Here is a 57,671-nt window from a genome sequence, read left to right on the forward strand (position 1 = left end):
CTCCCTCTTCACCACGGCCAACGGAGCCCCCGGCCCCTACGGGCCCCGCCGCTGACAGCAGCCCGCCGTACGGGACAACCCTCCAACTAAGCGGTCATCCACTGAGCTGGAGGGTTGCCCACTGAGAATCTCAGGGGGCAACCCTCCGGCTGAACGGGCAACTAGAGCTTCTTCGCTTGGTCGATGATGGTGAAGACGGCCAGGAAGCCGAAGGCCAGGAAGGAGAACAGCATCACGGCGGTGCGGACCGGGGTGATGCGGATCGAGGCGGGCAGGGCGCGGGAGTTCATCCACCAGAGCAGGCCCGAGTAGAAGAACATCATCGTGCCGGCGGTGCAGGCGGAGATGACGAGTAGGACCAGCGGCTGGGTCAGGCCGGCCAGCAGCACCAGGATGCCGAAGGCAACGAGTCCCCAGACCAGGTAGAAGTACAGCTTGGACTCGGTCACCTTCGAGGTGCGCAGGTACCGGGCCTTGATCATGTCCGCGGTGAGCCGGGACGTGTAGTCGACGATGCCGGCCGCGGCGGCGAACAGCGAGAACGCGCCGATCGCCCAGAACAGATAGCCGAACCAGCCGCTGACCAGCGTCTGCAGCGTGGTGCCTTCGATCTTCAGGAAGCTGATGTTGTTCTTGACGTCCGGGTTCCCGAACAGGGTGGCGTGCGCGAGCATCGAGGTGAAGATGATGGTCAGCACCGTGATCGCCACGAAGGTCAGCGCCTGCTCGACGTTGGCGAACTTCCACCAGCGCTTCCAGCGGGCCATGTTCGCGTCGTCCAGGTTGAAGGTGTAGCCGTTGGCGGTCGGGTCCGCCTCTTTCTCGCCGGTGATCGGTGAGGTCAGCCGCGGCACGTGCACGCCCATGCCGAAGCCCTTGTCCCGGATCCAGTTGCTCTGGACCAGGTTCTGCCCGCCGCCGGCACCGGCGTACGCGATCGCGCCCATGATCAGGGCGAACCCGAGCTGGTCGGCCGGGAACTGCGGGTTGGTGACCGCATCGCCTAGCGCGCTGTAGGTCTTGCCCCGGATGGCGAACGCCAGTGCCAGCACGATGAGCAGCGCGACCGCCGCGATCTTGACGAAGATCAGCCGCTCGAGCATCACGTAGACGACCGGCGCGAAGGTGAGGATCAGGCCTATCCCGAGCAGGATGCCGATCGCGATCCAGCGTGGATCGCCGGCGCCGAACAGGTAGGTGAGCATCGAGGCCGAACTGGTCGCCCAGCCGGGCCACATGTTCGCGAAGTACGTCATGATCGCGAAGAACAGGCCCCAGTGCTTCCAGTAGCGGTTGAAGCCGGTCAACGCTGTCTCACCAGTTGCCAGCGTGTACCGCTCGATCTCCATGTTCAGGAACCACTGGACGATCACGCCGATCAGGGCGCCCCAGAGGAACACCAGGCCGACCTGGCTGGCGATGTACGGCCAGAGGATGAACTCGCCCGAGGCCAGGCCGACACCGGCGCCGACCATGCCGGGGCCGATGATCTTCCAGGTCTGGCTGGGTGGTTCGGGTAGGTCGCGAACCTGCGGTGCGGGCAGGTTCTTGGTCGGCAACGCGAATCTGCCGCGGTCACTGGATGTGGTGTACGCCATCGGGCTCCTCACTTCCTCAAGCCCCCCGGGACCTTTGCCCGAACATAGCGAATACTGTCGACACTGGCGACCCGACACAGCCACTCCACAGCCACTCCGCCGGCCCTCCGCCTCCTGCCCCTTCCGGTGCGCCGCGCACCCTGGCGTTATGGGAGGGTTTCTTGCTGTATCCGGGAAAAACCCTCCCAGGTCGTCTTGAAAAGTCTCCCCGAACCGGTTTGGGGAGACTTTCTGGCGGTGTCGAGTCGGGCTTGGGCGGGTTGGAGTCCGGCGTGGGGTTTGAACCGGGGTGGAGCGGGGCCTAGGTGGAGCTGGGCTTCGGGTGGAGTCCGGCTTGGGGTGGAGCGGGGCTTGGGGTGGGTGGTTGGAGGGGGTCGGCTGGCAGACTGCGGGCATGAGTGGGGTGACTGTGCTGGTGGCTTCGTATGCCGGGGCCGTGAGTGCACCGGCGCATGTTCGGCTGCAGGGGCTGGTCGACAAGCTGCCGGGGGAGAAGCTGGTACGACGTGACGCCGGGTGGCCGGTGGTGGTGTACGACGATCCGGCCGAGGCGGTCGCGGCGGCGCGAGCACTGCGCGAGGCGGCGGCCGGTGTGCCCGCGGGTGAGCTGTTGCGGATCGCCGTACACACAGGAGTTTCGCGCGTGCCGTCGGTGCGGCACGCGGAGGAGTTGCTGGCGATCGCGAACCCTGGGCAAACGTTGCTGACGGCATCCGTCAGCGCGGATGAAGTGACCGACCTCGGGATGCATCGGTTGCGGGATCTGGGATCGCCCGAGCGCATCTTCGAGCTCACTTCAACAGCGGCGGGGCTGCGGTCGCTGGATGTGGTGCCGAACAACCTGCCGGTGATGTTCACCAGCTTCGTCGGCCGGCAGACGCAGTTGGCGGCGCTCAGGACGCAACTGTCCGGAAATCGGTTAGTGACGCTCACCGGTCCGGGTGGGAGCGGCAAGACCCGCCTGGCCGCGCAGGTTGCGGCCCAACTGGCGGAACGCTGGCGCGACGGCGTGTGGTGGGTCGATCTCGCGGCCGTCACCGAGAGTACGCAGATCGCCGAGGCGGTCGCGGCGGCGGTCGGCGTGATGGTCGAGGCTGGTGACAGCAAACGGTTGCTGCTCGGCCAGTTGCGCGGGACCCAGGCGTTGATCTGCTTGGACAACTGCGAGCAGATCATCGACGGCGTCGCGGAATTCGTGCTCGCCGTACAGACGTCGTGTCCCGAGGTGTCGGTGCTGGCGACGAGCCGGGAGCCGCTCGACCTACCCGGCGAGGTGGTCTGGCGGGTGCCGGCCTTGGCGCCGGACGAGGCGATGACGCTTTTCGTGGAGCGGGCCGGGTCGGAGTTTCCCGAGTCGGAGAAGGCGATCCGGTCGATCTGCACACGGCTCGACGGAATGCCGTTGGCGCTGGAGCTGGCCGCGGCCTGGGTACGCACGTTGACGCCGGAACAGATCGAAACCGGCCTCGACGACCGCTTCGGGCTGCTCACTCGCAACACCAGGGGAGTGGCTGCCCGGCAGCAAACGTTGACTGCGTCGATCGACTGGAGTCACGACCTGCTCGACCCGGACGAGCGTAACGTTTTCCGCCGGCTCGCGGTCTTCGCCGGCGGCTTCACCCTCGACGCCGTGCGGGCAGTCTGCGACGCAACCGCCGTACTGGAGATCTTCGCGCGACTTGTCGACAAATCGCTCGTCGTCGCCGAGGACGGGCGGTATCGATTGCTGGAGACAATCCGCGAGTACGCCGGAACGCGCCTGGCGGAAGCGGGTGAGCTCGAAGCCGCGCGCGACCTGCACCTCGACTACTACCTCGGCGTCGCCGAGGCCGCGGAGCCCTTGCTGGACACCGATCGGGAGGCGTGGCGGGCAGCGATCGAACCGGATCGGGAGAACTACCGGGCCGCGTTGGAGCACGGATTGTCGTCGGAGGATCCGGGCCGTGGCCGCCGCCTGGCGGCGGCCTTGCGGTGGCTATGGAATCTGCAGGCGACCGGTCATGAGGGGATCGGCTACCTGCGGCGAGCGATCGAGCGCGCGCCGGACGACCGAACGTTGCTTCAGGCCCGTTTGCTGTACGGCTACGCGACCGTGGCCGACACCGTCGACCCGTTCGGGTACGACGCGGCCGGCCGCGGGCTGGAGCTTGCGACCGAGCTCGGCGACGACCGGATGCGCTCGCTCTTCCTCGCGTTGGTTGCCGTTGGCAAGTTCTTCACCGGCTTCCAGGAAGCCTGGGAGCTGGCCGCGGAAGGGCGGCGGCTGGCCGAGGGGATCGGGAACGATCACGCCCGCGACGCCAACATCGCGTTGCAGTGCGTCCTGGTGTCGCTCTGGGATCGGCACGACGAGCTGCGACCGCTGCTCGAGCTGGTCACCGAGGGACTGATCACCAGCGGCGAACGGGGGATCGCCTCGACTGTTCTCACCGTGTGGTCCGAGAGCCTGGCGTCGACCGGTGAGCTGCACAGAGCCGTCGCGGTAGCCGAACGGGCCCTCGCCGCGGCGGAACCGCTGGCCGATTTCCATCGAGTCGGTACGGCGCGCGGACAACTGGCGGCACTGCTCGCGCGGACCGGCCGGCTCGCGGAGGCTCGCGAGTTGATGCACCCGTTGCTCGAGCTCGCCGAGACAGCCGGTGCCGTGGTGCCGAACCTCGGCCAGGTGATGGGCCTCATCTCCTACCGGAGTGGCGAGTACGAGGCCGCGGTCCAGTGGACGGAACGCGAAACGTCGCTGGACAGTCCACTCGCACGGACTTTCGTCCCGGCGATGCTGCTGCCAACGGTTGCGGCCGCGCTGCGCGCCGGCGGGCGCGAGGCCGAGGCGACCGAAGCCCTGGACCGCGCGGCGGAGCTGGCGCGCCGCTACAACCTGCCCAGGATCCTTGCCGACGCTCTTGACCAGCAGGGTCGCTCGCTGATCGCCGAGCAGCCGGACCAGGCGGCAGACCTTCTGCACGAGGCACTGACCACCAGGGTCGACCATGGCCTGCGGACCTATCTCATCGACAGTCTGGAGTCCCTCGCCCTGCTGGCGGATCACACCAACCGCTCTGCCGATGCGGCCCGCCTGGCCAACGCCGCCGCAGCAGCCCGTGCGGACAGTGGTTACGCCGCTCCACCTGACCGACCGGTGCTGCCGACGACCGACGAGGCGCCGATGTCGCTGGACGAGGCTGTCGCGTACGTACGTCGTACTCGGGGCACGCGTGGTCGTCCGTCGAGCGGGTGGGCGAGCCTGACGCCGACCGAGCAGGAGGTCGTCGCGCTGGCCGTGGAAGGGCTCAGCAATCCGGAGATCGGCGAAAGACTGTTCATGAGCCGCGGCACGGTGAAGACACACCTCGCCCACGTCTACGCCAAGCTCGGCGTCGCCAATCGCACCGAATTGGCGTCTCTCAAGAAGACGTGAGCATCTCCAGAGCTTTGCTGATCCGGCGGGCGCGGGTCTCCGGATTCTTGGCGTCGTTGATCGCGTTCACGTGCTCACGCCGGTGGCTGTAGCTCAGCTTGTCGAATGCCGCGCGCAACCCGGCGCCGTCCAGCGCGGCAGCGAGATCGGCCGGCACCTCGATCGTCCGCTCGGCCGTGTCGCGCTCGACGGTGACAGTGACGGGGTCGCCGGCCTCCTTGCCGAGTTCGGTGCGGATGCTCTTCAGGATGCCGAGCGCCATACAGCCGCCCATCGACGCGATCGACCCGCGGTACGCGATCCCGTCGAAGGTGGCCTGGACCGGAATCCGCCCACCGCCGCCGAGCGCGTCGATCACCTCACCCGGCACCTCGACCCAGGCGCCACCACCGGGGTTGACGCTGACCGTCCCCTCGAACGTCTCCATACGTCGCACCATAGGGCGCGGCCGCTCCGGACGGCCAGGTGTGACCCGCCGTGAGAGACCTGTCTGACGACTGGTCTGCACCCCGGCGGGCGGTTCTTCTCTCACCACCTCGCGATGGGTGTGCGGGAGCCGTTTCGACGGCGTAACAACAAGATGACTACTCGGAAACACCCCGGTCATAGCGTCCTGGCCTAATCAGTGAGGTCGGATGATCGGAGACTTACGATGACGCTCGAGGCACGACCAGAGGCCGTCGCCACCCGCGACGGCAGCGGTGCGGTCGGTACGGTCGAGGCGCCACGGCGCGGGCGCTGGATCGACGTCTGGGATCCCGAGGACGCCAGTTTCTGGGCCGAGAAGGGCCGTGCGGTCGCGCGGCGCAACCTCTGGCCCTCCATCTTCGCCGAGTTCCTCGGCTTCTCGGTCTGGCAGCTGTGGAGCATCGTCGTCGTGTCGATGCCGAAGGCCGGCTTCACCTACACCACGAACCAGCTGTTCTGGCTGGTCGCGCTGCCGAGCCTGGTCGGCGCGACGCTGCGGCTGCCCTACACGTTCGCGGTACCGAAGTTCGGCGGCCGGAACTGGACCATCGTGTCCGCGATGCTGCTGCTGATCCCGACCATCGGGCTGTCCTACTTCATGACCCAGCCGGACACGCCGTTCGTGCTGATGGCGCTGGTCGCGGCCACCGCGGGTGTCGGCGGCGGCAACTTCGCCAGCAGTATGACGAATATTTCCTTCTTCTACCCGGAGAAGGAGAAGGGCTTCGCGCTCGGTATCAACGCGGCCGGCGGCAACCTGGGCGTCGCCGTGGTCCAGCTGCTGGTGCCGATCGTCATCGTCGCCGGTGCCGGCCTGACGCTGAACCGGGCCGGCCTGATGTGGATCCCGCTGATCCTGCTGGCCGCCTTCCTGGCCTGGAAGGTGATGGCGAACCTGTCCGTGGCGACCTCGTCGTTCCGGTCCTCGATCGCGGCGGCGAAGCGGCCGCACACCTGGATCATCTCGTTCCTCTACATCGGCACCTTCGGCTCGTTCATCGGCTTCGGCGCGGCCTTCCCGCTGCTGATCAAGACCACGTTCCCCGAGATCACGGTGGCCCACATCGCCTTCCTCGGTGCCCTGGTCGGCTCGGTCTCGCGGCCGTTCGGCGGCAAGCTGTCCGACAAGCTCGGCGGCGCCTGGGTGACGGTCTGCGCCTTCGTGGTGATGGGCATCGGCATCCTGTCCGCGATCGTGTCGCTGAACGCGGGCAGCTTCCCGGCCTTCCTGATCAGCTTCCTGGTCCTGTTCGTCGCCAGCGGCGCCGGCAACGGGTCGACGTACCGGATGATCCCCGCGGTGTTCCGGCTGACCACGCCGGACGACCTGGGCCGGGCCAAGCGCGAGGCGGCAGCCTGCATTGGCATCGCCTCCGCGGTCGGCGCGTACGGCGGCTTCCTGGTCCCACGCGGGTTCGCGGTGTCGACCAGCAGCTTCGGCTCGCTCATCCCGGCGCTGTACCTCTTCTGCGGCTTCTACGTGGTCTGCCTGGCCGTGACCTACTTCTGCTACCTCCGCAAGGGTGGCCCGCTCAGCCGGGAGCGCGTGTGACGGCAGTTCCCTCCCACTGTCCGTACTGCGCTCTGCAGTGCGCCACCACCCTGCACCCGGCTGACCGGCCGGGTGCAGTGGAGGTGCAGCCGCGGGACTTCCCGACCAACAAGGGCGGGTTGTGCCGAAAGGGCTGGACGGCTCCGGAGGTCCTGACTGTGCCGGACCGGCTGACCACTCCGCTGGTGCGGGACGCGGCCGGCGAACTGGTGCCGGCCAGCTGGGACGAGGCGCTCGACTTCGTCGCCGACCGGATCCGGGCGCTGCAGGCCGAGCACGGCAACGACGCGGTGGCCGTGTTCGGTGGCGGTGGGCTGACCAACGAGAAGGCGTACGCACTGGGCAAGTTCGCCCGGGTGGCGCTGAAGAGCGCGAATGTGGACTACAACGGCCGGTTCTGCATGTCGTCCGCCGCGGCCGCGACGAACCGCGCCTTCGGGATCGACCGAGGGCTGCCGTTCCCGCTGGCCGACCTGGCCGGAGCCGGCGCCGTCCTACTGGTCGGCAGCAACATCGCCGAGACGATGCCGCCTGCGGTCGCGCACCTGCAAGGCGCACGGGACACGGGTGGACTTCTGGTCGTCGACCCGCGTCGTTCGGCGACTGCCACGCTGACCGAGGACGGCGCCGGCATCCATCTCCAGGCGACTCCAGGGACCGATCTGGCGCTGGTGCTTGCGCTGACTCACGTCGTACTGCAGGAAGGTCTGGCGGATACGGCGTACTTGCAGGAACGCACCGACGACCCGGATGCGCTGTTCCGCTCGACCGCCTCCTGGTGGCCTGAGCGGGCGGAACGTGTGACCGGCGTACCGGCTGCGACGATCCGGCGGGCCGCGCGGGCGCTTGCTGCGGCCGCACCTGTGCACGGGGGCGCCGGAGCGTTCATCCTGACCGGACGCGGTGCCGAGCAGCACAGCAAGGGCACCGATACCGTGACGGCCTGCATCAACCTCGCGCTGGCGCTGGGCCTGCCGGGGCGGCTCGGCAACGGCTACGGCTGCATCACCGGGCAGGGCAACGGCCAGGGCGGCAGGGAGCACGGTCAGAAGGCCGACCAGCTCCCCGGCTACCGCAGCATCTCCGACCCGGCTGCGCGGGAGTATGTGGCGGGTGTCTGGGGCGTGGACCCCTCCAGCCTTCCTGGTCCGGGGAAGAGCGCTGTCGAGCTCATCAACTCCCTTGGCATGCCGGGCGGCCCGAAGGCGCTGCTGGTCCACGGGAGCAACCTGCTCGTGTCGGCGCCGCGGCTGGCGTCGGTGCGGGAGCGGCTGGGGTCGCTGGATCTGCTGGTCGTGGCTGACGTCGTACCGTCGGAGACTGCTCTGCTGGCGGATGTCGTCTTCCCTGTGACCCAGTGGGCCGAGGAAGAGGGCACGATGACCTCGCTCGAGGGCCGGGTCATCCGCCGTCGGGCCGCGATCAAGCCGCCGGGTGATGTCCGCAGCGACCTGGCTGTCTTTGCTGGTCTGGCTTCAAGGCTCGGTTGTGAGACGGGCTTCCCGACCGACCCGGCCGAGGTGTTCGAAGAGCTGCGGCTCGCCAGCAAGGGCGGAAAGGCTGACTACGCCGGCATCACCTGGGACCGGATCGACTCCGGCGAGGCGCTGTTCTGGCCGGTCCCGGCTGAAGGCCACCCGGGCACCCCACGGCTGTTCGCGGATGCCTTCAGTACGCCGGACGGCCGCGCTCACGTCGTACCGGTGGACCACCGGCCCGTCGCGGACGACCTGAACGCAGCAGCACCGATCTACCTCGTTACCGGCCGGCTGCTGCAGCACTACCAGAGTGGTGCGCAGACCCGCCGCGTGCTGGAACTGGCCGAGGCCGAGCCAGAGGTCTTCGTCGAGATCCACCCGCGGGTGGCTGCGCAGCTGGGCATATCCGATGGGCGCCCGGTCCAGCTGCGCACCACTCGGGGCTCTATGGTCCTTCCGGCCCGGGTGACAGCCGACGTACGTCCGGACACGGTGTTCGTGCCGTTCCACTGGGGCGGCGCCGGCGCGGTCAACGAGCTCACCAACGATGCGCTCGACCCGGTGTCCCGGATGCCCGAGTTCAAGGCCTGTGCCGTCGAAGTCACAGCCGCCAGCCTTCCGGCGACTGGAGTTCCGGCATGAGTGAGCGTCTGGTAATCATCGGCGGTGGCATGGCCGGCCGACGGCTGGCCGGCCTGTTGCCGACGTACGACGTGACCGTCCTCGGCGACGAGGGGTCGTACAACCGTGGCCGGCTGACCGAGTACGTCGCCGGCCGTGCGGCCCAGCCGGTCATCGGTGACGAGGCTACGTCGATCGCGGCGAAGGTCGACCGGGCCCGGTGTGTGGTCACGGACACCGAGGGCCGCGAGTGGGCGTACGACCGGCTGGTGTTCGCGACAGGTGCGACGCCGGTCGTGCCGAAGGGCGTTCCGGACGCGGCGGGGATCCACACGCTGCGGTCCGCGGCCGACGCCGCCGCAATCGTCGAGCAGGCGACCCGGGTACGACGTGCGGTCGTCCTCGGTGGTGGCGTGCTCGGTGTCGAGACGGCCTGCGCGCTGCGCGAGCGTGGCGTCGCCGTGACACTGGTCCACGACGGCGAAACTCTGCTGGACAAGACGATCCGGCTCACCGCCGGGCGCCGCATCACCCGCGCGGTCCGCGAGCTCGGCGTCGAGGTGCTGCTCAACACGACGCTCGAGGGCACCGACCTGCGGGACGAGCGGTTCCGGGCCCTGCGGTTGCGCGGCGGCCGGCAGGTCTTCGGCGAGCTGCTCGTCGTCGCCTGCGGAGTGAAGCCGCGGACCAATCTGGCCTCCGGTCTGCCGATCGGGCCGACCGGCGGCATCGTCGTCGACGGATCGCTGACCAGCGTTGGCGATGCCCGGATCCACGCGATCGGGGACTGCGCCGAGCTCGACGGCCGGGTCACCGGCACGGTTGCGTCGGCGTGGGCCCAGGCCGAGGCGCTGGCTCAGCAGCTGCTCGGTACGCCGGCCGACGTACCGGACTACGAAGTCGTCCGGCTGACCTCGGGCGGTCTGGATCTGCTTGTCCTCGGCAACAAAGAGGACGAGGGCGAAGTGGTTCGGCTCGAGGACGGCGAGCGGTACGTCCGCGCCGTACTGCGGGACGGCATCGTGCGGTCGGCCGTCGCGGTCGGTGCGCCCGAGGTGGCCGCGGAGCTGGTGCTGCTGGCGGACCGGGGCACCCCGGTCGAGGCCGAAGGGCTGCTGGCGACTCCCGACGCACCGAAGAAGAAGGTGGCCACCGTCTGCAGGTGCAACGGCGTCACCAGGGCCGCGATCGAGACGGCCTGGCGTGGAGGTGCCGACAGCGTCGCCGGCATCGCCGCGAAGACGCGGGCGACGACCGGGTGCGGCAGTTGCACCGGCGCCGTCGGCGATCTGCTCGACCGCTTCCGCCGCGGCGAGACCGAAGAAGTTCCAACCAGGAGGGCGACGATGACAGAGCTGAACAAGGCCCGGCACGTTGTAGTGGTGGGCGGTGGCATGGTCGCTCACCGGTTGGTCGAGGCGCTGCGGTCCCGCGATGCCGAGATCCAGTGGCGCATCACCGTGCTGGCCGAGGAGCCGCGCTTCCCGTACGACCGGGTCGCGTTGACCAGCTACTTCTCCGGCCGTGACCCGCAGGACCTGTCGCTCGGCGATCCAGAGCTGTGGGACGACCCCGCGGTGACGCTGCGCAAGGGCGTGCAGGTCATGTCGATCGACCCCGCCGCCAAGGTCGTCGAGACCGCGCGCGGCGAGCAGATCGGGTACGACGAACTGGTCCTGGCGACAGGCTCGTCGGCGTTCGTGCCGCCGGTGAAGAACAACGACGCCCAGGGCTGCTTCGTCTACCGGACGGTCGATGACGTTGCCGCGCTGCGGGTGTACGTCGAGCGGCTGAAGTCGGAAGGCAAGGAAGTCAACGGTGTCGTGGTCGGCGGCGGTCTGCTGGGTCTCGAGGCCGCTGGTGCGCTCCGAGCCCTGGGTGCCGCGACCAAGGTGGTCGAGTTCGCGCCGCGGCTGATGCCGCTACAGGTCGACGAGGGCGGCGGTGCGGCGCTGTCCCGGCTCATCCAGGGTCTCGACGTCGACGTGCTGGTGTCGACGCAGTGCACGCGGGTCAAGCTCACCTCGCAGGGTGCCGCTCGCGCCATGGCGCTTGCTGAAGGCCCCGATCTGCCGGCCGACGTGGTTGTCTTCGCGACCGGTGTGCGGCCGCGCGACGAGCTGGCCCGGGCGGCCAACCTGGAGATCGGTGAGCGCGGCGGTGTGGTGGTCGACGAGGCCTGCCGGACCTCGGTGCCGGGTGTCTGGGCGATCGGTGAAGTCGCTTGTATCGAAGGGCGCGTGTGGGGTCTGGTTGCCCCCGGCTACACGATGGCCGAGATCGTCGCGGACCGGTTGCTCGGCGGTGAGGCGACGTTCCCCGGCGCCGACACCTCGACCAAGCTGAAGCTGCTCGGTGTCGACGTCGCGAGCTTCGGCGACGCGTTCGGTACGTCGGAGGGCGCGCTCGACATCGTGTACGCCGACCCGGTCGCGGGTGTGTACAAGAAGCTGGTTCTGTCGGACGACGCGCGTACGTTGCTCGGTGGCATCCTCGTCGGCGACGCGTCGGCGTACTCGGGACTCCGGCCGATGGTCGGCCGCGAGCTCGGCGCGGACCCGGCGGCTTTCCTGCTGCCCGAGGGTGCCGGGCCGGTCAAGCTCGAGCTGCCCGACGACGCGCCGGTCTGCTCCTGCAACAACGTGTCGGCCGGGACGATCCGCTGCGCCGTACGTGATGAAGGCTGCAGCGACATCAAGTCGGTGTGCGGCAAGACCAAGGCCGGCACCAGCTGCGGGTCCTGCCTGCCGATCGTGAAGAACCTGATGAACTCCGAGCTGGCCAAGGCCGGTGTCGAGGTCAGCAAGGCCCTGTGTGAGCACTTCGCGCTCTCCCGGGCTGAGCTGTTCGACGTGGTCCGGATCACCGAGCTGCGGACGTTCAGCGAGATCGTCGAGCGGCACGGCACCGGTCGCGGCTGCGACATCTGCAAGCCGGTGGTCGCGTCGATCCTGGCCAGTCTGGACCCGGCCGGTCACGTCCTCGAGGGCGAGCGGGCCACGCTGCAGGACACCAACGACCACGTGATGGCCAACATGCAGAAGGACGGGACGTACTCCGTCGTACCGCGGATCCCGGGTGGCGAGATCACCCCGGAGGGCCTGATCACGATCGGCGAGGTGGCGCGCGACTTCGGCCTCTACACCAAGATCACCGGCGGTCAGCGGGTCGACCTGTTCGGCGCCCGGATCGAGCAGCTGCCGGCGATCTGGAAGCGGCTGGTCGACGCGGGCTTCGAATCCGGGCACGCGTACGGCAAGGCGCTGCGGACGGTGAAGTCGTGTGTCGGCTCCACCTGGTGCCGGTACGGCGTACAGGACTCGGTCGGGATGGCGATCGCGCTGGAGCTGCGGTACCGCGGGCTGCGGTCGCCGCACAAGCTCAAGCTCGGTGTCTCCGGCTGCGCGCGGGAGTGCGCCGAGGCACGCGGCAAGGACGTCGGCGTGATCGCGACCGAGAAGGGCTGGAACCTGTACGTCGGCGGCAACGGCGGAATGACGCCGCGGCACGCGGAGCTGCTCGCCTCGGACCTGACCGACGAGGAGCTGTTCCAGGCGATCGACCGGTTCCTGATGTACTACATCCGCACCGGCGACCGGCTGCAGCGGACGGCGGTGTGGATGCAGGAGCTCGAAGGCGGTCTGGATCACGTGCGCGACGTCGTACTGAACGACAGCCTCGGCATCGCCGCCGACCTCGACGCCGCGATGGCCAAGCACGTCGACGCCTACGTCGACGAGTGGCAGGCCACCTTGAACGACCCCGACAAGCTGGCCCGGTTCGTCTCCTTCGTGAACGCCCCGGACCAGCCGGACGCCGACCTGCGGTACGTGGTCGAGCGCAACCAGCCGCGTCCGGCCACCCCGGCCGAACGCGGGCAGCTGGAGCCGGTGCTGCTCGCCGGCCCTCGATTGGAGGTACGCCGATGAGCGTGACTGCCATGAGTCAGACAGTCGTCTGCCGGTACGACGTACTGCTGCCGGAGCGCGGTGTAGCCGCGTTGATCGGCGAGGTGCAGATCGCGTTGTTCCGCACCCACGACGGGTCGGTGTACGCCATCGGCAACCATGATCCGTTCAGCGGTGCGAACGTGATGTCGCGTGGGATCGTCGGCAGCCGCGGTGAGGTTCCGACGGTTGCGTCGCCGATGTTCAAGCAGGTCTTCGACTTGCGCACCGGTGTGTGCCTGGACGATCCGTCGGTGTCGCTGCCGGTATTTCCTGTTGAGGTCATTGATGGACAGGTGACGGTGAATCTCGGTGACCAGTAAGCCCGGACCACTCAGTGGATGCACGATCGCGATCACCGCGCATCGGCGCGCAGAGGATCTGATCGCGTCGTTCGAGCGCCGCGGCGCGAAAGTGCTGCACGCCCCGACGCTGCAGATCATCCCGGTCGCCGACGACCATGCGCTGATCGAGGCGACCCGGCGGGTGATCGCGAACCCGCCGGACGACGTGGTCGTGACCACTGCGGTCGGGTTCCGCGGCTGGATCGAGGCGGCCGACACCGCCGGTCTGGCCGCGGATCTGCTGGGCACTCTGGAGCAGTCGCGCATCCTCGCCCGCGGCCCGAAGGCCAGGGGCGCGATCCGGGCCGCCGGACTGGTCGAGCACTGGTCGGCCCGGTCGGAGACGACCGCCGAGGTCGTGGAGTGGTTGCGCGACCAGGGCGTGGTTGGGCGCAAGATCGTCGTACAGCTGCATGGACTGTCCGACCCGGCGCTGCAGGACTCGCTGCGGTCGGCGGGCGCGTCCGTACGTGGGCTGGAGGTGTACCGCTGGGGTCCGGCGCCTGATCCGGCTGTGGTCGAGCGGATGATCGGTCAGCTCTGCACTGGTGCGGTGGACGCAGTGGTGCACACGTCCGCGCCCGGTGCACAGGCAATGCTCGATGCTGCTGCTTTGACTGGTCAGTACGACGCTCTGCTCACCTCGCTGCGGACAGGTCGGGTGCTGAACGCCTGTGTGGGTCCTGTCACGGCTGCGCCCTTTCTGAACCTGGGCCTGGACCCGCTGGTGCCGGATCGCTACCGGCTGGGTGCGTTGATCCGGATCGTCACCGACCGGTTGACCGACGACAACGCGCGGTCGATCGAGACGGAGTTCGGGCAGTTGGTGATTCGTGGTGGTGCCGCGGTCCTGGACGGTGTGGTGCTGCCACTCGGTCCGGGGCCGCGCGCCGTACTGGCGGCCCTCGTGGCGGCTGGTGGTGATGTGGTGTCGCGACCGGCGTTGCTCGCGGTGCTCCCTGGAGCCGAGGACGTGCATGCGGTGGAGGTGACCGTGAACCGACTGCGAACCGCGATCGGAAAACCGGAGCTGGTGCGAACCGTCGTACGCCGGGGCTACCGCCTCGCCGTCGAGCAGCCGGTGGGACTGCCGTCATGAGCGCCTTCACAGCTCGACGCGCGCGGCAGCTGACGGCCGGCGTGATGCCACGTGGGGTGGACCTGATCGCGGCGGCGCATGGCACGGCGGATCCTCGGGGCATCCGTGAGGTGCATGAGCTGGTTCGGTTGATGGCGCGGCAGCGGCCGGATATCCCTGTGTCGCTCGGGTTTGTCGACGTCGACGTACCGGCGCTGCCGTCGCTGGTCGGCCGCGTGGTTGCCGACAGCAACCAAGCTGTCGTGGTGCCGTTGCTGCTGTCGAGCGGCTATCACGTGTACGTCGACATTGCGGACGAAGTGGATCGTTTTCCCGGGCGGGTCGAGGCGGCTCCGGCATTGGGACCTGACCCTGTGTTGGCTGATGTGATGGCTGATCGGCTGGGCGATCTCAGTCGGGTGGACCGCGTGGTGATGGCGGCTGCCGGCTCGTCGGATCGCCGGGCCCTCGACGACTGCGCCGAGACGGCCGCGTTGCTTGCCGCTCGCATCGATCGGCCGGTCGAGGTCGGCTATGTCTCCGGTGCCGGCGAGCATGTTGCGTCGGTGTTGGCTCGTACGCCGGGGCGTGTGGCGGTTGCGACGTACTTGCTGGCCCCAGGCTTCTTCGCCGACCGCGTCCGTCGGCTGGCTGCCGGCCGGCACGTCAGCGCACCCCTCGGAGCCGACCCCCGCATCGCCGCCCTGGCCCTGCGCCGCTACCAGAGCGCCGTACGGTCGACTGCTGTCGCCGTCTAACCTTCGCGGGTGGCCGGACGGTAGGTAGTGATCACGACGCCAGTGGTTGTCTCCTCGGTGTGGGTGAGTTCGAGGGGCTGGTGATGGCTCTCGAAGAGGCGGCGGCCGGTGCCGAGGACCAGGGGATGGATCAGCAGGATGTACCGGTCGAAGAGGTGGGGGATCGAGCGAAGCAGCTCGCCGCTGCCGAGGACGACAAGGTCCTGCTCTGCCTTGAGTTTCGGGATGTCGTCGAGGGTGATGACGTGGGAGTTGACCCAGTCTGGGTCGCGCAGAGTGGACGAGACGACGTACTTCTGCTGCCGGTTGAGGGCCTCGGTGTACGGGTTGTCCGGCTGCTTCGGCCAGAAGCTCGCGAACTGCTCGTACGTACGCCGCCCGAGCAGCATGCCACCGGTCTTGCCCGCGCGCTGGCCCAGCACGCGGCCCATCGCGTCTTTGCTGTACGGCGCGGCCCAGCCGCCGTACGGGAAGTCACCGCGCAGGTCCTCATCGGGTAAGCCGGGTGCCTGCATGACACCATCCAGCGTCACGTTGCACACCACAATGATTTCGCCCATGACTGCCTCCTCGTGTAGGTCCTTTCACCCCCTACACGAACCGGCCTTGGCCCGATCGACACCCTGGCCGTGCGATCTTCGGAAACAAATCTGCAGCTGGTGGCAGTAGGACTCCGGAAACTTGGGGTCAGGCTGCGTCGAGGGCTGGGCCGAGGTGGGCTTCCTCGTAGACGTAGTGGGCTTCGAGGTCGGCGGCGAGGCGGCTCAGGTCGGCTCTGAGGCTCTCGGCCAGTTCGCGAGTGGGCGCCGCGGTCAGGCGGTCGAGCGTCGTACTGAGCTCGGCGTTGAGGGCGGCGACCGCTTCATGCTCGCGGCCAAGGCGATCGAGGGCTGGTTTCAGCTCGGGGAAGTCGGCGGCGAGGCGTGGGAAGACACCGTCCTCGCGGGTGTGGTGGGCGTGCAGTGCCCCGCAGAAGGAGAGGCAGTGTTGCTGAAGCTCGGTTGTTGATCGCGGCAACTCGCCGTCGCCGGCGAGGTAAGCGTCGACTGCCTCCAGTGTGTCGGCGAGCTGCTTGCGGAGACCGGCGTGGATCTCCTTCAGCTGGGCGGTGGCGGCGCCGACTCGTGCTGGGGTGAGGGCGACGACCTGGATGACGCGAGAGGTGTTCTGCTGGTAGGTGGCGAAGGCGGGGTCGCGGGTCGCCTGCTCGGCGTACAGGCGGTCGCGTTCGGCGCCGGTGAGCTCGGTGGCGATCGCGTCGTACGTCGTGTCGCCGACCTCGACGGTGACGGCCGGGTTCTTCCGCAGGTTGTGCAGCCAGGCGGGCGACTGGGGCCGGCCGGCGTTGGAGGCGAAGATGATCAGCCGGCCGCCATCCTCGGCGTATGCGACCGGGGTGGTGTGGGACCGGCCCGAGCGGGCGCCAGTGGTAGTCAGCAGCAGGATCTGTGCGTTCACGCGAGTACCCTCAAATGTCGAGTAACTTAGCTTTGCAAGCAAAGTAGTTTTGAGGACAAAGGTATGTCAAGCGTCGATGACAGCATCCGCACGTTGTTGTTGCTGATGCCGCGGATGGTCGGCCGTACGAAACGGATGAAGGTGCCCGACGAACTCGCCGACATGAATCTCGCGCCGCGGCACCTGTCGCTGTTCGCCTACCTGCTCTTCGACGGCCCCCTCGGCGTCAATGAGTTGGCCGACCGCCTCGAAGTCACCCCAGCCACGGTGAGCCTGATGGTCAGCGAACTCACCCGCAAAGGCATCCTCGACCGCCGCGAAGACCCCACCGACCGCCGCCGCGCGATCGTCACCCTCTCCGACACCCACCGAGATTCCATCGACACCTGGCTGTCCCGCAGCGCCCAAGCCTGGCGCCAGGCCTTGGACCCCCTCACCGACTCTCAGCGCGCCCTCTTCGTCAAAACCCTGAAGGCCTACGAAGACGCCCTCTGACGGCTGCGGAGGGCTTTCAGATCCGCTTGGCAGCGGGCTTCGACGTCGGCGAGTTCTTGGAGGGTTTCGTCGATGTCTTGGCGGCGTTGTTCGAGGTCGGCTCGGCGGGTGGTGATTTGGTCCAGGAGGTAGACGAGCTGGCCTTCTTCGCCGGGTTCGGCGTCGTACATGTCGACGATGGTGGCGATTTCGTCGAGGGAGAAGCCGAGGCGTTTGCCGCGGAGGATGAGGCCCAGGCGGACGCGGTCGCGCGGGTGGTAGACGCGGACGGTGCCGCGGCGCTCGGGGGTGAGCAGGCCGCGGTCCTCGTAGAACCGGATCGTTCGCAGCGTGACGTCGTACTGGGTGGCGAGTTCGGCGATCGACCAGGTCTGCGCGGGCTTGTGCACGCACCCAGCGTGCTTTACGTTTACGTAAGCGTCAAGCACAGGGAGTGCGTCATGTTCGAGCTGTCCGAGGAGCACCGCGAGTTCCGCCAGAGCGTGCGCGACTTCGCCGAGGCGGAGATCGCCCCGCACGCCGCCGAGTGGGACCGCAAGCACTACTTCCCGGTGGAGGTCGTGCAGAAGATGGGCCGGCTCGGGCTGTTCGGGCTGACGGCACCGGAGGAGTACGGCGGTTCGGCCGGCGACTTCACCAGCCTGTGCGTGGCGATCGAGGAGATCTCCCGGGTCGACCAGTCGATGGGCATCACGCTCGAGGCGGCGGTCGGGCTCGGTATCAACCCGATCCTCACCTTCGGCACCGACGAGCAGAAGCAGCAGTGGCTGCCGGACCTGGTGGCCGGTCGCAATCTGGCCGGTTTCGGGCTGACCGAGCCGGAGTCGGGATCGGACGCGGGCGCGACCAAGACTCGCGCCGTGCTGGATGGCGACGAGTGGGTGATCGACGGCTCGAAGCAGTTCATCACCAACTCCGGCTCGAGCATCACCTCCTGCGTCACTGTCACCGCGCGTACGGGCGAGAAGCCGGACGGGCGGCCGGAGATCTCCACCATCATCGTTCCGACTGGTACGGCGGGATTCGTGGCGGAGGCGGCGTACGACAAACTCGGCTGGCACGCCTCGGACACGCATCCGCTGTCGTTCGGTGGTTGCCGGGTCCCGGCGGGCAACCTGCTCGGCGAGCGGGGCAAGGGGTTCGCGCAATTCCTGGCTACCCTGGACGACGGGCGGGTCGCGATCGCGGCGGTCGCGCTCGGCTGCATCCGCGCGTGCCTGGAGATGTCGGTGCAGTACGCCGGTGAGCGGAAGACGTTCGGCGTACCGATCGGGCAGAAGCAGGGCGTCGCGTTCCAGATCTCGGATCTGAAGGTGATGGCGGATGCCGCGGAGATGCTCGTCTACCGGGCGGCGGCGCTGAAGGACGCCGGTGCGTCGATGGCTGACTTCAAGCAGGCGGCGTCGGTGGCGAAGCTGTACGCGACCGAGTCGGCGGTGACGGCGACCCGGATCGCGACCCAGGTGTTCGGCGGCTACGGCTTCATGGAGGAGTACCCGGTGACGCGGTTCTACCGGGACGCCAAGATCCTCGAGATCGGCGAAGGTACGTCGGAAGTCCAGCGCATGCTGATCGCCCGAAGCCTCGGGCTCCCGGTCGAATGATTCCGTTGCGTCCGAAGAACTGTGGCGTATAGCCCTCGGATCTTCGGACGTAACAGGTAGAAAGGCAGTTATGAGGGACCACTGGACCGAGGTGAAGGCCGCTCGGGAGGCGACGCTGGGGCCGCCCGAGAAGGCTGCCGCGAAGCTCGCGTCGCAGAACAAGCTGTACGTTCGCGACCGGATCGCGCTGCTCGTTGACGAGGGCAGCTTCGTCGAGGACGCTCAGCTGGCGAACGCGCTCAACGCCGGCCTTCCAGCCGACGGCGTGGTCACCGGGCGCGCATTGGTCGACGGCCGGCCGGCGCTGATCGTGGCCAACGACCCGACCGTCAAGGCCGGATCGTGGGGTGCTCGTACGGTGGAGAAGATCGTCCGGATCACCGAGGCGGCGATCCGAGACGAATTGCCGATCTTCTGGCTGATCGACTCCGCCGGCGCACGGATCACGGACCAGGTTCAGTTGTTCCCCGGCCGTCGCGGTGCCGGGCGGATCTTCCACAACCAGGTCGCCCTGTCCGGCAAGGTGCCGCAGATCTGCTGCCTGTTCGGCCCGTCCGCGGCCGGTGGCGCGTACATCCCGGCGTTCTGCGACCTGGTGATCATGGTCGACGGCAACGCCTCGATGTACCTGGGCTCACCACGGATGGCCGAGATGGTCGTCGGCGAGAAGGTGACGCTCGAGGAGATGGGCGGCGCCCGGATGCACACCAGCGTCTCCGGTTGCGGCGATCTGCTCGCGGCCGACGACGCCGAGGCGATCGACCTGGCCAAGCACTACTTCTCCTACCTGCCCGGTTCGTGGCAGTCGCAGCCTCCGTCGTACGACGAAACGCCGCCGGCCCGCGACTTCACCCGGGATCTGGTGCCGGCCGAGGAGAGCGTCGGGTTCGACATCCATGACGTGATCGACGCCGTGGTCGACGCCGACACGTTCTTCGAGATCAAGCCGTCGTACGCGCCGGAGCTCGTCACCGGGTTCGGGCTGCTCGCCGGGCAGGTGATCGGGATCGTGGCGAACCAGCCGGCGGTCAAGGGTGGGGTGCTGTTCGTCGACTCGGCGGACAAGGCTGCCCGGTTCATCTGGCTGTGCGACGCGTTCAACGTGCCGCTGGTGTACCTGTGCGACGTACCGGGGTTCATGATCGGCAGCGAGGTGGAGCGGGCCGGGATCATCCGGCACGGCGCGAAGATGATCACCGCGGTCTCGGAGGCGACCGTGCCGACCGTGTCGGTGATCGTGCGCAAGGCGTACGGCGCCGGGCTCTACGCGATGTGTGGTCCCGGCTTCTCACCGGACGCGTGTATCGCGCTGCCGACCGCGAAGATCGCGGTGATGGGCCCGGAGGCGGCGATCAACGCCGTGTACTACAACAAGATCCAGGAGATCGCGGACGAGACCGAACGGGTCGAGTACGTCTCCCGCCTGCGCGAGGAGTACGAGACCGACATCGACATCCTCCGCCTCGCCGCCGACCTGGTCATCGACGCCATCGTCGAACCGGAAGACCTCCGCACCGACCTGATCGCCCGCCTAGCCGCCGCCCAAACCAAAAACCGCCACTTCAGCACCCGCCGCCACGGTGTCCCGCCGGTTTAGGGTTGGGGGAATCGTTGAAGGAGAGCATGTGGGTGCGCTGGAGTTTGCTGGGCGGCTTCGGGGTCGGGAGAAGCTGGTCGGGTATTGGGTGGTGCTGGATGCGCCGGTGGCGACCGAGCGGATCGCGCGGGTGGGGTACGACTACGTCGTACTGGATGGGCAGCATGGGCTGATCGGGTATCAGGGGTTGCTGACCGGGCTGCTGGCTGTGGATGCGGGGGCCGCGCTCGGGAGTGGGTCGGTTGGGTTGGTGCGCGTCGAGGCGAATCATCCGACGCCGATCGGGCGGGCGCTGGACGCCGGTGCGGCCGGGGTGATCGTGCCGTTGGTGGACAGTTCTGAGGACGTGACGCGGGCGGTGCAGGCGGCGAAGTATCCGCCGGCTGGAGTGCGTTCGTACGGGCCGATGCGGTCCGCGCTGCGGGTCGGGCCGGTTCCGGCCGAGGCCGACGCGGCGACCGTCGTACTGGCGATGATCGAGACGCCGCTCGGGTTGAAGAACGTGGCGGAGATCTGTGCGACGCCCGGGCTCGACGGGGTGTACGTCGGGCCGTCGGACCTCGGGTTGTCGGTGGGCGCGCGGTTCCCGGGTGATCCCGAGGTCGAAGGGCCGTTCGAGGAGGCGGTCGAGTTGATCGCGCGGACGGCGCAGGAGGCCGGTGTCGCGGCGGGGATTCACACGCCGGACGGTCAGACCGCGCAGCGTCGGTTGAGCCAGGGCTACACCTTCGCGACCGTCGCCTCGGACCTGACCCATCTCGAAGCCGTAGCCGCGTCCCACCTCGATACTGCCCGCTCGTAGGAACACTTCCAGGCTGACTCGGGTTAGTTTCGGAGAGGAGCAATCGAGGAGGCGGGGGATGAAGGCACCTGAGCGGGGAGCGCTACCGCTCCGGCTGGCGGCGACGCTGAGCCGGACGTACGGGCGCGTGACCGAGACCGTCCATGGCCTGAGCGACGCCGACTTCCAGCGGCCGACCCGCTGCAAGTCGATGCCGGTCGGTCCGCTGCTGGTCCATCTCCTGTACGACGCCCAGCGCGCGCTGATGGCCTTCGCCAGCCCGACCATCGCCGAGCCGGACCGGGACTTCGTCACCTACTGGCAGGACTTCCCACCACGGGCCGACGAGTCAGACACCTCCTTCGTACGCACGGTCGCCTCGGCGTACCGGAAGCCGGGGCTCCTGGTCCAGCACTGGCGTGAGCTGTCCGAGGCGGCGGCCCGGGCGGCCATGCTCGGGCTGATGGAGAAGGGCCGGCGAGTCGAGACGCAGGGGCATGTGCTGCGGGCGACCGATTTCGTGGCGACTTTGGTGCTGGAGGCAACCGTCCATCACCTCGACCTGAGCCTCGAGCTGCCGGGCGCGCCGGAGCCGGATCCGGAGGGATTGCAGGTCACCGCCCGGACGCTGGACGGCTTGTTCGGGCCGGACGCGTGGGACGTGATCGAGTGGGACACGACGACGTACGTACTGAAGGCAACCGGCAGGCTTCCGCTCGACGACGCCGACCGCGAGATGCTCGGCCCCCACGCCTCCCGATTGCCGCTGCTGGGCTAGAGGACTCCGGCGAACGGGTCGTCGAGGTCTTGCCAGTTGAGGCTGGCGAGTTCGGATTCCGTCAGCAGACAGGCATCGAGAATCGCCTGCAGCCGGGCTGGGTCCAGCCCCATGCCGGTCGCGACGACACTGCACTCGGCGAGGTGCTCGGTGTCGGACCACTCCCCGAGCATCCCGAGCGACGCGCTGTACCCGGCGGACTCCCACCGGACGCGCTGCGTCGGCCGGTTCGCCAGCCAGACCACGCCGCGACTCCGTACGACGCCGTTCACAATGTCCTCGAGCGCGTCGTTCAGCCGCGCCGGATGCATCGGTCGAGTCGACCGCCACAGCACAGTCGTCACGCCATCGCCGCTTGGCTGCAGCCGGTCCGAGGCCGCCAGTTCCCCGGCCCACGCCTCCGCGGCCTGGTAGTCGAACAACCCGGTCCGCGCGACCGGTCCGGTCGGCAGGCCGCCCACGTCAGCCGTGACGACCGTCGTACGCGGGTTGAGGTGCCCTAAGAGGTTGTGCAGCCGTGCTGGCGCCGCACTGCGGTGGGCGTTCGCGAGTACGCACACGTCGGCGTACTCGATCTGCCGTGCGGTCAACTCGGCCACGTTGCGACGGTCCGGCGGCCCGAGCGCCAGCCCGCGCTCATCGAGCAGTTCATCGCCAGACAACTGCTCGACCAGCAGTACGGCGTCGACCACGCACGTCACGGTGTCGACGGTGAGCTCCGGCACCGCCCCGACCAGCGCACTCACCAGCGGCCGTGCCTCCATCGCCGGAGGAGCCGCGAGTACGACGTGGTCCCAGTGCGCACGCGCGACCAGGGTCTCGAGCAGCGGCACCAGCGACTCGATCAGCTGGCACGCGCCGCAGTCGTCGCCGACGGTGAACTCGCCGGAATCGATCGGCCCGGACGCCTCGAACACCCGCCAGGACAGCACGCCCCGGCGGGGTAGTTCGTCCTGATCCACCACTACTGCCACCGTGGTCGCGTCGACCATGGCGTGCAGCACAGGTTCGCGCAGTGTCGTGGAAAGCCCAACCAGCAGGGACAACGTCGTATGGGCGGTCATGTCAGCCAGTATATGAAAACGGTTTTCATCAGTCTAGAGCTCGGTGCAGCCGGACTTTCCCGCGACCACGGGAAATTTCTGGCCTTTCGCGGGTCCTGAGGTGTGGCTGAGTTAACAGTTAAGGAGCCGACGGGTGGTTTGCGTGACTGGGTGTAGGCACTCTTCGAGCATCTTTCCTGCCCTGACGGGAAATCGTGCGCGGTCTGTCTGGATCGTCTGATAGGCAAGGGGTATGGCGATCGAGATCGGGCGGTTCAGGGTGACTGGGACGAGCTTCTCGAGCTCGTCGACCTGGCGTTCTCCGCGCCCTGGAGTGAGGCGCAGCTGGAGGCCGAGCGGCGGGTGTGGGAGCCAGAGCGGAGCACCGTCGCGACCGACGAGCGACAGCTGGTCGGGCATACCGGCGCGTTCTCGCTGCGGATGACGGTGCCAGGAGCGCAGGTGCCAGTGGCCGGCGTGACCCTGGTCGCGGTCCGGCCGACGCATCGGCGCCGCGGCATCCTGCGCGACCTGATGCGTGCCCAGCTGACCGAGATCTACGAGGCCGGCGTCGAGCCGGTCGCCGCGCTGACCGCGAGCGAGCCGGCCATCTACGGCCGCTTCGGATATGGCCTGGCCTCGGATCACCAGGAGATCGTCGTCCGGAAGCTGGCCCGCGAGCTGCGACCGGTGGCCGGCATCGACGACGTGAAGATCAAGTACGTCGACATCCGCGAATCGCTCGACACCTGTACGGCGCTGCACAACCGGCTGGCGGCGGACCGGCCAGGCATGTTCCAGCACGACGAGCGGTGGCAGGACTACGTCACCGGCGACAACGTCACGAGCGATCCGGCCAACGGGTCGGCTCGGCGCTGTGTCCTCGCGGAGCGGGACGGCGAGGTGACCGGGTTCGCGTACTACCGGACCAAGCGGGCCGAGAAGAGGTATGTGCAGGTCAGCCGGGTCCATGCGGTGGATCTCGCGTCGCATGCCGCTCTCTGGCGGTACTTGCTGGAGCCGGATCTGCTGAGCGAGACGCGGTACGGGAACCTGCCATCGGATGACCCGCTGCTGGAGCTGCTGCTCGATCCGCGGGAGCCAGGGCCGATCACGCGCGATGGAATCTGGGTACGGCCGGTCGATGTCGCTCGTGCTCTGGCCGCCCGGACGTACTCGCGCGAGATCGACGTGGTGCTGGCGGTGAGCGACGGGTTCCTGCCGTGGAACTCCGGCACCTGGCATCTCACCGGCGGGCCGACCGGAGCCGCGTGTGAGGCGACGGCACGTTCGGCCGACCTGACGATCGACGTACGCGAACTGGGGGCGATGTATCTCGGCAGGCCGTCGCTGGTTCGGCTCGGTGCGGCCGGTCTGGTGCAGGAGCACACAGCCGGAGCGCTCTCGGCCGCGTCGGAAGCGTTTTCCACCAGTCGGCTGCCGTGGCTCGACACGGGCTTCTGATCGGTTAGCCTTCCGAGATGCAGACCCACCGTGGGGGAGCGCTGGCGCTGGTGGTCGTGCTGATGCTCGGCGTATCGGCGGCCGGGTTCGTGGTGCTCGCGTCAGCGGGCGGTTCGGTCCAGCCGGTCAGCGAGAGCACCCTGCGAGCGACGCCGGGTGAGCCGCCACCGGCGACTGCGACCGCGACAGCCCCGACGCAGAATCCCGCGACGCCTCCGCCGGAGCGCGAGGTGAAGCAGCGACCGATGCCGGACTGGCTGAAGGCGCTCTGGCAGATGCTGATCTGGATCGCGATCGCAGCAGCCGCCTTCTTCCTCGGGCTGCTCATTTACCGGATCGCCCGCAAGGTCGAGTTGCCTCAGGCCGAAGGCCCTGACCCCGACTGGGAGCGGGTCAAGGCAGAGCGGCTCGCAGAGGCGGTCGACGCCGGTCTGGCCAGGATCGATTCCGGTACGGCGACCGACGCGGTGATCGCCTGCTGGGTCGCCTTGGAGCAGGCGGCCGCATCGGCCGGTGTGGCCCGCGAGCCGTCGGAGACACCGGCCGAGTTCATCGTCCGGGTCCTCGGCGTCGGCGGCATCTCCGAGCCGGAGCTCGTCCGCCTCGGCGATCTCTACCGCGAGGCCCGCTACTCCACTCACGGATCGACAGAACAAGCCCGGGCCGAGGCTCGAGCTGCTCTGCTCCGCCTCCGCGACGAGCTCGCCGCCGCTCGGCCTGGCGAGGTGGTCGGCCAATGAGCCGCCTGCCGGGATCAGGCCGGTCCGCTGTCAGGTCTTGCCTTCGGCTGTGGGGTTCAGGGTGGCCCCTCCGGTGCGCAGTCCTGATGGTGCCGTGCTTGCGGGAGGGCGGATGACGTCGTACAAGTGGACGCCTTTGGAGGAGCGGGGGCCGCTGGGGGAGAGTGGGCGGCGGTCGCGGTCGATGCGGTTGAACAGGGTTGTCGTTCAGCATGTGGCGATCACGGTTGTGGTGAGCCTGCTGCTGGTCGGGGTGTTCGGGGCGGCGGGGATGGCGCCGCGGCCGTTGTGGTTCGTGGCGGCGGCGCTGGCGGTCGGGTTCGGGTCGGTGGCGATCCGGCTGATCGTTCCGCAGGTGCTGGAGACCAATTGGCCGGGCCGGCACGACGAGCGGCTGGCCGCGCTGCGGACCCGCAGTAGCGACAACCGGACCCAGTTCATCGCCACCTGGCTGCAGGAGTCCGACCGTGAGCGCCGGGCTGGGCCGGGGCGGCAGACCTTCACTCGCCGGGTCCAGCCGCTGTTGCTCGAGCTGACGACAGACCGATTGGTGCACCGCCACGGCGTCGACCCGGAGCTCGAGCCGGACCGTGCTCGCCAGATCGTCGGCGACCACGTCTGGACCATGATCACCAGCAGACAAACCGCGTCGATCGACGAGATCGAGGCCGCGGTGCAGACCATCGAGAAGCTGTGAGGAACCGTGACTGATCGGGAACTGGACCTCAGCGAGGTTTCCGCGCTGAGCCGGCAGGTGCTGGAGCGGGTGAGCGAGGCAGTGGTCGGCAAGGCCGATGCACTGGAGCTCGTCCTCGCGGGCATCCTCGCCGGCGGGCATGTGCTGCTCGAGGACTATCCAGGGCTGGCCAAGACGCTGGCGGCGCGGTCGTTCGCGCAGGCGCTCGGGCTGGAGTTCCGGCGGGTGCAGTTCACGCCCGACCTGTTGCCGTCCGATGTCACCGGTGCGTTCGTCTACGACCAGAAGGAGTCCGAATTCGCCTTCCGGCCGGGGCCGATCTTCACCGGGCTGCTGCTCGCCGACGAGATCAACCGGACGCCGCCGAAGACCCAGGCCGCGCTGCTGGAGTCCATGCAGGAACACCAGGTGACGGTCGAGGGCCAGACCTTCCCGTTGCCCACGCCGTTCCACGTGCTGGCGACGGCGAACCCAGTCGAGTACGAGGGCACCTACCCGCTGCCGGAGGCCCAGCTCGACCGCTTCATGCTCCGGATCGGCTTCGGCTACCCGAGTGCTGAGGAGGAGTGGGAGGTACTGCGACGTCGGATGAGCCGCCGCAAGGAGGACCAGACCGTCGAAGCCATCACCGACGCTGCGGGACTACTCGCTGCTCAGCGCGCGATCGAGACCGTCACTGTCGACGACACCGTTGGGCAGTACTGCGTCGAGCTGGCTGCTGCCACTCGACGCGACTCGCAGGTCCTCGTCGGTGCGTCGCCTCGTGGTTCACTCGCTTTGCTGTTGACCGCGCGTTCGTACGCCGTGATTCGGGGGCGGGACTACGTCGTACCTGAGGATGTGAAGGCGGTCGCCGTACCGGCGCTGGCGCATCGGATCACGGTCCGGCCGGAGCTGTGGTTGCACGAGGTGACCGGGGCGACGGTAGTGCGCTCGGTGCTGGGGTCGGTGCCGACGCCGCCTACCGTGGTTGGCGCTTCTCGATGAGCTGGCAGCCGACTCATGCGCAGGTCCGGGCGATCTGTGCGGCTGCGGTGTTGCTGGTGATCGCGGTGCTGGCGCGGCGGCCGGATGCCGCCGTACTGGGGTTGCCGTTCGCGTTCGTCGCGGTGTGGGGGCGGTACTTCCGGCCGCGGGAGGAGCCCGAGGTGCACACCGAGCTGGACTCGGACGTGCTGTTCGAGGGGCAGGCGACAACATACCGGCTGCGGGTCTCCGGGACGGTCGACCCGGACATCGACCTGATCGTGGCGGCGCTGCCACGGTCGCAGTGGTTTCAGTACGACCCCGTACAGGCTGCGATTGCGGAGCCAGTGTCGGAGGGAGCGGTGACGCTGGAGGTCGGGCTGCGGTCGAAGCGGTGGGGGATGCGTCCGGTGGAGCGGCCGACTGTTGTCGCGACATCGGTGCTGGGTGCGTACCGGATCCCGGTGACGTCGGCCGAGCCGTTGGCGGTGACCACGCTGCCGTTGCGGGAGGGGTTCGAGGCGGTCGACTCCGTACCGCGTCCTGCTGGGCTTGTCGGGTTGCATAGGTCGCGGCGTCCTGGTGAGGGCACTGAGCTGGCCGGAGTACGGCCGTTCCGCACCGGAGACCGGCTGCGGCGGATCAACTGGGCCGTGTCCGCACGTACGCGCGAGTTGCACGTCACGTCGACCTGGTCGGACCGCGACACCGAGGTGGTGATCCTGCTCGACACCGGCGGCGAGATCGGTATCAGCGAAGGGATCGACGGGCGGTCGAGCAGTCTGGATACGGGTGTACGCGCGGCGGCGTCGATCGCGGAGCACTACCTGCGCCACGGTGACCGGGTGCGGCTGATCGACACCGGCAACCTGGTCCGGGGTGTCAGGTCGGGGAGTGGGCGGGGGCATCTGCGGCGGATCCTGGACGCGTTGGTTCACGCGGATCGACGGGGTCGTCAGCAAGACGAGCAGCAGTTGGCGCGGCGGCACCGGATCAGGTCCGACAGCCTCGTGCTGGTGCTCAGTCCGCTGCTCCGGCAGGTGATGCTCGGGTATCTCGTGACGCTGGTTCATCAGGGGTGCACCGTCATCGCGGTGGACACGCTGCCGCCGGACGTGGCGTCGGTGATCGACCTCGACGAGCATGACGCCCGCTCGTGGCCACTCGCCTGGCGCTTGCGCCTGCTCGAACGCCGCCGCGAACTGGACCGCCTCTCCGACCTCGGCGTCCCCACCGTCCCCTGGCGCGGCGCCGGCACCCTCGACGAAGTCCTCCGAGACGCCTCCCGCCTCTCCGCCGCCCCAAGGATCCGCTCATGACGCCATCCGAAAAGATCAGTTTGTGGTTGGCGCAGGTGCGGGCTGCGGGGGAGGGGGCGGTGGCCGCTCGGCTGTCGACGGCCGTGGCGGGTGCAGTGGCGTTGGGGGTGGCGGGCGCGCAGGGGTGGGATCAGCTGGATCTGGTTCCGCTGATCGCGATTCCGATGCTGTTGGCAACTGTTGTGCTGCCGGATTCGCTGGCCGGGTTGACCTTCATCGTGGTCGTCGCCGGCGGATGGTTGATGCGGGCGCCGGCCGAGATCAGCTTGAGCCTGGTGGTGACCGGAATCGCCTTGCTGGTGGTGCATCTGGCCACCGCGTTCGCCGCGCAGATCCCGTCGTACGCCCGAGTCCACCGGGACGCACTCCGCCGCTGGTTGTTGCCCGGGGCAATCGCCCTCGTGCTCGGCCCGGTGGTCGCCGTCGCGGCCGCACTGGTCCAGGGCGCACACGTCTCAGGCTCGCTCCTGGTCACCGTCGCCGCTCTCCTCCTCGCCACCGCCACCCTCTGGTTCGCCTCCGGCCAATCCTTCAACCGCGACTAACCCCACCCACCACGCGGAGGGCTAGGTGAGTTTGCGGGGGTCGTTGATGAAGGTGCGATTGAGTTCGTCGGCCCAGGGGGCGTCGATGGCGTTCGGGCCGGTGACCTGCATTGCGGCCATCACAGTCAGCAGCATGCCGACGGAGAGGAACTCGCGGGCTTCGATTGGTGAGGCGCCGGTGAGGTCGCGGACCAGGCGGTAGATGCCGCCGAAGCGGTCGCGGACGGCGTCACCGATGGCCGGCTCGGCGCTGGCCGAGAAGCCATGCAGCAGAACCAGCAACTGCTCGCGTTCGGCCATCAGTTTCTCGTATGCGGCGCCGAGGCTGGCGAGATCGGCCCGCTCCTCGGCTGCCTCCCGGAAGGTCTGTTCGATCGTGTCGCACACCGTCTGTACGGCGGCCAGGAAGAGCTGCTGCTTGGTCCCGAACAGCCGGATCACATAAGGCTGCGAGACGCCGGCCAGCCGGGCGATCTCGTCCGTCTTGGTGCCCGCGTAGCCGGACGTGCCGAACGCCTGGATCGCCGCCTGGAGCACCTCCTCGCCCCGCTCCGCCGCGGTCAGCCGCATCTTCGTCGCCATGCTTCTCCTGTCGCCGAATCTCGCCGGAATCACCCGGTCACTTGACATGTTATCAGTCGATGCATACTTTGGTCGCGAAGCTTGTTATCAGTCAATTACAACAAAGCCATGCTGAGGCGCAGACCGCACTCCGCGGGATGAGGGGACAGGAGCTCGAAATGACGTCGACCGGTCTCGATGAGAGGTTCGAACCCGCTGTGAAGCGGGCCCGTGGCGCCGGGCTGGGCGCCGTACTGGCCGCGGTGGGGATCCCCACCTTCATGGTCACGCTGGACAACTTGGTGGTGACGAACGCGCTGCCGGTGATCAAGGCCGAGCTCGGCGCGTCGCTGTCCGACCTGCAGTGGTTCGTGAATGCCTACACGCTGTCGTTCGCCGCGCTGCTGCTGACCGCGGCCGCGATCGGCGACCGGCTTGGCCGGCGGAGGATCTTCCTGGCCGGGATTGCGCTGTTCACGCTCGCCTCGGCGGCCTGTGCGTTGGCGACCGAGCCGTGGATGCTCATCGGCGCCCGGGCAGTCCAAGGCGTCGGTGCGGCAGCGGTGATGCCGTTGTCGCTGACGTTGCTGGCCGGCGCCGTACCCGAGCGGCTGCGGAGCGCGGCGATCGGAATCTGGGGCGGCATCTCCGGCCTTGGTGTCGCGGTCGGCCCGGTCGTCGGTGGGGCCGTGGTCGACGGGCTGAACTGGCAGTGGATCTTCTGGCTGAACGTGCCGGTCGGCGTGGTCGCCGTACTCCTCGCGGCCAAGGTCCTGACGGAGTCGCGCGGTACGGCGACGCGGCTGGACCTGGTCGGGTTGGTGCTGGCGACCGGCGGTGTGCTGTCGATCGTCTGGGGGGTCGTGCACGGGGCCGACGACGGCTGGATGTCGGGCGGAGTGCTCGGGTCGCTGGTTGCCGGTGTCGCGCTGCTGGCCGCGTTCATCGCGTGGGAGCGCCGTACGCCGGCGCCGATGTTGCCGCTGCGGTTGTTCTCCGTACGGGCGTTCAGCGTCGTGAACATCGTGGCGTTCACGTTCTCCGTCGGGGTGTTCGGGGCCGTGTTCCTGCTGGCGCAGTTCTTCCAGGTGGTGCAGGGCTACAGCCCGCTCGAGTCCGGCGTACGGACGATGCCGTGGACGATGGCGCCGATGGTCGTCGCGCCGATCGCCGGTCTGATCGTGGACCGGGTCGGGGCGCGGACGCTGATCGCGGCCGGGCAACTGTTCCTCGCGACGGCGCTCGGGTGGATCGCGCTGATCACCGACGCACAGACGCAGTACGGCGAACTCGTGCTGCCGTTCATCCTCGCCGGGGTCGGGATGGGCCTGACGTTCGCGCCGTCGGCGAGCGTGGTGATGGCGAGTGCGTCCGACGCGGACCGCGGCGTGGCGTCCGGCACAAACAACACCATCCGCGAAGTCGGCGTCGCGATGGGCGTCGCCGTCCTGGCCTCGGTCTTCGCCTCAGCCGGCTCCTACGACTCGCCCACGTCGTACGCCGACGGCCTGATCCCCGCCGTTTGGACCGGCGCCGCCATCGTCGCGGTCGGCGCCCTCGCCGCGCTCTTCCTCCCGGGCCGCCGCCGTTGACCCAGGCCCACTCCCCGGACCTACCACTATCCGGGGAGTGGGCTCAGGTACGGCGGAAGCGGACCAAGGGGTAGAGCGGGGACTCGTTCGTGTTGCGGGGTGGGCCGGGGAAGGTGGTGGCGCCGTCGAGGGTGAGGCCGTGGCGGGCGGCTTGGGCGACCAGGAGGGAGAGGGCGTCCTGGGAGCGGGTGTCGTTCGGGCCGCGGCCGTCGGCGTAGCGGGACGAGTCGGACTTCTCCGTGGTGGTGATGAAGACGCCGTCCGGACGCAGTACGCGCGCCACCTCGGCGATCACCGCCGAGCTGTCCTCGAGCAGGTGCAGCAACCAGATCGCGACCACCGCATCACACCGCCGATCAGCCACCGGCAGCCGCCCCGCATCAGCAGCGGCGACGTGGCCGGGAAGCCGGATTCGCGCGCGCTGGAGCATCGACTCCGACAGGTCGACCCCGTGTACGAGGTTGCCGAGAGCAACGAGTTCGGCGCCGACGATCCCTGTCCCCACCGCGAGTTCCAGCACCCGCTGCCCGCCGCCGGCGGGGACCTCGGTCGAGGAGCCCGCCGCGGTCCAGGGGAGGAGGGAGTGCACGGCTTCGGCCGCCGCCTTGGCTCGGGCGAAGCCGCCGCGGGTGTCGTCGTAGCGGGCGGCTTCGGTGTCGTCGTACTGGATGCGCGGTGACGACTGCCAGAGCGCCGGCCAGGAGATGCCGACGGAGGCGAGCATCCGGCGGAGGAGCGGCAGGGAGAGGCCGACGACGTTGTGGTAGTCGCCCTCGATGCCGGTGACGAACGCGCCGCCGAGGCCGTCGACGGTGAAGGAGCCGGCCACGACCAGGGGTTCGCCAGTGTCGACGTACGCGTCGATCTCCTCGTCGGTGAGGTCGGCGAAGTACACCGTCGTCGACTCGAGTTCGCGGAGTTCCTGCTTGCCGGAGGTGTCGATCAGGCAGTGGCCGGTGTGCAGTACGCCGGTCTTGCCGCGCATCTCCCGGAGCCGGTCGCGGGCCGCATCGGGCGTACCGGGTTTGCCGTACGCGACGCCGTCGATCTCGAGCACCGAGTCGCAGCCGAGGACGGTCGCGTGCTCGGTCAACCCGGCGACGACCGCCCGCGCCTTCAAGGTCGCCAGCAGCCGAGCCAGTTCGCCCGGGCTTTCCGCGGTGACGTTGTCCTCGTCGACGCCGGAGACGATCACCTCCGGCTCGACCCCGGCAGCACGCAGCGTCTTCAGCCGCGCCGGCGACGACGACGCCAGTACGAATCGAACGCTCACAGCTTCGCCAGGGCGCGCCGCAGCGGGTCGAGCCCGATCGAGCCCAGGTTCAGCGCGTCGGAGTGGAACGCGCGCAGGTCGAACGCGGATCCCTTGCGCTGCTTGGCCTCCTCGCGAGCCTGCAGCCAGATCCGCTCACCGACCTTGTACGACGGTGCCTGCCCCGGCCAGCCGAGATAGCGGTTCAGTTCCGCGCGAAGGAACTCCGTCTCCATCCGGCAGTGCGCCCGCAGGAACTCGAACCCGAGATCCGCGTTCCACACCTCACCCGGATGCCAGCCGAACGGGTTGCCGGCAGGAATCTTCAACTCGAGGTGCATGCCGATGTCGACGATCACCCGGGCCGCCCGGAATCCCTGCGCGTCCAGCATGCCGAACCGGGCGCCGGGATCCTCCAGGTACCCGAGTTCCTCCATCAGGCGCTCGGCGTACAGGGCCCAACCCTCGCCGTGGCCGGAGATCCAGCAGGCGATCCGCTGCCACCGGTTGAGCAGGTCGGTGCGCAGCATCGTCTGCGCGCACTGGAGGTGATGCCCGGGGACGCCCTCGTGGTAGACCGTGGTGACCTCGCGCCAGGTGGCGAAGTCCTCGACGCCGTTCGGCACCGCCCACCACATCCGGCCCGGCCGGGTGGTCAGGTCCTCACTCGGCGGCGTGTAGTAGATCGAGCCGTCCGAGGTCGGCGCGATCATGCACTCCAGCGTGCGGATCTCGGCGGGGATGTCGAAGTGGGTGCCGCCCAGCTCGGCCACGGCCGTGTCGGACATCTGCTGCATCCAGTCCCGGAACGCCTCCTTGCCGTGGATCTTCCGGGCCGGGTCGTTGTCCAGTACGGCGGCCGCCGCCTCGATGCTGCGGTCACCGGAGTTGAGCCCGGCGGCGATCGACTGCATGTCCGCCTCGATCCGGGCGAGCTCCTCCCAGCCCCAGGCGTAGGTCTCCTCGAAGTCGATCGACGCACCGAGGAAGTCGCGGGAGGCCAGCTCGTAGACCTCGCGACCACAGGCGTCCTTGGCGGGCGCACGCGGGGCGAGCTCGGCTTTCAGCCACCCGCCGAACTGCTCATACGCTTTCCGCGCCGACGCGGCTGCTGCCTCCACGGTCGACTTGACCGCGCTGTCCGGCGCCTGCGCGGCCAGCCCGGCGAAGAAGTCGTCGCCGTCGGCACCGGTCCAGCTGGCGATCCGCCCGGCCAGGTCGTTCACCTGCCGCACCGCCGAGACCCTGCCCTGCGCGGCCTGCTCCAGCAGCGTCTCGCGGAAGCCGTCCAGCGCCGTACCGACCTGGTTGAGCCGGATGGCGATGGTCTCCCAGTCCTGCTCGGTCCCGGTCGGCATCAGGTCGAACACCTGGCGGATCTCGGCCGGGATCGACGCGAGCGCGTTCAGCTGGTGCTGCGGTACGCCGGCTTCGAACCGCTCCAGCTCCAGCCCGAGGCGCTCCAGGAAGGCGTCCTTGGCGACCTCCTCACGCGGGCTACCAGGCTCGATGGCCTGTGCCTCGGCGACGGACCGGCGGCTCAGCTCGGCCAGCGCCTCGAAACCGGCCGGGGTGTAGTCCGGCAGCTCGTGGTCGTGGCCCTCGATCCCCATGAAGGTGGCCGCGGTCGGCGACAGAGCGACGTACTCCTCGAGGTACCGCTCGGAGAGCCGGTCGATCGGGCTCTGCGGTGTGGTGGCATCGGTCACCTGCCGACCCTACCCCGCGAGGCCCTGCTGAGCTGACCTGTTTGTGCCGGTACTGTGGCGGTCGCTCTCCAGTGGAAAGGACCGGGGGTTGAGCCAGCCACCGTTCGCGCAGCAGCCGGGCCAGACGACGTACCCGCCGTACCAGCAGCCGGGCCAGCCGCCGCAGTATCAGCCGCAGTACGGTCCGCCGCAGTACACCCCGGCGCCGATGATGCCGCAGCAAGGGCCGGGCTTCGGCTGGGGACCCGGTGGGCCAGGCTGGGGTCAGCAGCCGCCGAAGAAGAAGTCCAAGGCACCGATCTTCGTGCTGCTGGGTTTCGTCGTACTCGCGGTCATCGGGATCGGAGCCTGGGCGCTGTCACAGAGCTCGGCGGAGCCGCACAGCTCACCGCGGTACACCCCGAGCCCGACGAGGACGCAGCCCACCGAGCAGCCCACTGGGCAGCCCACCAACTCGCCTTCGGAGAAGCCGTCCGCCGCGACGGTCGCGGCCAGGAACAAGCTGTACTCCGTCGGCCGGATGGCGACCGTGAACTGCAAGGAGCCCCGCGTCCGGCCGACGAACACGCGCAACGCCGCCGCGTACTGGGCCGCGCTCAAGCCCTGCCTGGACAAGTCGTGGGCGCCGCTGGTGACGAAGGCGGGCTACACGTTCAAGTCGCCGCGGATGACGTACTGGTCGGGCTCGACCATCACCAACCCGTGCGGCGGCGGTGTCATCAACGTGCCGTTCTTCTGCTCGGCCAACAACATGCTGTACATGAAGGTCGACGTCTTCGTGAAGACCTACAACGAGTACCCGGACGCGGAGTCGAAGGCGTACGCGCGGATGTGGTACTCGCGGTCGATCGCGCACGAGTACGGGCACTCCGTGCAGTACATGACCGGGATCCTGCAGGCGGCCAGCCAGATGCGGTACGACGCCTCCGACTACGCCGGCCAGCTGCGGATGACGCGACGGATGGAATTGCAGGCGAACTGCTTCGCCGGGGTGTTCCTGGCCGCGAACAAGAGCAGCTACCCGATCAACGGGATGATGCTCTACGTCTGGCGGAAGTGGGTCGTGACGGCCGGCGACGACCCCGAGGAAGGCGACCACGGCAGCAAGGCCAGCCAGGCCCGCTTCATGGGAAAGTCCTTCAATACCGGGAATCCGGCTACCTGTAACACCTTCGCAGCCCCGGCCAAGAACGTGAGCTGATCACTGCAGTTCCGCGGGCGCGACCTGTTTCCAGGAGTCGACGAGGATGTCGTAGAGCTCGTCCGCATCGTCCAATGCCGCGAGGCGGGCCCGGACCCAGTTCGAGCCTGCCTCGTGCGGCGGGACCCAGAACTTCTCCGGCTCCGCCGCGATCAGCTCCGCCCGCTCCAACCGGGGACACCGGACGGCGAACGACGTCTGATCGTCCGGGATCGTGATGAACATCCGCCCGCTCACATCGAACGTCGGATGCCCCCACCGCTCCTTCTCCACCGTCCCCGGTAGCTCCAACGCGATCCGCCGTACATCCTCAGCATCCAGCACGGCAGCACCCTAAGCGGTCAGGCCGGTCTTCGCGTCCAGGTGCTGCAGGAGGTCGTGGGCGGCGAGCTCGACGGCTTTGTGGCGCCACTCTGAGGCCCGGTAGACGCAGGCGATCAGGGCGGTGCGGTGGATACGGCGGAAGTCGCCCATGACGAAGGCGTAGCGGGCCTTGGTCTCGTCCGTGGCGCCGTCGGTGAGCCCTAGGTGCCAGGCGGCGTACTCCTCCCAGCCGTGCTTCTCCAGGTAGGCGTTCTGGTCGTCCGCGCGAGGCTGGACCTCACCCCAGTCACTGTCCAGCACGTACTGCCGCCCGTCGATCAGACGCTTGGCATATTCGACCGCCGCCGGGTTGACCTCGTACTTGGCCATACTGCCGATTGTGGCAGTGAACAGACATGTATGGGCATTGCTCCAGCGGATCGAGGAGTCTGCGCGGAACGTGGGCCGCTCGTACGACGGTTGGACGCCGGGGCCGCCGAAGTTGGCTCGGCCGCGGGTTGATCGACACAGGCATGGCGTGCAGGCGGGGGGCCGGCCGATCGTGTACGGCGCCGACGCGCATCAGGTGCTGAAGGATCTGGTCGCACCGAGCCTGCGCAAGCGGCTCGGTCGGCAGCGCGCTGGTGAGGCGGGCGCGCAGAAGGAGCTGCACGACAACTTCATGGCGCGCCGGCGGGTGCTGGTCGATTCGGTGCGGGCGGTGGTGGGGGCGCCCGACAGCCCGCACTGCGCGCTGAAGAATGCCTTCGCCGATGCCTGGACCGCGGTCCACGCCGACCGGATGATCGACGATCTGTGCGACAACGGGTACCTACCGCCCGACGTGCGGGAACTCAAGCTGGGCTGGAACGAGGCCGATCCGGAGAAGCGGCAGCAGTTGCTGAACGACATTCACTGGTCTGCGCCTCGCGCCTACGCGTTCGCCGAGGCCGTCGGCGAACCATCCGCCATGTCTGTCGACCAGACATTGCAGATGCTGGCCAACGTGCCTGCATTCGAGACCTCCCTTGTTGCCGCCGACCTCTTGATGAGCGGCCGCGAAAGCATGCCGTACGCGCTGAAGATGCAGGTGGCCGACCTGATCCGTACGGAGTTCGACAATGAGACCGACGGCCGCCACATCGCCGAACTCGCGCTGGAGCTGATCAACACGCAGGAACCAGTCCGCCCGTACGAGGACCTTGTCGCTGTTCACGGCGACCTGGTCCGCGACCCGACGAGAGACGTGGCCCCGGCCTCCGGCGCGCCTACTGCCAAGCCCGCATCCTCGACCGGGCGTGCTGCTGCGGGCAGCCAGAAACCTGACAAGGGGAAAGCGCGCGAGTAGTTACGGATGCGCCGAGGCGCGCCACTGCCCAGGCCCTGGACGGAGCGGCTGCCCGGCGTTGCGCCAGTACGTGGCCCAGTTGCTGGCCCGCTCTGGTCCAGCAGCCGGTACGGCGGCAGCGGACCGGGCCGCGACGACGGTGACGAGAGCCGCGAGCTCCTCGGGAGTCGGATCGCCCTTGACGACCTTCAGGATGTCGGTCACAACGGGATGTTCCCATGCTTCTTCGGCGGCAGGGTGTCGCGTTTGGTGCGGAGCAGCCTCAATGCGCGGATGATTTCGGCGCGGGTCTCGCTGGGCTTGATGACCGCGTCGATGTAGCCGCGTTCGGCCGCGACGTACGGGTTGGCCAGGTGGTCCTCGTACTCGGTGATCAGCTGCTGGCGGCGGGCCTCGGAGTCCTCGGCTCCGGCCAGCTCCCGGCGGTAGAGGATGTTGACGGCGCCCTGCGCGCCCATCACCGCGATCTGTGCCGTCGGCCAGGCGATGTTCATGTCGGCGCCGAGATGCTTCGACCCCATCACGTCGTACGCGCCGCCGTACGCCTTCCGGGTGATCACGGTGATCATCGGCACGGTCGCCTCGGCGTAGGCGTAGATCAGCTTGGCGCCGCGGCGGATGATGCCGTTCCATTCCTGGTCGGTGCCGGGCAGGAAGCCGGGTACGTCGACGAAGGTCAGGATCGGCACGTTGAACGCGTCGCAGGTGCGGACGAACCGGGCCGCCTTCTCGGAGGCGTCGATGTCGAGCGTGCCGGCGAACTGCATCGGCTGGTTCGCCACGACGCCGACCGGGCGGCCCTCGACCCGGCCGAAGCCGACGATGATGTTCGGCGCGAACAGCGCTTGTACTTCGAGGAAGTCGCCCTCGTCGAGCACCGCCTCGATCGCGGTGTGCATGTCGTACGGCTGGTTCGGCGAGTCCGGGATCAGCGTGTCCAGCGCGAGATCGGTCTCGGTCGGCTCCAGGTCGGCGGGCTCGTCGTACGCCGGCGGGTCCTCGAGGTTGTTCTGCGGCAGGTGACCGACCAGCGTCTTCACCCACTCGATCGCGTCCTCCTCGTCACTGCCGAGGTAGTGCGCGTTGCCGGACTTGGTGTTGTGCGTCCGGGCGCCGCCGAGCTCCTCCTGGCTGACGTCCTCGCCGGTGACGGTCTTGATCACGTCCGGTCCGGTGATGAACATGTACGACGACTCGTCCACCATCACGGTGAAGTCGGTGACCGCGGGGGAGTAGACCGCGCCGCCGGCACACGGGCCCATGATCAGCGAGATCTGCGGGATCACCCCGGAAGCCCGGACGTTGCGGCGGAAGATCTCGCCGTACAGGCCGAGGCTGACCACGCCTTCCTGGATCCGGGCGCCGCCGGAGTCGTTGATGCCGATCAGCGGGCAGCCGATCTTCATCGCCAGGTCCATCACCTTGACGATCTTCTCGCCGAACACCTCACCCAGGCTGCCGCCGAAGACGGTGAAGTCCTGCGCGAACACGCACACCTGCCGGCCGTCGATGGTGCCGAACCCGGTCACCACGCCGTCGCCGTACGGGCGATTGCCGTCCAGGCCGAAGGCGGTCGAGCGGTGCCGGGCGAACTCGTCCAGCTCGGAGAACGAGCCCTCGTCCAGCAGCAGCGCGATCCGCTCGCGGGCGGTCTTCTTGCCGCGGGCGTGCTGCTTCTCCACCGCGCGCTCGGAGCCGGCGTGCACCGCCTCGTCGAGCCGGTGCTCCAGGTCCGCGATCTTGCCCGCGGTGGTGTGGATGTTCGCGGTCTCTCCCATAATCGGGCAGCCTAACCGTGTACACCCCGAACGTGCTGTGACATCTACCGCAGGGACTGAACCGGAGCCCAGGTAGCTTACGCTCCGTGGCGGACCCAAGAGTCGTGACCCTCCTCCAGGGGCTGAACCGGATCGTGATCGCGGAGTTCGGTGCCGATCGCTCGTCGGTGGTGCCCGACGACCAGCTGGACCGGCCCGTGACGCTCACCAACCAGCGATACCTCGAATCGCTGGCGAACAATGGTGGCCTCCAGCCGGGAGCCTCCCAGGCTCAGGTCTGGGCGGCACTGACGGAAGCGGTGGCGGTGTACGCCGACCGGATGGCCGCCGGCGGTCCGCGGCCGGAGACGCCCGGCGAGAACGAGCCGTCGAAGAGGCCGGAAGACCGGCAGACGTTCGAAGTGGCTTTGTCCAGGTTGCATGCGCGCTCCGCGACACCGCGGCTGGTGCAACGAGGGTTTCCGCCCGACTGGGTGACCGCGCTCGGTGAGTTCCCGCCGCCGGTGCTCTACCCCGACCAGCTGACCGCGTCGACGATCGTGGCAGAGATCACCGAGCAGACCGAGCGAGACGACGAGGCGGAGGTGCTGACCGAGCTCATCGCCGCTGGTTACGGCGCCAGGGGTGCGACGGCCGCGCACATGCTGCTGGCTTCGGCCCCGGGCTATTCGACGCTGCCGGAGGACCTGCAAGAAGAAGTCGTGCAGGATGTCGCCCGCGAGCTGGAGGGCGGCTTCGCATCGCCGACCGGGTACGTTCCGGAGACGCACCCTGAGCTGGCCGGAGATGTCACGAACGACCCCGTCCTGCGCGGAAAGGTCGCGGTCGCCTGGGCGAATCACATCGCCGCCGAGCGGATCGAGGAGCACCACGACGACCTGCGTCAGGAGGAGAAGGCCGCCGTACTGCGGATGACCGCGAACCAGCGGCCCGCGCGGTCCCGTCCGGCTCAGCCGGAGTCGGTCCACGACGTGATCCGCGGGATCGACGCGGAGCTTCGTGAGCTGATCGGCGCGGAACAGACGATGTGGCGCGGCGAGATCGGGGACTACGGACTCAAGCGCGACCAGCGGATCAGCTCCGGCCACACAATGTTCCGGGTCAGGCCGGACGACGCGCTGTTGTCGCGACTGACCTCGAGCGATGCGGGCGGTCGGCTCGATCCGGAGGAAGTTGCAGGCCTGCAGCAGGCGATCAAGCAGACCGTCGTGATCTGCGCGAAGTGGGCCCACCCCAATGCGTACAACCTGCAGCAGCACGTCTGGGCCACGGCCTTCGACCCGCGGTTCCGGGCGATGGAGCGGGCGGTCGTCAGCGCCCTCGCCGACAACGAGCACAACACGATCGTCGACCGGAGGTTTCCGCCTGCGCTGGCTGACCAGCTGCGGACGCCAGAGCCGCCCGGCGTGTTCGATCAGCCGCTGCGGACACCGGCGCCGCCGAGCGCGGACGAGGAGTACGCACCGGCGGCCCAGGGGTTCGCGGAGGCCGTCTACGGCGACGAGCCCGAGGCGTTGATTCGCCGGATGGCGAGGGAAGGGCTCCCGGACATGGGAATGGCCGCGGGTGAGGTGCTGGTGGCCGGCTCCGCGATCTCGCCGGAGGACCGGCAGGCTGCCGCCTGGGTGCTCGGCGAAAAGATCAACGACGGCTTCGACGCCCTGCCGGCCCGGCTCGAGGAGTGGAAGAGTACGTCGGTACTGCCCGCAGCAGCCCTGTCACGCGAGTACGGCGAGGAGCTCGGCCGGATGGCGGAGCGCCTGGTTCATGACTACGCCAGGGATCCGGATCTCCTGCAGCAGGACGTGGCCGCGGCCGAGGCAAAGACCGCGGCGGCCATCGAGGCACAGCGGGGCAGCATGCCGGAGATCTACCTGCATGACCGGCTGCTGCCAGGCATGGACCGGGCGCAGCTCCGCCCCCGCCCCACGGCGCCGTCCACCGCCCCCGCGGTGACCCGCACATCTGCCCCCGGCCAGTCCGGCCCGAGCGGGCTCGCCCGCTGAGCGGTAGCTGAACCCGGGCGCCGGTAGGTTGCGGTGCGTGGCGGATGAGGAAGTCGAAGCCCTTCTGCGCAGGGTCATGCGGTTCGTCGTCGAGGACGTCTACGGCGAGTCGGCGCCCGAGACCGTCCTCCAGTTGCCCGCGCTGACGGTGCGGGAGGAGCGGCTGATGAAACTGCTCTCGGGCAGCATCGACATCCCCGTCAGACTCGCGCCGAGCGTTGCCGCGGTGCTCGACCGCGAGACGCAAGAGGCGCAGAGACGAGCTTCCCGGGAGACGGCGAGGTTAGCGGCAGGCACGCCGGAAACGCCGTACGACGAGCTTGCCTTCGTAGAGGCGGCGGACGACCGGCCCGAGATCCTGGAGATCCTCACGACGGTGGTGGCCATGTACGCCGACCAACTCGAGCCTCAGGAATCGCTGCCGGAACCAACTGACGAAGACGCCCGGGACCGGATCGGATGGGCCAACAGCAGGGCGTACGCGATTCCCGCGACGCGGCAGCGGTTGGTGCCGGAACTCTTTCCGAACGGGCAGCTGGGTGACCTCGGGATGTCCCAGCCGGCGGTGCTGGAAGGTGACGTGGCGGCGGCGCGAGCGCTGGCCGTCGCGGTCGCCGCGCGGCTCGGCCGGCAGGGCGACGACGTACAGAAGGAGTTCACAGCGGCTGGTCGAGGTGGCGTGGCTCCGACTGCCGCTCGCCTGCTGCTGAACCGGAATCCTGACTTCCTGGCGCTGCAGAGAGCCGATCAGCGGGCGGCGCTCGTGCGGGTGGCAGCCCGGCGGCTGGAAACCGCCTTCGCGTCGCGCGACGAGCGCGGGGTGGCGGAGCGCGAGCTGACCGAGGTCGTGGAGAACCGGCGCGAGGACATCATCGGCAGGACCGCGGAGGACGGCTCGGTGACCTTCGGTGGAGCCGGCGCGGTCGACGCGCTGAACCTCTGGGCCGCCGAGGAGCTCCGGAAACTCCACGCGCTGCCGAGGCAGTTCCTCGAATCGCACGAGGCCGAGGCCGTGTTCCCACCCGGCCGGGCCGAATCGGTTCATGAACTGGCGAGTCGGATCCGGACCGTTGTCGGTGAGCTCACGGGCACGCCCCGAACGCTGTGGGACGACGAGATCCCGGAGCCGGTGCCCGGCCAGGACGTGCCGCCGACCGACTACACCCTTCGTCTCAGCCTTGACGAGGCGCTGGCCCTGCGGGCGCTGACCCAGGACGGCCCGGACGGTCCGCTCACCCCGGAGGTTGCGGCGGCCGCACGGCAGGCGCTTCAGAACGCCACCGCGCCGTACGTGCGGTGGGCCATTCCGTATGGGTACGGCCGGCGGAACGAGAACGAGGCTGACCGCGTCGCCCCGCGGTTCAAGCCACTCGAGAACGGAGTGAGCAAGGCGCTCGCCGAGATCGAGGGCGTCGAGATCATCGACCGGATCCTGCCGCCCGAGCAGGCCGAGCAGCTGAAGGCAGCGGAACCGCCGCTCAAAGACACCGAGTACGCGCCGGCCGCGCTGGCGTTCGCGAACGCTGTCGACGCGGCCAAGGGGACCGAGTTCCCGAACAAGACGCTTCGCCGGATGGGCGGCCAGGGCCGGGCCGGGATCGCGATAGAGGCGGCGCATCGGCTCGTGTCCAGTACGGCGATCGCGAAGCACGAGCGGCCATTCGCCGTACGGATGATCGCCGACTCGATCGACCAGCACTTCGACGCTCTGCCGGCGGAGCTCGAGTCCTGGAGCCAGGGCGGGCAGACGGTGATGGGGGACCTGCGGGTCAACGATCCGGCGGCGTACGGACAGCAGGTCGCCCAGCAGGCCCTCGGCATGGTTACGCACTACGAGGAGAATCCGGGGAGCGCCCAGCGGGAGTCGGCGGCGGCCGACCGGACGGCCGCGCAGGAGGCCGGCGCGAGGTTCGGGAGCGCCGATCCGGCGATGACACAGCCGAAAGCACATGCACCGGGCACCACTCCCGAGGCGAACCGTGCCGATGGCTCCGGTGAGTCCAAGACTCGCGGCCTCGGCCGATGATCAGGCCGGTCCGATGATCAGGCTGGGCCGATGATCAGGCTGGGCCGACGGCGAAGATTTTGGTGAGGCGGGCGGCGAGGGCCAGGTCGCCGCGGACGGAGAGGCGTTGTTTGAGGACCGCCAGAACGGGGTCCTCGTTGCCGGTGACGACGCGCAGCAGCGTGGCGGGGTCGGTGCGGATGGAGATGTCGGCGCCGCCGGGCTGATCCGCGAGTACGGTGCAGCGGCCGTCGCTGACCCGGATCCAGAATTCGTCGACGTCACCCGCTCCGGCCCCCGTGATCTGCCAGGCGACGACGGCGTCGAACCCGGCGGCCCGGGCGGGTCGGAGGTACTCCGGCATCCGGCGAAAGATCTCGCGCAACGCGACCTCTCGCACTCCCCCGATGAGCCGATGCCGAAGCTCCCGCTCCGACGTCCGGTCGACCAGCCGGGCCAGTTCGCTCGCGTCCAGCGAGGTCAGGCCGTCGGACTCCAACCAGCCCGCGCTGCCTCGCTCGGTCATGGCGACCTCCCCGAAAGGTGACGGAACCCGGACCGTAGGCGCAGGCCGGAGGGGTTCCTACCAGACCGTAGGAATTTCCTACGATCTGGTAGGTTTGTCAAGTGGTTGAGGACGCCGAACCGCGCCGCCGGGCGGCCCACCTCGGGCCCGAGCGCCGGCGCCCGATGATCCTCGACGCCGCTCTCCAGGTCTTCTCGGCCAACGGCTACGCCGGTACGACGATGCAGTCGGTGGCGGACGCGGCCGGGGTGACCAAGCCGGTGGTCTACGACTGCTTCGCCAACCGCGACGAGTTGCTGCTGGCCCTGCTCGCCCGCGAGGAGCAGCACCTGGTCATCTCGATCGTCGCCGCGCTGCCCGCCGACCCGAGTGTCGGCACTCCCGAGGAGCACGTCCTCGACGGCCTGACCGCGTTCCTGACCACCGCGGCGAAGAACCCGCAGTCCTGGCGGATCGTCTTCGGAGCCCAGTACGGCGCCGCGCCGGTGGTGGCCGACCGGGTCCGGGCTGCCCGCGCCTTCCTGGTCGAAGGCCTGCGGCTGACCCTGATGAAGTCGTTGCCCGGCGTCACCGACCCGGACGCGAACCTGCCGGTGCTGGCCGAGCTGCTCGCGTCGATGACCGAGGCCTGCGCCCGGATGCTCGTTGTGGACGGCACCGATCGCAGCCCGGCCGACCTGGCCAAGGTCGTCTCCCAGGTGGTCGGCGGCGGCTTCGGTAACGTCTGAGCGCCGTACTGTGAAGTAGCCTGACAGGGCGGTCACGATCAGGCTTCCAGCTGGCGGACGATGCGGCGCTGACGTGCGCCCGCCGATAGGGTGGGCGAACGTGACCGACACCGGTAGTGAGACCCGTACCCGCGCGCGGTTCGAGGTGCCCGAGGAACTTCGGGCCGACGTCCGCCTGCTCGGCGAGATCCTCGGCAAGGTGCTGGTCGAATACGCCGGTCAGCCGCTGCTCGACGACGTGGAGAAGCTCCGCGAGCTCACCATCGCCGGCGACGGCGCGGCGGCCGAGCAGCTGGTCGCGTCCTGGCCGCACGAGCGGGCCGAGGACGTGGCCCGGGCGTTCACCTGCTACTTCCACCTGACCAACCTCAGCGAAGAGCTGCACCGCGCTCGGGTGCTGCGTGAGCGCGACCGGGCCGGCAACGCGCCGGTCGTCTCCGAGCTGGCGCAAGCCGTTGAGCAGATCTCCGTGGACAGCGGTGTGCAGCAAGCCCGCGCGCTGCTCAACGGGCTGGAGTTCCGCCCGGTGCTCACCGCGCACCCGACCGAGGCTCGGCGTCGCGCCGTACTGGCGACCATCCGCCGGATCTCGTCGCTGCTGGAGGAGCGGGGCGACCCGCGGGCCGGTGACAGCGAACTGGCCGAGAACAAGCGGCGCCTGATCGAGCAGGTCGACATCCTCTGGCGTACGTCGCAACTCCGCACCAGCCGGCCGTCCCCGCTGGACGAGGTGCGGTCGGCGATGGCCGTGTTCGAGGAGACGCTGTTCGATGTCGTCGGCAACGTCTACCGCCGGCTGGACGACGCGCTGGCCGGTGACTCGGCCGGGACCAAGCCGCCTGTGGTGGCGCCGTTCGTCCGGCTCGGCTCGTGGATCGGCGGCGACCGGGACGGCAACCCGAACGTCACCGCTGCGATCACCCGCGAGGCCATGCAGATCCAGGCCGACCACGTCCTGCGTGCCCTCGAGCGGGCCACCGACACCCTCGGCCGGGCGCTCACCCTGGACGCCGCGACCACACCGCCGTCCGCGCCGGTCCGTCGCATCCTGGAGGACGCACGTGCGGTCAACCCCGAGCTGATCGCGGACATCGAGACCAGGTCGCCCGCCGAGACTCACCGCCAGCTCCTGCTCCTCGCAGCGCGCCGGCTGGCCGCCACCCGCGCCCGCGACGCGGACTTCGGCTACCCGAAGGCCTCCGACTTCCTGCACGAGCTCAAGGCCCTGCAGGACTCGCTGGTGAACGCAGGAGCTCCACGCCAGGCGTACGGCGAGCTGCAGCAACTCATCTGGCAGGTGCAGTCGTTCGGCTTCCACCTGGCCGAGCTGGAGGTTCGCCAGCACTCGTCGGTCCACGCCAAGGCGCTGGAAGAGGTGCTGGGTGGCGGCGAGCTCTCCGACCAGACGGAAGAGGTGCTCGCCACCCTCCGGGTGATCGGCCAGATCCAGCAGCGGTTCGGCCCCGAGGCATGCCGTCGGTACGTCGTCTCGTTCACCCGCAACGCAGGGGACCTCGCAGCCGTCTACGAGCTGGCCGACGCCGCTCTGGATGGCCGTCCGATCGAGCTGGACGTCGTACCGCTGTTCGAGACCGGTGAGGACCTGCAGAACTCCGTGGAGGTGCTGGACAACGCCATCCAGCTCACCAGGGTCAGGCACCGCCTCACGGCCAATGACAGGCGTTTCGAGGTCATGCTGGGGTACTCCGACTCCGCCAAGGACGTCGGTCCGGTGTCTGCGACTCTCGCTCTCTATGACGCTCAGGCACGGATCACGGCCTGGGCGCAGCGCAATGCCATCCGGCTGACCCTGTTCCATGGCCGTGGCGGTGCTCTGGGCCGTGGCGGTGGCCCGGCGAACCGCGCCGTACTGGCGCAGGCTCCGGGGTCGGTGGCCGGGCGGTTCAAGCTCACCGAGCAGGGTGAGGCGATTCCGGCTCGCTATGGCAACGCGGCGATCGCTCAGCGGCACATCGAGCAGGTGACCGCGGCGACGCTGCTGGCCTCGACTCCGGCGGTGGAGGAGCGGGCGGCCAAGGCAGCTGAGCGTTTCGCGGTGATGGAGAAGACGCTCGACGAGGCCGCGCGTACGGCGTACCACCGGCTGGTGAAGGCGGATGGGTTCGCGGAGTGGTTCGGCCGGGTGACTCCGCTGGAGGAGCTCGGGCAGCTGCCGCTCGGTTCGCGCCCTGCCCGGCGTGGAGTGGCGGTGTCGTCGCTGGAGGACCTGCGAGCCATCCCGTGGGTGTTCGCCTGGTCGCAGGCGCGCGTCAACGCGCCCGGGTGGTATGGCCTGGGTTCGGCGCTGTCTGCCGTTGGCGACGTCGCCGTACTGCGGGATGCGAACCAGAACTGGCCGCTGTTCCAGGTGATGCTCGAGAACGCGGAGATGTCGCTGGCGAAGACGGACCGGCGCATCCTCGGCCGCTATCTCGAGCTGGGCGACCGGCAGGACCTGACCCAGCTGATGCTCGACGAGCACGCGCTCACCACCGAGTGGGTGCTCAAGGTGCTCGACCAGGACCGCCTGCTCGCCGGGCGCCGCGTGCTGGGCCGTGCGGTCGAGCTGCGGAACCCGTATGTCGACGCGCTCAGCTACCTGCAGCTGCGGGCACTGGGGACCCTGCGGACGGATGACTCGCTGGACGACGAGCAGATCGTCCGTACGCGGCGGCTGCTGTTGCTGACCGTCTCGGGCGTTGCCGCCGGTCTGCAGAACACCGGCTGATGTTCAGCGACCTGGAGCGCCCACCGCTGGACGCACAGTTCCTGCAGGGGCGTCTGGTTCGGCCTGGCTCGCTCTGGACGCAGATCGACGTACTGACCGAGACGGAGTCGACTAACGCGGTCGTGGCGGCTGCTGCGCGTGCGGGGACTCCTGAGGGGCTGGTGGTCGCTGCAGAGCACCAGTCGTCTGGGCGTGGGCGGCTCGGGCGTACGTGGACCACTCCGGCGCGGTCTGCTGTGCTGATGTCGGCTCTGCTGCGTCCGACGGCTGTGCCTGCGGACAGGTGGCCGTGGCTGGGGTTGCTGGTGCCGTTGGCCGTGGCAGCCGCCGTACGACGGGTGGGGGAGATCCCAGCCGTCGTGAAGTGGCCGAACGACGTACTGGTCGAGGACCGGAAGCTGTCCGGCATCCTGCTGGAGCGGGTCGAGGGACCGGCCGCTGTGGTCGGTATCGGGCTCAACGTGACCTTGCGCGAGTCGGAGAAGCCGCAGCCGGCCGCCACGTCGCTCGCGCTCGAAGGCGCGGCGACGACGGATCGAGCCACCGTCCTGGCCGCCGTACTCCGAGAGTTGGCCACCCGTTACCAGACCTGGGTAGACGCAGCCGGCGATCCGGCCACGATCCTCCCGTCGTACCGAGAACTCTCCGCCACGCTGGGCCGCCTCGTCCGAGTCGAACTCCCCGACGGCACCCACCTCGAAGGCAGAGCCCGTGACCTGGACGCCGACGGCCGCCTCATCGTCGACACCCCCAACGGCCCACGACCACTCGCCGCCGGGGATGTCACCCACCTGCGGACGAACTAGCTGGTGAAGATCTTGGCTGCGGTGATGAGGGTTTGTACGACGCCGTAGCCGAGGAGAGCGGCGACGAGGAGCCAGGAGATCACCAGGCGTGGGGTCTGGTTCATTTCGCGGCCTCCATGGTGGACTGGGTGCGTTCGTGGAAGCGGTCGGCGACCGGGCGGATCAGCAGGTTGGCGACGAAGCCGGCGGCCAGTACGCCGACCATGGTGAACAGCGCGGGCCGGTAGGCTTCGGCGGTCAGTGTGCCCGGTTTCCCTTCCCGGTCGAGGAATCCGTTGATGATCAGCGGTCCGGCGACACCCGCCACCGACCAGGCGGTCAGCAGCCGCCCGTGGATCGCGCCGACCTGATAGGTCCCGAAGAGATCCCGCAGGTACGCCGGTACGGTCGCGAAGCCGCCGCCGTAGAACGACAGGATCACCGCGGCCAGCAACACGAAGATCACCGTGCTGTTGTGCCCGACTGTGGCGAGCAGGAAGTAGAAAACGATGCCTACGCCCAGGTACATCGCGTAGATGGGCTTGCGGCCCATCACGTCCGACGTACTGGACCAGGCGAATCGGCCCGCCATGTTGAAGATCGACAGCAATCCGACGAAGCCCGATGCGGCCGCGACCGCGACGGTGGACTTGCCGTCGGCGCCGCGGAAGAAGTCCTGGATCATCGGGCTGGCCTGCTCGAGGATGCCGATACCGGCCGTGACGTTGCAGAGCAGGACCACCCACAGGCACCAAAACTGTGGGGTCTTGATCGCGTTCGCGGCCGACACGCTGTTCGTGGTGACCAGCGCCTTCTGCTTGACCGATGCGGGGTCGAAACCGTCCGGCTTCCAGCCGTCGGCGGGCACGCGGATGTTGAACACTCCGAACATCATGATCACGAAGTAGCCGATGCCGAGGGTGAGGAACAACGCGACCAGCGCACCACCGCCGGCCACAGACGCGCTGTTGCCGGGGTCGTAGTTGTCGTCGTACAGGCTGAGCAGCTGGCGCGACAGCGGACTGGCGACGAGTGCGCCGCCGCCGAAGCCCATGATCGCCAGACCGGTGGCCAGGCCCGGACGGTCCGGGAACCACTTGATCAGGGTCGAGACCGGCGAGATGTAGCCGATGCCGAGGCCGATACCGCCGATAACGCCGTACCCGAGGTAGACGATCCAGAGCTGACCGGTGCCGATGCCGAGGGCACCGACTCCGAAGCCGGTGGCCCAGAAGCAGGCGGACACGAACATCGCTTTGCGCGGGCCGTTGCGTTCCACCCAGGTGCCGCCGATCGCGGCGGACAGGCCCAGCATCACGATCGCGATGCTGAAGATCACCCCGATCGCGGTCTGGCTGGTGTCGAAGTGCTTCACCATCGACGTCTTGTAGACGCTGGTCGCGTAGGCCTGGCCGATGCACAGGTGGACGGCGAGCGCGGCCGGCGGGATCAGCCAGCGGCTGTACCCGGCGGGCGCGACAGTGTGCTCACGGTCGAGAAACGACAAGATGCCTCCTTCTCTCGTCCCCCACACTGGTAGCCCCTCGCGCATACTGGCTCACTGTATGCATTTTGTGAAGTGTTGAATCACCTCTGAACCAGCACCGAGCCCGACCGGGCAGTCGTGTCGGGACGGGACAGTGTCGGGACGGGACAAGGGAACCCGCGAACTGTGACACTGGGGGACATGGGCATCTCCGCGAAGTTGTTGGGTGAGGACGAGTACGTCGTCGTCAGCACCCGGACGCACTGGAAGGCGCTGATCTTCCCGGTCTTCCTGCTGCTCGTGGTGGCGGGTGCGGGTGGGTTCCTGACCGCGATCGTGCCGACCGGCAGCCTGCAGACGCCGGCCCGGATCGCGATCCTCGCGGTCGGGGTGGTGGTGCTGCTGACCTTCGCGGCGAAGCCGTTCCTGAACTGGTTCTTCTCCACCTACACGCTGACCAACCGGCGGCTGATCACCCGGCACGGCATCCTGACCCGGACCGGCCGGGACATTCCGCTGATGCGGATCAACGACGTTTCCTACGAGCACGGCCTGATCGACCGGATGCTCGGCTGCGGCACTCTGCACATCGAGTCCGCCGGCGAGCGCGGCCAGGTGATCCTGCCGGACGTCCCGCACGTCGAGCACATCCACCTGCAGATGTCGGACCTGCTGTTCGGCGGCCCCGACGGCAAGCCCGGCGACGGCATCCTGGACGGCGAGGAGCCGCCGGACCACATGCGTCGCCGCCAGCAGCCGACCACCGGCGACGACGGCCAGACCCTCTTCAGCTCCGACTAACCCGCGGCTGCTTCCCCGGGAATCTGAGACAGTTCAGAAGACCTCGATGCTGGCCGGCTGGATCGGCCAGCTGAAGGCTGCACCGGCCGTCGTGAGCGCGCCCGGGGTGTGCTCGGTGATCCGGCCGGTGGCGGCGAACTCGGCCAGCGACCGGCCGCCGAGATACACCGCGCCGAGTTCGGTCACGGACAGACTCAGGTCGGCCGGATCCTCGGTGCGTTCACAGCGCACCTGCGGGCCATTCGCAGTCAGCCTGAACCGGCCCGCGTTCGCCGCGATCAGGTCATCGGCGACTTCGAACACCAGATCGACGGGTACGGCGTACTGCCGCTGACCCAGCGCGCGGGCGACGTCGGTCACCCGGAGCCAGAGCGACTCGCTCACCCGGCGGTTCAGAGCGGTCGGCGTGGTGACGAGCTGCTGCAGTGGCTCGTCCATTGCGGCGTAGCTGAACTGGAGCGTGGCGGCCAGATCCAAGGTCAGCACGTGCTGCCACAGTGCCCGGTAGGCGATCGGCTCGACCGCGACCAGTTCCTCGAGCGTCACCTCGTTGGCCGGGCCGGTCGGGCCCCAGTTCATCTTGCCGCGCCACAGTGCGTAGCCGTCCACGGCGCCGGTCTCGTCACGGTGCACCAGGATCCGGCGGGCGGTCTTTCCACCACGCCCGTCGGGCTTGTCCTGCAGACGCTTCTGCCATCCGAGCTCGGACCGGCCGGAGACTCCCGGACGGCGCTCCTGGAGGCTCCTCAACAGCGTCGCCAGCTCCTTCGCCGCGTCGTCCGGGGCCAGCTCAACGATCTCGCCGGGACGAATCCGCACGGCCGGCGGGCCGACTCGGTGCAGATCGATCTCGTACGACGTTGCCCAGGCGGCGGCGCCGTACCCGAACCTGCCGTAGATGGCAGGTTCGCTGGCCCAGAGCACCGCGATCGCCTCCGGCACCTCGCGCAACTGCCGCTGCATCAGCTCCGACAGGATGCCGCGCCGGCGGTGCGTCGCCCGCACGCCCACCCCGGTGACATGCGCGGCCGGCACCACCGCACCCGGCACGGACAGATCTCGGGTCAACGCCCGCGCCGTCCCCACGAGATCGTCGCCATCGGTCGCAACCAGCGCGCGATCAGGCTCGAACATCGCCCGCCCCAGGTCATCGTCCGAGGCCTCGAACATCATCGCCCCGCCGAACAACCCCTGAATCTCGTCGTACTCGCCCCGCACCGCCGAACGAACACCAATCTCGGTCATCCCCGCATCTTCACACGCCCGACCGACAAGTCGAGGGGGATTTTCGGACGTCGACGAACACCAGAACGCCCACGGGACCTACTTGTCCCAGGTCCCGGCTCCCGGAATCCCGCCACCCGGACAACCCCGTCCACGTCCCGGGCACCACCTCTCTCGTCGCCGTCGATGGCGGGCTATTTCAGCGATAGTCGGCTCTCCGGCTCGATGTGCGGGTGGTCGTTCGTTCCACACGGTGCCGCGATGCGCGGGCAGATGCCCGGAATCCCTGCGCGATCATTGACTGATCGCCGAGCGGGTTTGGGGAGCGCTACCCCACCTGAATCGACAAGCCAGACTCCCCAGTCCATGTGGGCATCACGGTGAACGACCGGCTGGTGGTGACCTTGTGCACCGCTCGACCATGGCGCGGCGGCGTGTCGTGGTCGAACCGTGCACAAGGCCGGGCACGACATCCTGAACAAGCCCGCGGACCGCCGCCGCGGCTGGTCGAGCCGATGTGAACCGGGGAGGGTTTTGCCTCGGATGGGGCGGAAAACCCTCCCCGGTCGTCAGGGCACGACCCGCTGGTCCGGCGATTCGCCACGAGGCCGGCGACCGGCTCGGATGCCGAAGCGATGAACGACCACCCACACATGTGGCAGAAGAGCCCGATAGCCCCTCATTTAGCCGCCAGCGGTCAAACAACCCGGTATCGGGCCGGCCAGAAGGTGAAATCAGCTCCGAACTAGCACTCACGCAGCCCGGAGTCGTTCCCCGACCCCACCTCGCACTAGTTGTCGACCTGGGAGCCGAAGGTTTTGCGGAGCTCCGGGTAGTCCGGTTCAGTGAACAGCTTTCTGGTGTTCTGCTTGGTGGCGACCAGGAGCGCGCAGCCCTCGGTTGCCGAACCCTCGACCTGGCCGGTGGCGATCTCGCGCCGTGTCTTCGCCTCGTACATGGTGGCGTGGTAGATCCCTCGATGCAGAGGCAGCGAACTTCCGGTGAAGTTGCAGGTCTTCAGCTCGCCGCCGTCGTCCGGGTCACCCAGGCCCTCAGCCGAGGCCCTTTAGCAACTGGCGGGCCATGACGATTCTTTGGACCTGGTTGGTGCCTTCGTAGATTTGGGTGATTTTGGCGTCGCGCATCATGCGTTCGACCGGGTAGTCATGGGTGTAGCCGTAGCCGCCGAGGAGTTGTACGGCGTCGGTGGTGACGGCCATCGCCACGTCGGAGGCGAAGCACTTGGCGGCGGCGCCGAAGTAGGTCAGGTCGGCGTCACCACGCTCGGAGCGGGCGGCGGCGGCGTACGTGAGCTGACGGGCGGCCTCGATCTTCATGCCCATGTCGGCGAGCATGAACTGCAGCCCCTGGAACTCGGCGATCGCCTTGCCGAACTGCTTGCGTTCCTTCACGTAGCCGAGCGCGTAGTCGAGCGCGCCCTGGGCGATCCCGAGCGCCTGCGCCGCGATCGTCACCCGGGTGTGGTCGAGCGTGGCCATCGCCGTACTGAAACCGGTGCCGGGATCGCCGATCAGCCGTGCAGCGGGGATCCGGACGTTGTCGAAGTACACCTCGCGGGTCGGCGAGCCCTTGATGCCGAGCTTCTTCTCCGGCGCGCCGAAGGACACGCCCTCGTCGGCCTTCTCCACCACGAAAGCGCTGATCCCCTTCGACCGGGCGTCGGGATCGGTCACTGCGAACACGGTGTAGAAGTCGCTCACGCCGGCGTTGGTGATCCACCGCTTCACGCCGTTCACCACGTAGGAATCCCCATCGCGTACGGCGCGGGTCTTCATCGAGACGGCGTCCGAACCGGCTTCGGGCTCCGACAGGCAGTACGAGAACATCGAGTCACCCGCGGCCACCGGCGGCAGGTACTTCTGCTTGACCTCTTCCGACGCGGACAGCAGCAGCGGCAGCGAGCCGAGCTTGTTCACCGCCGGGATCAGCGAGGTCGAGGCGCACGCCCGGGCGACCTCCTCGATCACGATCACCGTCGCGAGTGCGTCCGCCCCGGCGCCGCCGTACTGCTCCGGGATGTGCGGCGCGTGGAAGTCCGACGCCTTGAGCGCGTCGTACGACGCCTTCGGGAACTCCGCCAGCTCGTCCACGTCACCGGCGTGCGGGGCGACCTTGGCGTCGCAGACGTCGCGGACCGCCTCCCGGATCGCCTGGTGCTCCTCGGACAGCGCGTACAGGTCGAAAGAGTTACTCACGAGTTGCACTGTACGACGCAACTCCTGCGGACCGGCACCCGTCGTACCCCGAAAGTGACCAACGGCGCACTGTCCGGGGGCCAACAGACACCGGCGGGGTCATCGGGTGGTAACCGTGGTGGGTAGAGTCCCGGGCATGAGTGAAGCGACCTCCCGCCCCCTGCGGATCGCCGTCATCGGCACCAACTACCTGGGCGCGAACACCGCCGCCGGCATGGCCGAGTTCGGTTTCGACGTCATCGGTGTCGAGATCGACGAGCACCGGCTGAAGCTGCTGAACGACGGCAAGGCCCCGCTGTACGAACCGGGGCTGGACCCGCTGCTGAAGACGCACGTCGACTCCGGCCGGCTGCGGTTCACCAAGGACTACCGGGAGATCGCGGACTGGGCCGACGTGCACTTCATCTGCGTCGGCACCCCGCAGCAGGAGGGCAGCGAGGCGGCCGACCTGTCCCAGGTCAACTCGGTCGTCGACATGCTCGCACCGCTGCTGACCGTGCCGACTCTGGTGGTTGGCCGGTCCACGGTCCCAGTCGGTACGTCGAAGCTCGTCGAGCAGCGCTTCCACGCCGAGTCCCCGGCCGGTACGGCGGTCGAGATCGCCTGGCAGCCGGAGTTCCTCCGCGAGGCGCACGGCGTCGAGGACACGCTGCGCCCGGACCGACTGGTGTTCGGCGTCCAGTCCGAGGCCGCAGAGGCCCGGCTGCGCGAGGTGTTCGCCACCCCGATCGCCGAAGGTACGCCGGTCGTGGTGTGCAATCTGCCGACCGCCGAACTGGTGAAGGGCGGTGCGAACGCCTTCCTGGCCACCAAGATCTCGTTCATCAACGCGCTGGCCGAGATGGCCGACGCGACCGGTGCCGACGTCACCCAGCTGGCGGACGCGCTCGGGTACGACAAGCGGATCGGCCGCGGCGCACTGAACGCCGGCCCCGGGTACGGCGGCGGCTGCCTGCCGAAGGACCTGCGTGCCTTCATGCACCGCGCCGGTGAGCTCGGCGTCGAGGAAGTGATCACGCTGCTGCGCGAGGTGGACGACATCAACCAGCACCGCCGGGCCCGAGTCGTCGATGTCACCCACGAACTGCTCGGTGCCGAGTGGGTCGGCAAGAACGTCACCGTCCTCGGCGCGGCGTTCAAGGCCGGCACCGACGACGTCCGCGACTCGCCGGCCCTCGACGTGGCCGGCCGGATCCAGCTGCACGGCGCCAACGTCACGGTCTTCGACCCGGAGGCGATGGAGAACGCCCGCAAGGTCCGCCCGACCCTGCGCTACGCCGGGTCGGCCGTCGAGGCCTGCGAGGGCGCTCACGCCGTACTGCACCTGACCGAGTGGCCGGAGTTCCGCGAACTCGACCCGGCGGCGCTGCGCGGCGTCGTCGAGCACCCGGTGGTGATCGACGCGCGGCTCTCCCTGGACGCCCGAAAGTGGCGCGCGGCGGGCTGGACCTACCGGGCCCCCGGTAAGCCTTAAAGAGCCGGGCAAGCCTCAGGAGACCGTTGCCGAGCGGAGGACGGGGCGGGTCAGTACGACGACACCGGTCAGGGCAGCCGCGATCGAGATGGCGAGGCAGACACCGGTGATGCCCACTCCGTCCAGATCGGCCAGGCTGCCCAGGATCGGGTTCATCACGACCAGGGCCAGGCTCTGGCACAGCACCACGATGGACTGCAGCCGGGACTGATACTCCCGCTCGACCGAGTTCATCAGCAGCGGCAGCACGTGCCCGGTGAAGGTGCCTACCCCGATCCCGCTGAGCACACCAGCAGCGAAGGCCAACGGGAGCGGCTCGAACACGGAGAGACCGAGCAGACCGGCGGACGCCACCAGCAGTCCAGCGGCGGCGAACATCCCGGGCCGCGGAAACGCGCCACGCATCAGAATGCGCAGCGCGATCACCCCAACCCCCAGACTGCGGCTCGCGACCAGCAGGCCGGCCGTCGCCGCGTCCCATCCGTGCGAGCGGGCCAGCAGGGGCATCAGCAGCGCGTCCAGCGGCATCAGCAACCCGGCGGCGACCGTCATCGTGATCAGCAAGGCCCGGGTCAGCGGCCGCCCGAACGCGACCTTGATGCCGGCCCCGATCGAACGGATCATGCCGGACGGCATCCGCCCCGGTGGGGTGATCGCCTTCCGCAACACGATCAGTACGGCGATCATCACCGCGAAGGTCAGCGCGTCGAAACCGGCGGCGGCCGCGAGGCCGGACCAGTTGACCAGGATGCCGCCGACCGCCGTGCCGGTGACGGCGAAGACGACGCCGGTGACCTGGAAGCTGGCCAGCGCCCGCGGCACCTGCGCCGACGGGACGAGCAGCCGTGGCATCGAACGGGACGACGGCAGGAAGAACGCGTCGATCACCCCGACCACGAGGGCCAGGACGACCAGCAGCCAGATGGGTTCGCCCGCGATCGCCGTGGCCGGGACCAGCGCCGCCGTCACCGCGAACATCGCCGTACAGCTGGCCAACAGAACGCGGGGTGCGCCGAATCGGTCGCCGATCGCACCGCCGACCAGCAGCAGCGCTGCCCGGGGCGCGGCGGCCAGCAACAGGATCAGGCCCGCGACGCTGCCGCCGTGCCGAGTGGCGGACCAGCCGATGGCGAACGTCATCGTCAGGTCGCCCAGCAGGGATACGGCAGCACCGAACAGCCAGATCCAGTAACGGACCGGGATACTCTGCGTATCCGATTCAGCGGGCGGAGTCACGAGCGACGACCTTAGACGACATCGGTTGGGATCTCACGACTACCCGGCCCAGCCTGGGGAAAACCGTCGCGGACTCAGGATTTACGGAGCTCTGCCGCGCCGTCACGGACCGTAGCGCCTTTGGCCCGCGCCAGCTCCGCCAGTGACTCCTGGAAAGCACTCACCCGGTCCCGCAGCTTCTCGTCGGAAGCGGCCAGAATCCGTACGGCGAGCAGCCCGGCGTTCCGCGCGTTGCCGATCGACACCGTCGCCACCGGCACTCCGGCCGGCATCTGCACGATCGACAGCAGCGAGTCCATCCCGTCCAGGTACTTGAGCGGCACCGGCACGCCGATCACCGGCAGCGGCGTCACCGCCGCGAGCATGCCGGGCAGGTGCGCGGCACCACCGGCGCCCGCGATGATCACCTTCAGGCCCCGCTCGTGGGCTGACCGTCCGTAGTCGATCATCTCGGCCGGCATCCGGTGCGCCGACACGACATCTGCCTCAAAGGGCACGTCGAACTCGGCGCACGCCTCCGCCGCGGCCTTCATCGTCGGCCAGTCCGAGTCCGACCCCATCACGATGCCAACACTCATCGGCGTCCTCGCTTCGCTCCGGGCGCCGACGAGGCACAAGACGGGCTGTGCTTGATGATGACCTCGCTCCGCTCGCTCATTGGTTTCCCCTACTCGTCGATGGTGCCGGTCAGGTAGGCGGCCGCGTGCCGGGCGCGTTCGCGGACGTCCTCGAGGTCGTCGCCGTACGCCGTGACGTGGCCGATCTTGCGGCCCGGCTTCACCGACTTCCCGTAGAAGTGCACCTTCAGCCCCGGGTCGCGCGCCATGCAGTGCAGCAGCCCGCGGTGCATGTCCTCGACGTCCCCGCCGAGCACGTTGACCATCACGGTGTACGGCGCTCGTGCGGCCGGCGAGCCGAGTGGCAGATCGAGGACCGCGCGCAGGTGGTTCTCGAACTGGGAGGTGACCGCGCCGTCGATCGACCAGTGGCCGGTGTTGTGCGGGCGCATCGCCAGCTCGTTCACCAGCAGGCGGCCGTCGCGGGCCTCGAACATCTCCACCGCGAGGATGCCGACGACGCCGAGCTCACCGGCGATCTTGAGCGCCGTCTGCTGCGCCTGGGCCGCCTTGTCCGGGGCCAGGCCGGGCGCCGGCGCGGTGACCTCGACGCAGATGCCGTCCCGCTGGACCGACTCGACGATCGGGTACGCGACTGCCTGGCCGTGCGGGGACCGGGCGACGATGGCGGACAGCTCGCGGACGAAGTCGATCTTCTCCTCGGCCAGGATCGGTACGCCGCTCGCAAACGCGGTCGCGATCGCCGCGTCGTCCGGCCCGTCGATGAACCAGACGCCCTTGCCGTCATACCCGCCGCGGGTGGTCTTGAGGATGACCGGGAAGCCGCCGACGCGCTTGGCGAAGTCCTCGACATCGGAAGGCGACTCGACCAGCTGATGGGCGGGCGCCGGTGCGTCGAACAGGTCCAGGCGCTGCCGCATGACGGCCTTGTCCTGGGCGTGGACCAGAGCGTCCGGGCCGGGATGAACCTTGGCGCCGTCCGCCTCGAGCGTGTGCAGCAGGTCGGTGGGGACGTGCTCGTGGTCGAACGTGACCACATCGCATTCTGCCGCGAACCGCCGTACGGTCTCTGGATCGCGGTAGTCGCCGACGGGTGCGTCGGCCACCGCCTGGGCTGCCGAGACGGTCGGGCCTTCGGCGAGGACCCGGAGCTGGATGCCGAGCGCGATGGCGGTTTCCTGCGTCATCCGGGCCAGTTGGCCGCCGCCGACCATACCGACTACCGGGGTGCCGACGGGGAGGTCCGAGCGAAAGAACTTCACAGCCTTGAGCCTAATGTCCATACATCAGCCCGACTGCGGCGGGCCATCGCGGCGCGCGGGCGATTTCGGGGTCGGACCGGTCGCCGGGTACCGTGGAAAGCCGCCGCGGCCGTCGCGGGTCTGATC

General features: G+C 68.9%; 51 protein-coding genes (1 of these 51 running past the window's edge). 29 read left to right on the forward strand and 22 right to left on the reverse strand.

From position 1 onward, the window contains the following. On the forward strand, positions 1–55 hold the 3' end of the coding sequence (locus EV646_RS17975; RefSeq protein ID WP_132149974.1) for an SMP-30/gluconolactonase/LRE family protein. The gene continues 875 nt to the left of window position 1, outside the view; the window shows 55 of its 930 coding nt (coding positions 876–930); its start codon lies off the left edge, out of view; the stop codon is at positions 53–55. Positions 56–161: 106 nt separating this feature from the next. On the opposite strand, the gene EV646_RS17980 is transcribed toward EV646_RS17975, so the two are convergent. Next, positions 162–1,598 carry an Nramp family divalent metal transporter gene (locus EV646_RS17980; RefSeq protein WP_132149976.1) on the reverse strand — a complete coding sequence of 479 codons (1,437 nt, stop codon included), beginning with the start codon at positions 1,596–1,598 and terminating at the stop codon, positions 162–164. A gap of 394 nt (positions 1,599–1,992) precedes the next feature. Between EV646_RS17980 and EV646_RS17985 the strand changes: the two genes are divergently transcribed. Beyond that, on the forward strand, positions 1,993–5,013 hold the full coding sequence (locus tag EV646_RS17985; protein WP_132149978.1) for a helix-turn-helix transcriptional regulator: 3,021 nt from the start codon (positions 1,993–1,995) through the stop codon (positions 5,011–5,013). On the opposite strand, the gene EV646_RS17990 is transcribed toward EV646_RS17985, so the two are convergent. Beyond that, positions 5,000–5,440, reverse strand: a complete 441-nt coding sequence (locus tag EV646_RS17990) for a YdeI/OmpD-associated family protein (RefSeq protein ID WP_132149980.1) — start codon at positions 5,438–5,440, stop codon at positions 5,000–5,002. The two genes, EV646_RS17985 and EV646_RS17990, sit on opposite strands and share 14 nt — an antisense overlap. A 225-nt stretch (positions 5,441–5,665) precedes the next feature. On the opposite strand from EV646_RS17990, the gene EV646_RS17995 reads away from it, so the two are divergent. From EV646_RS17995 to EV646_RS18020, 6 genes are read left to right on the forward strand one after another with little or no spacing between them, the layout of a single operon-like run. Then, positions 5,666–7,033, forward strand: a complete 1,368-nt coding sequence (locus EV646_RS17995) for an MFS transporter (protein ID WP_132149982.1) — start codon at positions 5,666–5,668, stop codon at positions 7,031–7,033. Further along, positions 7,030–9,153, forward strand: a complete 2,124-nt coding sequence (locus tag EV646_RS18000) for a molybdopterin oxidoreductase family protein (RefSeq protein ID WP_132149984.1) — start codon at positions 7,030–7,032, stop codon at positions 9,151–9,153. Before EV646_RS17995 ends, EV646_RS18000 begins: the two co-directional genes overlap by 4 nt. Beyond that, a complete protein-coding gene (gene nirB, locus EV646_RS18005) occupies positions 9,150–13,061 on the forward strand; it encodes a nitrite reductase large subunit NirB (RefSeq protein ID WP_132149985.1) in 3,912 nt (1,303 codons plus the stop codon). The genes EV646_RS18000 and nirB overlap by 4 nt, the downstream gene beginning before the upstream one ends. An 11-nt stretch (positions 13,062–13,072) precedes the next feature. Beyond that, positions 13,073–13,402 (forward strand): nitrite reductase small subunit NirD, encoded by a 330-nt coding sequence (gene nirD / locus EV646_RS18010; protein WP_241996135.1) that lies wholly within the window; start codon positions 13,073–13,075, stop codon positions 13,400–13,402. Further along, positions 13,392–14,522, forward strand: coding sequence for a uroporphyrinogen-III synthase (locus tag EV646_RS18015; RefSeq protein ID WP_132149989.1), 1,131 nt, complete (start codon positions 13,392–13,394; stop codon positions 14,520–14,522). The genes nirD and EV646_RS18015 overlap by 11 nt, the downstream gene beginning before the upstream one ends. Then, on the forward strand, positions 14,519–15,259 hold the full coding sequence (locus EV646_RS18020; RefSeq protein WP_241996136.1) for a sirohydrochlorin chelatase: 741 nt from the start codon (positions 14,519–14,521) through the stop codon (positions 15,257–15,259). The genes EV646_RS18015 and EV646_RS18020 overlap by 4 nt, the downstream gene beginning before the upstream one ends. On the opposite strand, the gene EV646_RS18025 is transcribed toward EV646_RS18020, so the two are convergent. Together EV646_RS18025 and EV646_RS18030 are read right to left on the reverse strand one after the other, a co-directional pair. Further along, entirely contained in the window at positions 15,256–15,819 is a 564-nt protein-coding gene (locus EV646_RS18025) for a dihydrofolate reductase family protein (protein WP_132149991.1), read from the reverse strand. The genes EV646_RS18020 and EV646_RS18025 overlap by 4 nt on opposite strands. Before the next feature lie 127 nt (positions 15,820–15,946). Then, positions 15,947–16,717 (reverse strand): nitroreductase/quinone reductase family protein, encoded by a 771-nt coding sequence (locus EV646_RS18030; RefSeq protein WP_158290976.1) that lies wholly within the window; start codon positions 16,715–16,717, stop codon positions 15,947–15,949. Between the two features lie 63 nt (positions 16,718–16,780). Between EV646_RS18030 and EV646_RS18035 the strand changes: the two genes are divergently transcribed. Further along, complete coding sequence (locus EV646_RS18035; protein WP_132149995.1) at positions 16,781–17,212, forward strand: MarR family winged helix-turn-helix transcriptional regulator; 432 nt, start codon at positions 16,781–16,783, stop codon at positions 17,210–17,212. Here EV646_RS18035 and EV646_RS18040 read toward each other — a convergent pair. Continuing rightward, a complete protein-coding gene (locus EV646_RS18040; protein ID WP_132149997.1) occupies positions 17,194–17,601 on the reverse strand; it encodes a MerR family transcriptional regulator in 408 nt (135 codons plus the stop codon). The genes EV646_RS18035 and EV646_RS18040 overlap by 19 nt on opposite strands. Before the next feature lie 51 nt (positions 17,602–17,652). Here EV646_RS18040 and EV646_RS18045 point away from each other — a divergent pair, with 51 nt between their 5' ends. The 4 genes from EV646_RS18045 to EV646_RS18060 all read left to right on the forward strand — a co-directional run bounded on the left by EV646_RS18045 (position 17,653) and on the right by EV646_RS18060 (position 21,972). After that, positions 17,653–18,816, forward strand: coding sequence for an acyl-CoA dehydrogenase family protein (locus tag EV646_RS18045; protein ID WP_132149999.1), 1,164 nt, complete (start codon positions 17,653–17,655; stop codon positions 18,814–18,816). Positions 18,817–18,886: 70 nt separating this feature from the next. Beyond that, positions 18,887–20,413, forward strand: a complete 1,527-nt coding sequence (locus EV646_RS18050; protein WP_132150001.1) for an acyl-CoA carboxylase subunit beta — start codon at positions 18,887–18,889, stop codon at positions 20,411–20,413. A gap of 28 nt (positions 20,414–20,441) precedes the next feature. After that, positions 20,442–21,215 (forward strand): HpcH/HpaI aldolase family protein, encoded by a 774-nt coding sequence (locus EV646_RS18055; RefSeq protein WP_132150003.1) that lies wholly within the window; start codon positions 20,442–20,444, stop codon positions 21,213–21,215. Positions 21,216–21,273: 58 nt separating this feature from the next. Next, complete coding sequence (locus tag EV646_RS18060; protein ID WP_132150005.1) at positions 21,274–21,972, forward strand: maleylpyruvate isomerase N-terminal domain-containing protein; 699 nt, start codon at positions 21,274–21,276, stop codon at positions 21,970–21,972. On the opposite strand, the gene EV646_RS18065 is transcribed toward EV646_RS18060, so the two are convergent. Continuing rightward, positions 21,969–23,036 (reverse strand): CobW family GTP-binding protein, encoded by a 1,068-nt coding sequence (locus EV646_RS18065; protein WP_132150007.1) that lies wholly within the window; start codon positions 23,034–23,036, stop codon positions 21,969–21,971. The genes EV646_RS18060 and EV646_RS18065 overlap by 4 nt on opposite strands. Before the next feature lie 291 nt (positions 23,037–23,327). Between EV646_RS18065 and EV646_RS18070 the strand changes: the two genes are divergently transcribed. The 6 genes from EV646_RS18070 (at position 23,328) to EV646_RS18095 (ending at position 28,746) form a co-directional block, all read left to right on the forward strand. Then, positions 23,328–24,479, forward strand: a complete 1,152-nt coding sequence (locus EV646_RS18070) for a GNAT family N-acetyltransferase (protein WP_241996190.1) — start codon at positions 23,328–23,330, stop codon at positions 24,477–24,479. 17 nt (positions 24,480–24,496) lie between these two features. Then, a complete protein-coding gene (locus EV646_RS18075) occupies positions 24,497–25,219 on the forward strand; it encodes a DUF4129 domain-containing protein (RefSeq protein ID WP_132150011.1) in 723 nt (240 codons plus the stop codon). A gap of 112 nt (positions 25,220–25,331) precedes the next feature. Then, positions 25,332–25,916 (forward strand): hypothetical protein, encoded by a 585-nt coding sequence (locus EV646_RS18080; protein ID WP_241996137.1) that lies wholly within the window; start codon positions 25,332–25,334, stop codon positions 25,914–25,916. A 6-nt stretch (positions 25,917–25,922) separates the two neighbouring features. Continuing rightward, positions 25,923–26,903: an AAA family ATPase gene (locus EV646_RS18085; protein ID WP_132150013.1), complete on the forward strand. Its 981-nt coding sequence runs from the start codon at positions 25,923–25,925 to the stop codon at positions 26,901–26,903. Continuing rightward, positions 26,900–28,201, forward strand: coding sequence for a DUF58 domain-containing protein (locus EV646_RS18090; protein WP_132150015.1), 1,302 nt, complete (start codon positions 26,900–26,902; stop codon positions 28,199–28,201). Before EV646_RS18085 ends, EV646_RS18090 begins: the two co-directional genes overlap by 4 nt. Continuing rightward, on the forward strand, positions 28,198–28,746 hold the full coding sequence (locus EV646_RS18095) for a hypothetical protein (protein ID WP_132150017.1): 549 nt from the start codon (positions 28,198–28,200) through the stop codon (positions 28,744–28,746). Before EV646_RS18090 ends, EV646_RS18095 begins: the two co-directional genes overlap by 4 nt. Before the next feature lie 21 nt (positions 28,747–28,767). On the opposite strand, the gene EV646_RS18100 is transcribed toward EV646_RS18095, so the two are convergent. Next, positions 28,768–29,328 (reverse strand): TetR/AcrR family transcriptional regulator, encoded by a 561-nt coding sequence (locus tag EV646_RS18100; protein ID WP_132150019.1) that lies wholly within the window; start codon positions 29,326–29,328, stop codon positions 28,768–28,770. 158 nt (positions 29,329–29,486) lie between these two features. On the opposite strand from EV646_RS18100, the gene EV646_RS18105 reads away from it, so the two are divergent. Next, positions 29,487–30,899: a DHA2 family efflux MFS transporter permease subunit gene (locus tag EV646_RS18105; RefSeq protein WP_132150021.1), complete on the forward strand. Its 1,413-nt coding sequence runs from the start codon at positions 29,487–29,489 to the stop codon at positions 30,897–30,899. Between the two features lie 43 nt (positions 30,900–30,942). On the opposite strand, the gene EV646_RS40840 is transcribed toward EV646_RS18105, so the two are convergent. Together EV646_RS40840 and EV646_RS18115 are read right to left on the reverse strand one after the other, a co-directional pair. Beyond that, on the reverse strand, positions 30,943–32,172 hold the full coding sequence (locus tag EV646_RS40840; RefSeq protein ID WP_132150023.1) for a Maf family nucleotide pyrophosphatase: 1,230 nt from the start codon (positions 32,170–32,172) through the stop codon (positions 30,943–30,945). Continuing rightward, positions 32,169–33,860 (reverse strand): DUF885 domain-containing protein, encoded by a 1,692-nt coding sequence (locus EV646_RS18115; RefSeq protein WP_199237043.1) that lies wholly within the window; start codon positions 33,858–33,860, stop codon positions 32,169–32,171. The genes EV646_RS40840 and EV646_RS18115 overlap by 4 nt, the downstream gene beginning before the upstream one ends. A gap of 88 nt (positions 33,861–33,948) precedes the next feature. On the opposite strand from EV646_RS18115, the gene EV646_RS18120 reads away from it, so the two are divergent. Next, entirely contained in the window at positions 33,949–35,061 is a 1,113-nt protein-coding gene (locus tag EV646_RS18120; RefSeq protein ID WP_132150025.1) for a neutral zinc metallopeptidase, read from the forward strand. Here the strand turns inward: EV646_RS18120 and EV646_RS18125 are convergent, their stop codons facing one another. Both EV646_RS18125 and EV646_RS18130 read right to left on the reverse strand, forming a co-directional pair. Beyond that, positions 35,062–35,385, reverse strand: a complete 324-nt coding sequence (locus EV646_RS18125) for an MmcQ/YjbR family DNA-binding protein (protein ID WP_132150027.1) — start codon at positions 35,383–35,385, stop codon at positions 35,062–35,064. Between the two features lie 9 nt (positions 35,386–35,394). Then, complete coding sequence (locus tag EV646_RS18130) at positions 35,395–35,754, reverse strand: hypothetical protein (protein ID WP_132150029.1); 360 nt, start codon at positions 35,752–35,754, stop codon at positions 35,395–35,397. Positions 35,755–35,764: 10 nt separating this feature from the next. Between EV646_RS18130 and EV646_RS18135 the strand changes: the two genes are divergently transcribed. Continuing rightward, positions 35,765–36,712, forward strand: coding sequence for a hypothetical protein (locus EV646_RS18135; protein ID WP_132150031.1), 948 nt, complete (start codon positions 35,765–35,767; stop codon positions 36,710–36,712). Here the strand turns inward: EV646_RS18135 and EV646_RS18140 are convergent, their stop codons facing one another. Both EV646_RS18140 and EV646_RS18145 read right to left on the reverse strand, forming a co-directional pair. After that, complete coding sequence (locus EV646_RS18140; protein WP_199237044.1) at positions 36,713–36,916, reverse strand: acyl-CoA carboxylase subunit epsilon; 204 nt, start codon at positions 36,914–36,916, stop codon at positions 36,713–36,715. Further along, a complete protein-coding gene (locus EV646_RS18145; protein WP_132150033.1) occupies positions 36,913–38,490 on the reverse strand; it encodes an acyl-CoA carboxylase subunit beta in 1,578 nt (525 codons plus the stop codon). Before EV646_RS18145 ends, EV646_RS18140 begins: the two co-directional genes overlap by 4 nt. Before the next feature lie 86 nt (positions 38,491–38,576). On the opposite strand from EV646_RS18145, the gene EV646_RS18150 reads away from it, so the two are divergent. Together EV646_RS18150 and EV646_RS18155 are read left to right on the forward strand one after the other, a co-directional pair. Continuing rightward, on the forward strand, positions 38,577–40,496 hold the full coding sequence (locus tag EV646_RS18150) for a hypothetical protein (RefSeq protein WP_132150035.1): 1,920 nt from the start codon (positions 38,577–38,579) through the stop codon (positions 40,494–40,496). Between the two features lie 37 nt (positions 40,497–40,533). Further along, the gene (locus tag EV646_RS18155) at positions 40,534–42,522 is read left to right on the forward strand and encodes a hypothetical protein (RefSeq protein WP_132150037.1); all 1,989 of its coding nucleotides are present in this window, start codon (positions 40,534–40,536) and stop codon (positions 42,520–42,522) included. Positions 42,523–42,556: 34 nt separating this feature from the next. Here the strand turns inward: EV646_RS18155 and EV646_RS18160 are convergent, their stop codons facing one another. Beyond that, positions 42,557–43,027: an SCP2 sterol-binding domain-containing protein gene (locus EV646_RS18160; protein ID WP_132150039.1), complete on the reverse strand. Its 471-nt coding sequence runs from the start codon at positions 43,025–43,027 to the stop codon at positions 42,557–42,559. 101 nt (positions 43,028–43,128) lie between these two features. Here EV646_RS18160 and EV646_RS18165 point away from each other — a divergent pair, with 101 nt between their 5' ends. The 3 genes from EV646_RS18165 (at position 43,129) to EV646_RS18175 (ending at position 47,289) form a co-directional block, all read left to right on the forward strand. Continuing rightward, on the forward strand, positions 43,129–43,755 hold the full coding sequence (locus EV646_RS18165) for a TetR/AcrR family transcriptional regulator (RefSeq protein WP_132150041.1): 627 nt from the start codon (positions 43,129–43,131) through the stop codon (positions 43,753–43,755). A gap of 100 nt (positions 43,756–43,855) precedes the next feature. After that, positions 43,856–46,483 carry a phosphoenolpyruvate carboxylase gene (locus EV646_RS18170; protein WP_132150043.1) on the forward strand — a complete coding sequence of 876 codons (2,628 nt, stop codon included), beginning with the start codon at positions 43,856–43,858 and terminating at the stop codon, positions 46,481–46,483. Beyond that, entirely contained in the window at positions 46,483–47,289 is an 807-nt protein-coding gene (locus EV646_RS18175; RefSeq protein ID WP_132150045.1) for a biotin--[acetyl-CoA-carboxylase] ligase, read from the forward strand. Before EV646_RS18170 ends, EV646_RS18175 begins: the two co-directional genes overlap by 1 nt. Here EV646_RS18175 and EV646_RS40975 read toward each other — a convergent pair. Then, a complete protein-coding gene (locus tag EV646_RS40975; protein WP_422386716.1) occupies positions 47,286–47,393 on the reverse strand; it encodes an MFS transporter small subunit in 108 nt (35 codons plus the stop codon). The two genes, EV646_RS18175 and EV646_RS40975, sit on opposite strands and share 4 nt — an antisense overlap. After that, positions 47,390–48,775, reverse strand: a complete 1,386-nt coding sequence (locus EV646_RS18180; protein WP_241996138.1) for an OFA family MFS transporter — start codon at positions 48,773–48,775, stop codon at positions 47,390–47,392. The genes EV646_RS40975 and EV646_RS18180 overlap by 4 nt, the downstream gene beginning before the upstream one ends. A gap of 180 nt (positions 48,776–48,955) precedes the next feature. Between EV646_RS18180 and EV646_RS18185 the strand changes: the two genes are divergently transcribed. Further along, a complete protein-coding gene (locus tag EV646_RS18185) occupies positions 48,956–49,555 on the forward strand; it encodes a PH domain-containing protein (protein ID WP_132150047.1) in 600 nt (199 codons plus the stop codon). Positions 49,556–49,588: 33 nt separating this feature from the next. Here EV646_RS18185 and EV646_RS18190 read toward each other — a convergent pair whose 3' ends face one another. From EV646_RS18190 to EV646_RS18195, 3 genes are all read right to left on the reverse strand, one after another. Further along, entirely contained in the window at positions 49,589–50,800 is a 1,212-nt protein-coding gene (locus tag EV646_RS18190; protein WP_132150049.1) for a GNAT family N-acetyltransferase, read from the reverse strand. Between the two features lie 769 nt (positions 50,801–51,569). After that, a complete protein-coding gene (locus EV646_RS38895) occupies positions 51,570–51,737 on the reverse strand; it encodes a hypothetical protein (protein ID WP_158290977.1) in 168 nt (55 codons plus the stop codon). A 94-nt stretch (positions 51,738–51,831) separates the two neighbouring features. Next, positions 51,832–52,995, reverse strand: coding sequence for an acyl-CoA dehydrogenase family protein (locus EV646_RS18195; RefSeq protein ID WP_132150051.1), 1,164 nt, complete (start codon positions 52,993–52,995; stop codon positions 51,832–51,834). A gap of 136 nt (positions 52,996–53,131) precedes the next feature. Between EV646_RS18195 and EV646_RS18200 the strand changes: the two genes are divergently transcribed. Next, positions 53,132–54,469: a UDP-glucose dehydrogenase family protein gene (locus EV646_RS18200; RefSeq protein ID WP_199237046.1), complete on the forward strand. Its 1,338-nt coding sequence runs from the start codon at positions 53,132–53,134 to the stop codon at positions 54,467–54,469. A gap of 15 nt (positions 54,470–54,484) precedes the next feature. Here the strand turns inward: EV646_RS18200 and EV646_RS18205 are convergent, their stop codons facing one another. The 3 genes from EV646_RS18205 to EV646_RS18215 form a co-directional block, all read right to left on the reverse strand. Continuing rightward, positions 54,485–55,705 (reverse strand): MFS transporter, encoded by a 1,221-nt coding sequence (locus EV646_RS18205; RefSeq protein ID WP_132150053.1) that lies wholly within the window; start codon positions 55,703–55,705, stop codon positions 54,485–54,487. 74 nt (positions 55,706–55,779) lie between these two features. Then, positions 55,780–56,283 (reverse strand): 5-(carboxyamino)imidazole ribonucleotide mutase, encoded by a 504-nt coding sequence (purE, locus tag EV646_RS18210; protein WP_132150055.1) that lies wholly within the window; start codon positions 56,281–56,283, stop codon positions 55,780–55,782. A gap of 89 nt (positions 56,284–56,372) precedes the next feature. Next, a complete protein-coding gene (locus EV646_RS18215; RefSeq protein ID WP_241996139.1) occupies positions 56,373–57,545 on the reverse strand; it encodes a 5-(carboxyamino)imidazole ribonucleotide synthase in 1,173 nt (390 codons plus the stop codon). Between the last annotated feature and the right edge of the window lie 126 nt (positions 57,546–57,671).

It is taken from the genome of Kribbella antiqua, from assembly GCF_004345665.1.
Lineage (GTDB): Bacteria > Actinomycetota > Actinomycetes > Propionibacteriales > Kribbellaceae > Kribbella > Kribbella antiqua.

Coding starts and splice junctions, on each gene's coding strand:
- purE (WP_132150055.1), bottom strand. CDS start 56,283: ATGAGTGTTGGCATCGTGATGGGGTCGGACTCGGACTGGCCGACGATG.
- EV646_RS18020 (WP_241996136.1), top strand. CDS start 14,519: ATGAGCGCCTTCACAGCTCGACGCGCGCGGCAGCTGACGGCCGGCGTG.
- EV646_RS18045 (WP_132149999.1), top strand. CDS start 17,653: ATGTTCGAGCTGTCCGAGGAGCACCGCGAGTTCCGCCAGAGCGTGCGC.
- EV646_RS18025 (WP_132149991.1), bottom strand. CDS start 15,819: ATGGGCGAAATCATTGTGGTGTGCAACGTGACGCTGGATGGTGTCATG.
- EV646_RS18080 (WP_241996137.1), top strand. CDS start 25,332: ATGACGTCGTACAAGTGGACGCCTTTGGAGGAGCGGGGGCCGCTGGGG.
- EV646_RS18130 (WP_132150029.1), bottom strand. CDS start 35,754: ATGGCCAAGTACGAGGTCAACCCGGCGGCGGTCGAATATGCCAAGCGT.
- EV646_RS18200 (WP_199237046.1), top strand. CDS start 53,132: ATGAGTGAAGCGACCTCCCGCCCCCTGCGGATCGCCGTCATCGGCACC.
- EV646_RS17980 (WP_132149976.1), bottom strand. CDS start 1,598: ATGGCGTACACCACATCCAGTGACCGCGGCAGATTCGCGTTGCCGACC.
- EV646_RS17985 (WP_132149978.1), top strand. CDS start 1,993: ATGAGTGGGGTGACTGTGCTGGTGGCTTCGTATGCCGGGGCCGTGAGT.
- EV646_RS18160 (WP_132150039.1), bottom strand. CDS start 43,027: ATGACCGAGCGAGGCAGCGCGGGCTGGTTGGAGTCCGACGGCCTGACC.
- EV646_RS40975 (WP_422386716.1), bottom strand. CDS start 47,393: ATGAACCAGACCCCACGCCTGGTGATCTCCTGGCTCCTCGTCGCCGCT.
- nirD (WP_241996135.1), top strand. CDS start 13,073: ATGAGTCAGACAGTCGTCTGCCGGTACGACGTACTGCTGCCGGAGCGC.
- EV646_RS18100 (WP_132150019.1), bottom strand. CDS start 29,328: ATGGCGACGAAGATGCGGCTGACCGCGGCGGAGCGGGGCGAGGAGGTG.
- EV646_RS18095 (WP_132150017.1), top strand. CDS start 28,198: ATGACGCCATCCGAAAAGATCAGTTTGTGGTTGGCGCAGGTGCGGGCT.
- EV646_RS18175 (WP_132150045.1), top strand. CDS start 46,483: ATGTTCAGCGACCTGGAGCGCCCACCGCTGGACGCACAGTTCCTGCAG.
- EV646_RS18190 (WP_132150049.1), bottom strand. CDS start 50,800: ATGACCGAGATTGGTGTTCGTTCGGCGGTGCGGGGCGAGTACGACGAG.
- EV646_RS18185 (WP_132150047.1), top strand. CDS start 48,956: ATGGGCATCTCCGCGAAGTTGTTGGGTGAGGACGAGTACGTCGTCGTC.
- EV646_RS17990 (WP_132149980.1), bottom strand. CDS start 5,440: ATGGAGACGTTCGAGGGGACGGTCAGCGTCAACCCCGGTGGTGGCGCC.
- EV646_RS17995 (WP_132149982.1), top strand. CDS start 5,666: ATGACGCTCGAGGCACGACCAGAGGCCGTCGCCACCCGCGACGGCAGC.
- EV646_RS18090 (WP_132150015.1), top strand. CDS start 26,900: ATGAGCTGGCAGCCGACTCATGCGCAGGTCCGGGCGATCTGTGCGGCT.
- EV646_RS38895 (WP_158290977.1), bottom strand. CDS start 51,737: ATGTACGAGGCGAAGACACGGCGCGAGATCGCCACCGGCCAGGTCGAG.
- EV646_RS18060 (WP_132150005.1), top strand. CDS start 21,274: ATGAAGGCACCTGAGCGGGGAGCGCTACCGCTCCGGCTGGCGGCGACG.
- EV646_RS18075 (WP_132150011.1), top strand. CDS start 24,497: ATGCAGACCCACCGTGGGGGAGCGCTGGCGCTGGTGGTCGTGCTGATG.
- EV646_RS18050 (WP_132150001.1), top strand. CDS start 18,887: ATGAGGGACCACTGGACCGAGGTGAAGGCCGCTCGGGAGGCGACGCTG.
- nirB (WP_132149985.1), top strand. CDS start 9,150: ATGAGTGAGCGTCTGGTAATCATCGGCGGTGGCATGGCCGGCCGACGG.
- EV646_RS18105 (WP_132150021.1), top strand. CDS start 29,487: ATGACGTCGACCGGTCTCGATGAGAGGTTCGAACCCGCTGTGAAGCGG.
- EV646_RS18145 (WP_132150033.1), bottom strand. CDS start 38,490: ATGGGAGAGACCGCGAACATCCACACCACCGCGGGCAAGATCGCGGAC.
- EV646_RS18065 (WP_132150007.1), bottom strand. CDS start 23,036: ATGACCGCCCATACGACGTTGTCCCTGCTGGTTGGGCTTTCCACGACA.
- EV646_RS18035 (WP_132149995.1), top strand. CDS start 16,781: ATGTCAAGCGTCGATGACAGCATCCGCACGTTGTTGTTGCTGATGCCG.